Origin of the sequence: Psychrobacillus sp. NPDC093180, from assembly GCF_044754065.1 — a bacterium.
Taxonomy (GTDB): Bacteria; Bacillota; Bacilli; order Bacillales_A; family Planococcaceae; genus Psychrobacillus.
The window spans coordinates 461372-519042 of the sequence record NZ_JBIVOJ010000001.1 but is presented as its reverse complement, the minus strand read 5'-3'; the positions used below and the strand labels follow the sequence as shown (position 1 = coordinate 519042).

The 57671-nt window shown below is 36.4% G+C and carries 63 protein-coding genes (1 of these 63 cut by a window edge); 11 read left to right on the top strand and 52 right to left on the bottom strand.

From position 1 onward, the window contains the following. Positions 1-35 precede the first annotated feature (35 nt). The 5 genes from ACIP9W_RS02680 to ACIP9W_RS02660 all read right to left on the bottom strand — a co-directional run bounded on the left by ACIP9W_RS02680 (position 36) and on the right by ACIP9W_RS02660 (position 3760). On the bottom strand, positions 36-812 hold the full coding sequence (locus tag ACIP9W_RS02680) for an STAS domain-containing protein (RefSeq protein WP_400785705.1): 777 nt from the start codon (positions 810-812) through the stop codon (positions 36-38). A 67-nt stretch (positions 813-879) separates the two neighbouring features. After that, the gene (locus ACIP9W_RS02675) at positions 880-1314 is read right to left on the bottom strand and encodes an NUDIX hydrolase (protein WP_400785703.1); all 435 of its coding nucleotides are present in this window, start codon (positions 1312-1314) and stop codon (positions 880-882) included. A gap of 157 nt (positions 1315-1471) precedes the next feature. Further along, a complete protein-coding gene (locus ACIP9W_RS02670) occupies positions 1472-1909 on the bottom strand; it encodes a GNAT family N-acetyltransferase (RefSeq protein WP_400785701.1) in 438 nt (145 codons plus the stop codon). Positions 1910-1932: 23 nt separating this feature from the next. Beyond that, entirely contained in the window at positions 1933-2391 is a 459-nt protein-coding gene (locus tag ACIP9W_RS02665) for a GNAT family N-acetyltransferase (protein WP_400785699.1), read from the bottom strand. Between the two features lie 127 nt (positions 2392-2518). Further along, positions 2519-3760, bottom strand: coding sequence for an MDR family MFS transporter (locus ACIP9W_RS02660; protein WP_400785697.1), 1242 nt, complete (start codon positions 3758-3760; stop codon positions 2519-2521). Positions 3761-3859: 99 nt separating this feature from the next. Between ACIP9W_RS02660 and ACIP9W_RS02655 the strand changes: the two genes are divergently transcribed. Next, positions 3860-5509, top strand: a complete 1650-nt coding sequence (locus tag ACIP9W_RS02655; protein ID WP_400785695.1) for an ABC transporter substrate-binding protein — start codon at positions 3860-3862, stop codon at positions 5507-5509. Between the two features lie 97 nt (positions 5510-5606). On the opposite strand, the gene ACIP9W_RS02650 is transcribed toward ACIP9W_RS02655, so the two are convergent. From ACIP9W_RS02650 to ACIP9W_RS02615, 8 genes are all read right to left on the bottom strand, one after another. Then, positions 5607-6485 (bottom strand): phosphotransferase family protein, encoded by an 879-nt coding sequence (locus ACIP9W_RS02650; RefSeq protein WP_400785693.1) that lies wholly within the window; start codon positions 6483-6485, stop codon positions 5607-5609. Between the two features lie 150 nt (positions 6486-6635). Continuing rightward, positions 6636-7259 carry a hypothetical protein gene (locus ACIP9W_RS02645; RefSeq protein ID WP_400785691.1) on the bottom strand — a complete coding sequence of 208 codons (624 nt, stop codon included), beginning with the start codon at positions 7257-7259 and terminating at the stop codon, positions 6636-6638. A gap of 117 nt (positions 7260-7376) precedes the next feature. Then, complete coding sequence (locus tag ACIP9W_RS02640; protein ID WP_400785689.1) at positions 7377-7808, bottom strand: hypothetical protein; 432 nt, start codon at positions 7806-7808, stop codon at positions 7377-7379. A 52-nt stretch (positions 7809-7860) separates the two neighbouring features. Continuing rightward, positions 7861-8424: a D-glycero-alpha-D-manno-heptose-1,7-bisphosphate 7-phosphatase gene (locus tag ACIP9W_RS02635; protein ID WP_400785687.1), complete on the bottom strand. Its 564-nt coding sequence runs from the start codon at positions 8422-8424 to the stop codon at positions 7861-7863. 55 nt (positions 8425-8479) lie between these two features. After that, positions 8480-9304 (bottom strand): NAD-dependent epimerase/dehydratase family protein, encoded by an 825-nt coding sequence (locus tag ACIP9W_RS02630; RefSeq protein ID WP_400785967.1) that lies wholly within the window; start codon positions 9302-9304, stop codon positions 8480-8482. A 49-nt stretch (positions 9305-9353) separates the two neighbouring features. Continuing rightward, entirely contained in the window at positions 9354-9515 is a 162-nt protein-coding gene (locus ACIP9W_RS02625; RefSeq protein ID WP_142538547.1) for a DUF2197 domain-containing protein, read from the bottom strand. 35 nt (positions 9516-9550) lie between these two features. Next, positions 9551-9835, bottom strand: coding sequence for a hypothetical protein (locus ACIP9W_RS02620; protein WP_400785685.1), 285 nt, complete (start codon positions 9833-9835; stop codon positions 9551-9553). A 38-nt stretch (positions 9836-9873) separates the two neighbouring features. Next, positions 9874-10683, bottom strand: coding sequence for a class I SAM-dependent methyltransferase (locus ACIP9W_RS02615; protein ID WP_400785683.1), 810 nt, complete (start codon positions 10681-10683; stop codon positions 9874-9876). A 139-nt stretch (positions 10684-10822) separates the two neighbouring features. Here ACIP9W_RS02615 and ACIP9W_RS02610 point away from each other — a divergent pair, with 139 nt between their 5' ends. Then, entirely contained in the window at positions 10823-11791 is a 969-nt protein-coding gene (locus ACIP9W_RS02610) for a bile acid:sodium symporter family protein (protein ID WP_400785681.1), read from the top strand. Between the two features lie 94 nt (positions 11792-11885). Then, complete coding sequence (locus ACIP9W_RS02605) at positions 11886-12464, top strand: uracil-DNA glycosylase (RefSeq protein WP_400785965.1); 579 nt, start codon at positions 11886-11888, stop codon at positions 12462-12464. Positions 12465-12572: 108 nt separating this feature from the next. Here the strand turns inward: ACIP9W_RS02605 and ACIP9W_RS02600 are convergent, their stop codons facing one another. Together ACIP9W_RS02600 and ACIP9W_RS02595 are read right to left on the bottom strand one after the other, a co-directional pair. Next, positions 12573-13118 (bottom strand): GNAT family N-acetyltransferase, encoded by a 546-nt coding sequence (locus tag ACIP9W_RS02600; protein ID WP_400785679.1) that lies wholly within the window; start codon positions 13116-13118, stop codon positions 12573-12575. 100 nt (positions 13119-13218) lie between these two features. Then, the gene (locus ACIP9W_RS02595) at positions 13219-13704 is read right to left on the bottom strand and encodes a GNAT family N-acetyltransferase (RefSeq protein ID WP_400785677.1); all 486 of its coding nucleotides are present in this window, start codon (positions 13702-13704) and stop codon (positions 13219-13221) included. Positions 13705-13960: 256 nt separating this feature from the next. On the opposite strand from ACIP9W_RS02595, the gene ACIP9W_RS02590 reads away from it, so the two are divergent. Then, entirely contained in the window at positions 13961-15472 is a 1512-nt protein-coding gene (locus ACIP9W_RS02590) for a LysM peptidoglycan-binding domain-containing protein (protein WP_400785675.1), read from the top strand. Positions 15473-15538: 66 nt separating this feature from the next. On the opposite strand, the gene ACIP9W_RS02585 is transcribed toward ACIP9W_RS02590, so the two are convergent. Then, positions 15539-15796, bottom strand: coding sequence for a hypothetical protein (locus ACIP9W_RS02585; protein WP_400785963.1), 258 nt, complete (start codon positions 15794-15796; stop codon positions 15539-15541). Positions 15797-16444: 648 nt separating this feature from the next. Here ACIP9W_RS02585 and ACIP9W_RS02580 point away from each other — a divergent pair. After that, complete coding sequence (locus ACIP9W_RS02580) at positions 16445-16858, top strand: hypothetical protein (protein ID WP_400785673.1); 414 nt, start codon at positions 16445-16447, stop codon at positions 16856-16858. Positions 16859-16925: 67 nt separating this feature from the next. On the opposite strand, the gene ACIP9W_RS02575 is transcribed toward ACIP9W_RS02580, so the two are convergent. The 5 genes from ACIP9W_RS02575 to ACIP9W_RS02555 all read right to left on the bottom strand — a co-directional run bounded on the left by ACIP9W_RS02575 (position 16926) and on the right by ACIP9W_RS02555 (position 20267). Beyond that, on the bottom strand, positions 16926-17315 hold the full coding sequence (locus ACIP9W_RS02575; protein ID WP_400785671.1) for a hypothetical protein: 390 nt from the start codon (positions 17313-17315) through the stop codon (positions 16926-16928). A gap of 51 nt (positions 17316-17366) precedes the next feature. After that, positions 17367-18677 (bottom strand): FtsW/RodA/SpoVE family cell cycle protein, encoded by a 1311-nt coding sequence (locus ACIP9W_RS02570; RefSeq protein ID WP_400785669.1) that lies wholly within the window; start codon positions 18675-18677, stop codon positions 17367-17369. 7 nt (positions 18678-18684) lie between these two features. Next, positions 18685-19089 (bottom strand): PadR family transcriptional regulator, encoded by a 405-nt coding sequence (locus ACIP9W_RS02565; protein WP_400785668.1) that lies wholly within the window; start codon positions 19087-19089, stop codon positions 18685-18687. Beyond that, positions 19089-19622, bottom strand: coding sequence for a sigma-70 family RNA polymerase sigma factor (locus ACIP9W_RS02560; RefSeq protein WP_400785666.1), 534 nt, complete (start codon positions 19620-19622; stop codon positions 19089-19091). The genes ACIP9W_RS02565 and ACIP9W_RS02560 overlap by 1 nt, the downstream gene beginning before the upstream one ends. Before the next feature lie 174 nt (positions 19623-19796). Then, a complete protein-coding gene (locus ACIP9W_RS02555) occupies positions 19797-20267 on the bottom strand; it encodes a DinB family protein (RefSeq protein ID WP_400785664.1) in 471 nt (156 codons plus the stop codon). A 246-nt stretch (positions 20268-20513) separates the two neighbouring features. Here ACIP9W_RS02555 and ACIP9W_RS02550 point away from each other — a divergent pair, with 246 nt between their 5' ends. Then, positions 20514-20858: an ATPase gene (locus ACIP9W_RS02550; protein ID WP_400785662.1), complete on the top strand. Its 345-nt coding sequence runs from the start codon at positions 20514-20516 to the stop codon at positions 20856-20858. 208 nt (positions 20859-21066) lie between these two features. Here ACIP9W_RS02550 and ACIP9W_RS02545 read toward each other — a convergent pair whose 3' ends face one another. The 6 genes from ACIP9W_RS02545 to ACIP9W_RS02520 form a co-directional block, all read right to left on the bottom strand. Next, entirely contained in the window at positions 21067-22008 is a 942-nt protein-coding gene (locus ACIP9W_RS02545; protein ID WP_400785660.1) for an ABC transporter permease, read from the bottom strand. After that, the gene (locus ACIP9W_RS02540; RefSeq protein WP_400785961.1) at positions 21977-22894 is read right to left on the bottom strand and encodes an ABC transporter ATP-binding protein; all 918 of its coding nucleotides are present in this window, start codon (positions 22892-22894) and stop codon (positions 21977-21979) included. The genes ACIP9W_RS02545 and ACIP9W_RS02540 overlap by 32 nt, the downstream gene beginning before the upstream one ends. Then, complete coding sequence (locus ACIP9W_RS02535) at positions 22878-23600, bottom strand: ABC transporter ATP-binding protein (protein WP_400785658.1); 723 nt, start codon at positions 23598-23600, stop codon at positions 22878-22880. Before ACIP9W_RS02535 ends, ACIP9W_RS02540 begins: the two co-directional genes overlap by 17 nt. After that, positions 23597-23968 (bottom strand): GntR family transcriptional regulator, encoded by a 372-nt coding sequence (locus ACIP9W_RS02530; RefSeq protein WP_400785656.1) that lies wholly within the window; start codon positions 23966-23968, stop codon positions 23597-23599. Before ACIP9W_RS02530 ends, ACIP9W_RS02535 begins: the two co-directional genes overlap by 4 nt. 1 nt (position 23969) lies before the next feature. After that, positions 23970-24764, bottom strand: coding sequence for a hypothetical protein (locus ACIP9W_RS02525; RefSeq protein ID WP_400785654.1), 795 nt, complete (start codon positions 24762-24764; stop codon positions 23970-23972). Between the two features lie 495 nt (positions 24765-25259). After that, positions 25260-26210 (bottom strand): hypothetical protein, encoded by a 951-nt coding sequence (locus ACIP9W_RS02520; protein ID WP_400785652.1) that lies wholly within the window; start codon positions 26208-26210, stop codon positions 25260-25262. A gap of 378 nt (positions 26211-26588) precedes the next feature. Here ACIP9W_RS02520 and ACIP9W_RS02515 point away from each other — a divergent pair, with 378 nt between their 5' ends. Continuing rightward, a complete protein-coding gene (locus tag ACIP9W_RS02515; protein WP_400785650.1) occupies positions 26589-26774 on the top strand; it encodes a hypothetical protein in 186 nt (61 codons plus the stop codon). Positions 26775-26948: 174 nt separating this feature from the next. On the opposite strand, the gene ACIP9W_RS02510 is transcribed toward ACIP9W_RS02515, so the two are convergent. Continuing rightward, positions 26949-27656 (bottom strand): DNA alkylation repair protein, encoded by a 708-nt coding sequence (locus ACIP9W_RS02510; RefSeq protein ID WP_400785648.1) that lies wholly within the window; start codon positions 27654-27656, stop codon positions 26949-26951. A 72-nt stretch (positions 27657-27728) separates the two neighbouring features. Next, a complete protein-coding gene (locus ACIP9W_RS02505) occupies positions 27729-27923 on the bottom strand; it encodes a hypothetical protein (protein ID WP_400785646.1) in 195 nt (64 codons plus the stop codon). A gap of 209 nt (positions 27924-28132) precedes the next feature. On the opposite strand from ACIP9W_RS02505, the gene ACIP9W_RS02500 reads away from it, so the two are divergent. Then, positions 28133-28465, top strand: a complete 333-nt coding sequence (locus ACIP9W_RS02500) for a DMT family transporter (protein WP_400785644.1) — start codon at positions 28133-28135, stop codon at positions 28463-28465. Between the two features lie 19 nt (positions 28466-28484). After that, the gene (locus tag ACIP9W_RS02495; protein ID WP_400785642.1) at positions 28485-28823 is read left to right on the top strand and encodes a DMT family transporter; all 339 of its coding nucleotides are present in this window, start codon (positions 28485-28487) and stop codon (positions 28821-28823) included. A gap of 402 nt (positions 28824-29225) precedes the next feature. Here the strand turns inward: ACIP9W_RS02495 and ACIP9W_RS02490 are convergent, their stop codons facing one another. Beyond that, positions 29226-30224: an LLM class flavin-dependent oxidoreductase gene (locus ACIP9W_RS02490; protein ID WP_400785640.1), complete on the bottom strand. Its 999-nt coding sequence runs from the start codon at positions 30222-30224 to the stop codon at positions 29226-29228. Positions 30225-30420: 196 nt separating this feature from the next. On the opposite strand from ACIP9W_RS02490, the gene ACIP9W_RS02485 reads away from it, so the two are divergent. Then, positions 30421-30630 carry a hypothetical protein gene (locus ACIP9W_RS02485; RefSeq protein ID WP_400785638.1) on the top strand — a complete coding sequence of 70 codons (210 nt, stop codon included), beginning with the start codon at positions 30421-30423 and terminating at the stop codon, positions 30628-30630. Between the two features lie 151 nt (positions 30631-30781). Here ACIP9W_RS02485 and ACIP9W_RS02480 read toward each other — a convergent pair whose 3' ends face one another. The 13 genes from ACIP9W_RS02480 to ACIP9W_RS02420 all read right to left on the bottom strand — a co-directional run bounded on the left by ACIP9W_RS02480 (position 30782) and on the right by ACIP9W_RS02420 (position 45923). Further along, positions 30782-31195, bottom strand: a complete 414-nt coding sequence (locus ACIP9W_RS02480; RefSeq protein WP_400785636.1) for a DUF4183 domain-containing protein — start codon at positions 31193-31195, stop codon at positions 30782-30784. A gap of 297 nt (positions 31196-31492) precedes the next feature. Further along, complete coding sequence (locus tag ACIP9W_RS02475; protein ID WP_400785634.1) at positions 31493-31822, bottom strand: DUF4183 domain-containing protein; 330 nt, start codon at positions 31820-31822, stop codon at positions 31493-31495. 212 nt (positions 31823-32034) lie between these two features. Further along, positions 32035-32472 (bottom strand): hypothetical protein, encoded by a 438-nt coding sequence (locus ACIP9W_RS02470; protein WP_400785633.1) that lies wholly within the window; start codon positions 32470-32472, stop codon positions 32035-32037. Further along, positions 32472-33269, bottom strand: a complete 798-nt coding sequence (locus ACIP9W_RS02465; protein ID WP_229677359.1) for a DUF3100 domain-containing protein — start codon at positions 33267-33269, stop codon at positions 32472-32474. The genes ACIP9W_RS02470 and ACIP9W_RS02465 overlap by 1 nt, the downstream gene beginning before the upstream one ends. Positions 33270-33538: 269 nt before the next feature. Continuing rightward, positions 33539-34948, bottom strand: a complete 1410-nt coding sequence (locus ACIP9W_RS02460) for a YfcC family protein (RefSeq protein WP_400785631.1) — start codon at positions 34946-34948, stop codon at positions 33539-33541. 42 nt (positions 34949-34990) lie between these two features. After that, positions 34991-36169, bottom strand: coding sequence for a M20 family metallopeptidase (locus ACIP9W_RS02455; RefSeq protein WP_400785959.1), 1179 nt, complete (start codon positions 36167-36169; stop codon positions 34991-34993). A 159-nt stretch (positions 36170-36328) separates the two neighbouring features. Continuing rightward, a complete protein-coding gene (locus ACIP9W_RS02450) occupies positions 36329-37591 on the bottom strand; it encodes an ArsR family transcriptional regulator (protein WP_400785957.1) in 1263 nt (420 codons plus the stop codon). A 279-nt stretch (positions 37592-37870) separates the two neighbouring features. Then, positions 37871-39169, bottom strand: coding sequence for a dihydrolipoamide acetyltransferase family protein (locus tag ACIP9W_RS02445; RefSeq protein WP_400785629.1), 1299 nt, complete (start codon positions 39167-39169; stop codon positions 37871-37873). A 12-nt stretch (positions 39170-39181) separates the two neighbouring features. After that, positions 39182-40165, bottom strand: a complete 984-nt coding sequence (locus ACIP9W_RS02440; protein WP_282243274.1) for an alpha-ketoacid dehydrogenase subunit beta — start codon at positions 40163-40165, stop codon at positions 39182-39184. Beyond that, positions 40165-41175, bottom strand: a complete 1011-nt coding sequence (locus ACIP9W_RS02435) for a thiamine pyrophosphate-dependent dehydrogenase E1 component subunit alpha (RefSeq protein WP_142538510.1) — start codon at positions 41173-41175, stop codon at positions 40165-40167. Before ACIP9W_RS02435 ends, ACIP9W_RS02440 begins: the two co-directional genes overlap by 1 nt. Before the next feature lie 16 nt (positions 41176-41191). Further along, positions 41192-42622 (bottom strand): dihydrolipoyl dehydrogenase, encoded by a 1431-nt coding sequence (gene lpdA / locus ACIP9W_RS02430; RefSeq protein ID WP_400785627.1) that lies wholly within the window; start codon positions 42620-42622, stop codon positions 41192-41194. Between the two features lie 114 nt (positions 42623-42736). After that, complete coding sequence (gene bcd, locus ACIP9W_RS02425) at positions 42737-43831, bottom strand: branched-chain amino acid dehydrogenase (protein ID WP_142538508.1); 1095 nt, start codon at positions 43829-43831, stop codon at positions 42737-42739. Positions 43832-43904: 73 nt separating this feature from the next. Beyond that, on the bottom strand, positions 43905-45923 hold the full coding sequence (locus ACIP9W_RS02420; RefSeq protein WP_400785624.1) for a sigma 54-interacting transcriptional regulator: 2019 nt from the start codon (positions 45921-45923) through the stop codon (positions 43905-43907). 129 nt (positions 45924-46052) lie between these two features. Here ACIP9W_RS02420 and ACIP9W_RS02415 point away from each other — a divergent pair, with 129 nt between their 5' ends. Continuing rightward, a complete protein-coding gene (locus ACIP9W_RS02415; RefSeq protein ID WP_400785622.1) occupies positions 46053-46298 on the top strand; it encodes a DUF2627 domain-containing protein in 246 nt (81 codons plus the stop codon). A gap of 4 nt (positions 46299-46302) precedes the next feature. Here the strand turns inward: ACIP9W_RS02415 and ACIP9W_RS02410 are convergent, their stop codons facing one another. The 9 genes from ACIP9W_RS02410 to ACIP9W_RS02370 form a co-directional block, all read right to left on the bottom strand. Continuing rightward, positions 46303-47028 (bottom strand): glycerophosphodiester phosphodiesterase, encoded by a 726-nt coding sequence (locus ACIP9W_RS02410; protein ID WP_400785620.1) that lies wholly within the window; start codon positions 47026-47028, stop codon positions 46303-46305. Next, positions 47021-48592, bottom strand: a complete 1572-nt coding sequence (locus tag ACIP9W_RS02405) for a FapA family protein (protein ID WP_400785618.1) — start codon at positions 48590-48592, stop codon at positions 47021-47023. Before ACIP9W_RS02405 ends, ACIP9W_RS02410 begins: the two co-directional genes overlap by 8 nt. 1072 nt (positions 48593-49664) lie before the next feature. Beyond that, the gene (gene spo0A, locus ACIP9W_RS02400) at positions 49665-50456 is read right to left on the bottom strand and encodes a sporulation transcription factor Spo0A (protein WP_400785954.1); all 792 of its coding nucleotides are present in this window, start codon (positions 50454-50456) and stop codon (positions 49665-49667) included. 222 nt (positions 50457-50678) lie between these two features. After that, positions 50679-51635: a SpoIVB peptidase S55 domain-containing protein gene (locus ACIP9W_RS02395; RefSeq protein WP_400785616.1), complete on the bottom strand. Its 957-nt coding sequence runs from the start codon at positions 51633-51635 to the stop codon at positions 50679-50681. A gap of 116 nt (positions 51636-51751) precedes the next feature. Continuing rightward, positions 51752-53455 (bottom strand): DNA repair protein RecN, encoded by a 1704-nt coding sequence (recN, locus tag ACIP9W_RS02390; RefSeq protein WP_400785614.1) that lies wholly within the window; start codon positions 53453-53455, stop codon positions 51752-51754. 97 nt (positions 53456-53552) lie between these two features. Beyond that, positions 53553-54002 (bottom strand): transcriptional regulator AhrC/ArgR, encoded by a 450-nt coding sequence (ahrC, locus tag ACIP9W_RS02385; RefSeq protein ID WP_142538503.1) that lies wholly within the window; start codon positions 54000-54002, stop codon positions 53553-53555. Between the two features lie 309 nt (positions 54003-54311). Further along, positions 54312-55130 carry a TlyA family RNA methyltransferase gene (locus tag ACIP9W_RS02380; RefSeq protein ID WP_400785612.1) on the bottom strand — a complete coding sequence of 273 codons (819 nt, stop codon included), beginning with the start codon at positions 55128-55130 and terminating at the stop codon, positions 54312-54314. Beyond that, entirely contained in the window at positions 55127-57022 is a 1896-nt protein-coding gene (dxs, locus tag ACIP9W_RS02375) for a 1-deoxy-D-xylulose-5-phosphate synthase (RefSeq protein WP_400785610.1), read from the bottom strand. Before dxs ends, ACIP9W_RS02380 begins: the two co-directional genes overlap by 4 nt. Positions 57023-57111: 89 nt before the next feature. After that, positions 57112-57671 carry the 3' portion of a polyprenyl synthetase family protein gene (locus ACIP9W_RS02370; RefSeq protein WP_400785608.1) on the bottom strand. 325 nt of this gene lie beyond the right edge of the window, so 560 of the gene's 885 nt are visible here — the last part of the coding sequence; its start codon lies off the right edge, out of view — the gene reads right to left on this strand; the stop codon is at positions 57112-57114.

Here is a 57671-nt window from a genome sequence, read left to right as displayed (position 1 = left end):
ATAGGATAAAAAGTGAACATAGAATTAACTTATTTTTAGTTTAAGGAACGGTTTTCTTGCAGCTTCATAATATGCTTTAAACCTTGATGTGCATCTACAAAAATAGCTATATTTCCTAACGTTCCAATTCTAACTGCCAATTCAGGCTTAATACCAACTATAATGCATTGTACGCCTAATAATCTTAAACAATCATGTAATTTTTGAAGGATTTGCCTCACGCTATCATCAAAATTTCCTATACCACTGAGACTAACCATAACAAATTCTATACCTTTTGAGATACATTCCTCTAATACAATAGGTATTAGTGTCTCTCCTCGAACTACATCAAACTCCCCTACAAGCGTAAGAGCTATCGTGTTATCCCAAATATGTAGTATTGGAGTAGATAATTCACTGACTTTATCCTCCAATCTCCTTGCTTCATCCGCTTCACTTGTAACATCCATGAGCATTACCATGTAACCCTCAATCTCCTGATCCTGATTCCGTATACTCTTAATTGGTGTTATGACAATATCAGCAATAAAGTTATTTTTTATATTGATCCTCGCTCTATGGCCATTTTTTATTTCAGACATCACTTGTCGCTGGTGACTAGGCTCTTTATGAAAGAAATCCATGTTCATGCCAATAAAATCATCTGAATTGGAAAGATCATACCATGGAGCTATTGAATTAAGTGATTTCCTCGCATAAGTATTTAACCAAATAATTTTGTAGTTTATATCTGCAATAATAATATTTTCACCAATACTATTTAGAGCATCTGTGCCAGTAATATTTATTGGTAATAATCTATTGTTCACAATTCTGCCACCTTTTTTTGATATAACTTTATTATATACCTATTTGATCTCACTTGAATACCAGACATCAAAAGTTATCCCTTTTTCTAAGAATATATGGCACTGTATTTTTGTCTTTTACCAATCCTTCAATTTCACTGGAAATATGTATATACTTTTCGGCTTGTTTAACATCCATCCATATTACTTCTTCAATTTCTTCTGGCAATGATATGTTTATCCCTCCACCAATTATTTTACCGGTAAAAGTAAAGAAAATAGCATGGTGTCCTCTTTCTTCAAAAAAAGCTTCACCTACAGAGAAAACGCCATCCACTTGCACATCTAATCCTGTTTCTTCCTTCACTTCACGTACAGCAGCTTCCTTAAGCGTTTCTCCCTTTTCAACTGCCCCTCCTGGGAGTGTATAGTAAGAGTCTCCTGTGCCTATATTTTTTACCATCAATACATTCTGCTCAATGTCATCAAACAAAAGGACATAGGTCACGTCTACTCTTTTCATGTTGCTCCATTCCTTTCTAAACGTATATTTTGTCGCTTAATAGAATTATTTTCAATGATTATCGATAATTAAACATATAATCAAATCAATAAAAAGAGTTACTGATCAATTATTTGATCGGTAACCCATTAATGCTTCCATTTTCATCATATAAAAGTTATTTGGTTTGCAAAGACTTCCTAAAAGAAAAACACCATTTATCATAACCTAGTTTTTCTTCATAAAAACGATGAGCATTACTTCGCTGTATGCCTGATTCTAGTGCCACATATTCAGCGCCATTTCTTTCCGCAAAACTATGTAAGAAACTTAATAATTTCTCTCCGTATCCAAATGAACGGTGTGAATAATCAGTTACCAAATCATAGATGAAAATATGTCGTTTGTTGTAAAAATTAGTTCTCCAGCTAAAACCAGCTAAAGAAACAATTTCACAATCTTTATATAGAGCGTATAAGGTATATCCATCTTTTTTCATTTCTTCAAGTAACACCAGATATGTCTCTTCTGTTAACTCGGTTCGCAACTGATTCATAACTGGAAATGCCTCTAAATATTGTACCCGGCTCTTTAACTCTTGTATCGTTTCGGTCATATCGTTCCTTTTCCTCTCCAAGTTTACTGTTTTGTGTCTGCTATTTCTTCCAAATAAGCTTTAGCAGGGGCAGGATGTGTGTATCTGCCCATCGCTGTTTTATGCTTTCGAAGCCCAAGTTTTTCATAAAATCCTTCTCTACCATGCGTTGCTGTTAAATGAAGAAAGAAAATATCACTACACTTTGTCAATAAATCTGTCATGACCATTTTACCTATGCCTATACCTTGAAATTCTGGATGAACAATAATATCATAAATACTTCCATAAAAGACTCCGTCCGTAACTACCCTTCCACATCCGACTAACCTACCATCTAAATAAGCAAGTGAAACTAAATAACTAACCTTAAAAGCTTGTTGAAGTTTATGCTTAGGAAAGCCCTCCCATTCAACCGCTAAAAAAAGTTGCTCTAACTCGTCCCAATCCAAATTGTCTAATGTATTAACAATGGAAATTTTAGATACTATGTTTAAATCCATATTACCACTTCTCCCTTTAATCGCTTATTCCCAATTCGGAACACTACTATATTCGATGTATCAAACAATAAACCCTTTTTTTACTTCGTAGCTACACGTGAACAGAGTAGAGTACTTATTAAATCAATTATGTTAATTCTTTTTTTATAAAAGTATTTAGTTTCATAAATAGACCAGTGTACACAAAGAAAATTCCAGTCATTAAAATAATGCCAATATAAACGGACATCATTGTAGGGATTAAAAAAGCACCGATGATGATGCTTGATCGAGCGATTAAATCCGCTCCGCTAAACGAAATATTTGAAAAAGCAGAATAGGATCCTCTTTTATCTGCAGGAATCATATTTGCTTGCTCTGCATTTCTAACCGGGGAGTAAACTAATTCGCCAATTGTTGCAATTAGATTGAACATAATCAGCATATACCAAGTGTTTGCTGAAGTCACCGTAATGTATCCGATACTGTAAATAATCAGACCAATCAATAATACCCTTTGCTTGCTGAACCGATCAGTAAACCTATTGATCAAAAATGTGAAGCAAACCACGAGCAGCATATTTTCTATATTAAGTATACTTAACATACGTACACCGACTAGCTCAAACGCTCCAACTTGAACCGCTTGAAACGTTTCAGCTAATCGGACACCAATATAGCTATTTAATGTAAATTCAGCGGAAAAGATAAACATAGAACCCACTACCACTTTAACAAAAGGGATATCTTGAAAAGCCACTTTATAATTTTGAAATAAATCAATAAATACATTTTCATAACGCTTTTCTAAGGTGTGTGTATGTTCATCAATCAACCAAATCTTATAAGCGATTGGAAGGATTATTGAAGTAAGAGTTAGCAATGCAAATAGCTCCATTTGGTGATTTATGTAAAGTAAGCCACCAAGTGCCGCTCCTTTAGCCATAGATAAATTTACTAGCCAATAATCGAGTGCATACACTTCTTTTCTATTTTCAGGCGTAGTGGAATCAATAATTATAGCATGCATCGCCGGTCGACCAAGACTGCTGGTAATGATGTAGACAACATACGCAATAGCAAATAGCCAAATAATATTATCATTTGGAATTAAGCTTAAAGTCATGAAGAAAAACATGAAACCACTTAAAAATGACGTAAGCACTAGCACACGTTTTCGTGGAAAACGATCCGAAATATAGCCACCTATCAAACTCACAAAAAAACTGATGATAACTGTAAAAATTAAAAAGACACCAGCCCACACCTTATCTAACTCTTGAGCAAAAAATAAGGCCATAAAAGGCATTACCGCTGATGAAACCGCACGATTAAAAAATGATGTAATTAATCGCACTTTAATGTTTTGTGGATACTTTTTCCAAGACATGTTGTCAACCTCCTCTGTCTTATGTATATTAAACTAGACTCAACTAACTATAAATGGACACTTCCAATACTTATGTCCACTTTTAACAGGAGGCCTATAATGGATAAACATTTACTGACTTTATGGCAGTCCGTCTCTTCAGGTAGTATTAAACAGATAGAAATATCCGATTTACTTCAATTAAGCCCGAAACAAACTGCTCGTTGTTTACAAAAGTGGACCAAAGAGGGATGGCTAAAATACATTTCTGGTCATGGAAGAGGGAATGTTTCTACACTTAAATGGCTAAAAAACGTGGAAGCGATTTTTGAAGAACAGGTAATGAAAGTGATTGACGAAGATTCTGTAGAACTTAGCAGTAAATATTTAGTATTAGATTGGTCACCAGACAGTAAACTTCGTCTGATGAATAAATTTAGAACAAAATTTGGATACGATCAATCAACTAATGATAAGCTTGTCATTCCTAGAAGATACCCTTTTTTGACCATACATCCATTAGAGGCTGCCGATGTTAATAGCGCCAGCCTGGTTGCAAATTTATATAATCGATTGGTAGCCGTTGATGAAAAGGGCTTCGTTTCACCTGAATTAGCTCATAGTTGGGATGTCAGTTCTACTAAAGTTCGACTTTATATAAAAAAAGAGATTAAATTCCATGATGGTTCTATATTAACCGCTGAAGATGTAGTAACTTGCTTAGATAAATTACGTAACTATCCGCAATACCAACTACTCTGGAAACCTATACAACAAATAAAAGTAGCAGCACCACTCGTAATCGATATTCATTTTCCTACTGGATGTAGTTATTGTCTGCAGATGCTTGGTACGATGAATGCAAGCATTTATAAAGAAACTAAAAGTGGATTGGTTGGCACAGGTTGTTTTTACATGGAGGAAAACGATGAAAAGAAAACAACTTTAGTAGTGTTTAAGGATTTTTTTGGAGAAAGACCTTTACTCGACATGATTGAATTTGTACAAGTTCCAGAGGAGTTTGATGTAGTGTATCGATCCTCAGCACTAGAAGAGAATCACTCAACATTTCAAGTAGAAAGCGATTCTGGTTTTGGAATAGTTATGATGAATACATTTAGAAATTCTGCGATACAACGGAAGGAAATTCGTGATTATCTACATTATATTATTGCGAAAAAACGACATGAAATTGCCCTAACAAGTTCTCGTAAACTGCCAAATCATAAAGGCTGTCTCATTGGGAAAAGTCAAAGCTACCCTATCCCTAAGACAAGAAAGCCAGATTTTGGGGAACCTCTTGTTTTAAAATTAGTAAATTACACAGAAAATACGACATTGTGGTTGAAAAATCTATTGGAAGAGGAAGGCGTTCCAGTTGTAACGAAGTGGGTGTCTTTTAAGGATACAGTGATAAATAATAGTGCAAACGAAGAAGCTGATCTTTTTATACATGGTGAAGTATTTGAGATGAACCAAAACTTTTCATTTTTCTTTTTCCTACTGAATGGGTATTCAAAATTAGCTAGCATTCTCAAAAAAGAAAAGAAATTAGCAAGTTATTTAGAGGAATATATACATACCCCATTTGAAGAATGGACTGATTTAAATCTAAAGGTAGAAAAAGAATTAATCGATCAATCCATTATTGTTCCCCTCTATTATGCAAAACGGCAAATACCTTTTTCCGCAGATTTGATGAATATTAACATTAAGCATTTTGGCTATGTAGACTTTTCTAAATTATGGGTACGTCCAGAATTAGACTAAGAAAAAAGGATGTGCAAGATTGCATATCCTTTTGTATTCACTAAGCTAGCAGATAACCATCCACAAAAGAATGTAAGAACAACTGCAAACAATGAAATTAACTTTCATTAGTTAGGATAGATCTTAAAATAACATAATTTTCGTCAAAAAATTGTTGATGTTTTTGGATACCACGCCTTTTACACCAACCAATCGAATTGAATGCATCCGTAAAGCGATAAAACGGTAGTACAATTTCTAAATCTATCAGCTGGCGAATTGTTTGATATCCTTTTTGATAAGCTTCTAAAGTGCCTGGGTTTTTCATAAAAATATCGCGGTTAATTTTTGTAAAATCCATTTCCGTCGAACCAAAGCGAGCACTCTCAAAATCTATTATTCCTGAAACTTGATTTTCATGGATTATTATATTTGCTGGACGAAAATCCATATGTATAAAGCTAGGTCCATCTGGATGAGGAAGCAATTTACTCTGCTCTTCAAATAGTTCTAGTGATTGTTCATATAAAGCCTCAGGAATCACATCTTTTACATCTTCGGCAAAACTGTAAAATTGGTTCTCAAGAAATGTGGACCATTGATCGTATACATTTGAAATTCCCTTATAGGAATAGTTTTTTGGTGGAGCTACTTGATGTAATTTTGCATGGTTAACGCCAATATCAAAAGCTAGTTTTTCATCTACTTTTTCGGAAAGAGGTTCTCCTTTAATTGCAGATAATAGAAGCGCGCCTGGTATATCATCGTTCCCTTCCCAATATGCTAATAGTCTAGGTACTGACAGCGCCTCACTTAGTATCTCTAACGCTTCATATTCACGTACTAATTTTACTTTAGAATAGGGTATTTTCAGATATACTATTTGTTGATTAATTTGCTTTATTTTATATACTGTTGAGCTAAAAGAATCTGGAACATCTTCAATTGAAAGCACGTTAAGTTTTAATTTATCTATTATTTGATTTAGTTGTTGCAATCAATTTCCCCCCTATCTTCTTTGTATGTTTTAACTGACATCTTGCCGCTTAATTCTTAAAACTGATTCCCATCCTATTTTCAGCTTGTTCTTGTGTCATAATTCTAAATTGATATACCATTTTAATCCCTCTTAATTTTCATATACTTTTTAAATATTAAAGTCGTCTGTAATCCAGCCTTTCACACAAATCTGTCGATACTTTTCAAGTTCTATTTCGCATTCTTTGAGGAATGGCAATAAATTTACAGGTGACTTCTTTTGTATTTCCTTTAGAATTGCCGCCATTTTTTGATATGAGTTTCCTTTCATTTGATCTCCTATTACTTTTTGAACTAAACTGTCAATGGTTTGTTTGGATAGGTCTTGTCGATTTAAATATTTTAAATTCATTATCCATAGTTTAAGGGCATGATGAATAGGATCATTTTGGATTGATAGTATTGTTTCTATGTGCGGAGTGGCTGTACAAGCAATGTCTACATTCCAAAATATAGACATATTTTTTAAGTAAATACTAATTACATACTCATCCGGCAAAAGACTTGTTGCCCAATCGACAAACCAAATCTCAAAATTGCTTTCTAGCATTTTAGGTATTTGTAAAGCGAACGCCGCGTTATCAGTACTGGATACATCAATAGTAAGGTCAATATCTGAAAACTCATCTGTTTTTTCATGAAAAATACTACCACGAATCGTTGCAACCTTTACTTTTGGGCAAGTGTTGAAGAATTCTATGATTTTTTCTGCCATTATCTTTCTTTCATCCATGCACTTGCCTCCTTGAAAATAACACTTTGTGATTTACAGATTATTAATACATATTTTTTCACAGCTTAAATAGCGCTACGACAAAAATTACAATCTATAAAACTACGATTATCAACTTTATTCTACCTCCAAATGAAACAGATCACTTTTATATTCATGTGGAAAAGAAAAACCAGCTTGAATTATATTCTCTTTATCAGCAACAAAATAGTTGTATTTTACTTCTGGTTCTTTTTCGAATATTACTTCTATATTATAAGGATTCAAATGCTTATAGCCATCCTCACGATGAGGCACTGTCCTAAATTTCCATGTTTCTTTTGGATACTGTTCTTTCAAATACTTATCTAAATAGCCAACTTTGTTTTCAATTTGAAAATCAATCCAATAAGGTCTAGCAACATATAAAACACCATAAGACAGTAGATAAACAAGAGCCAACCCTAGAGTCACTTTTCTCCATTTTCCTTTCAAAAGGAAAGAAAGAAATAAAATAAGAACTAAGACCCCGCCGACTAACATTAATTCTATTAATTCAGTTGGATGCAATGAATTTCTAAGCCTCCTATAATTCGTTTTTAACTCCATCAAAAGAGATGCCTTATTCTTGAGTTACGTTTAAATCATTTACAATCCAATTTACTGCCTCTATAAGATTATCCGCGATATAATCCGGTTCAACTTCACGCCACTGCTCCCTATAGCTAGTCAGTGAACTTTCTCCCCATCCTGTTTTCACTAATACTTTTTTAGTTCCTGCTCTGTTTGCAGCAACCATATCCGAGCTACCTGTATCTCCCACAACATAACATTCGTTTAAGTTTAAATTATGCATCTTTTGTGCTTGTAATAATAATCCGATTTTTGGTTTTTGACATTCACATTTATCATCAGGTTTATGTGGGCAATAGTAAATGCCATCTAGAAATGCGGAATCATTTGCTAATTCTTCTTCCATCAACTTAAATCCCTTTAACAATTCATCTTCCGTAAAAAAGCCTCTCCCTACCCTTGTTTGGTTTGTAAAGAGAAATACTTTTATCTCTATTTCATTAAGAGATTTGATTGCTTGTGGAGCAAAATCATACATCGAAAAATCAAGTGGATGTACTCCTCCCCCAGTTCCGCCAATCGTACCGTCCCGATCAAGAAATACGGCTTTCATCCCAATTTACCTCCAATTTATCAAGATGCTTAGACTTAAATTCCTCATCAACCAATTAGACTTCTCGAAAAGCTGTTTCAAGTAAAGTTCTTGCTTTTTCTGTGTTTAGAGAAGTATCAAGTGCTAAATGTGGCATTTGCCCGTCTTCTATTAAATACGGTTGGACAAGACTATTTTCATATCCAAGTTGTGACAATCTCTTCTTAAAAAAAGAGTAATAACTCTCTTTTTGCATTGGTCCTATATGTAATATTCCAGTGAATTGTTTACTTGAAATTTCCAGTATCGCTTTTGCTAGATCTTCCACATGTACAAATGTTTTATATACGTTAACGTAAGCCTTAGGTTGTTCACCAATTTCTATTTGTTTAATAAGCTTTTTTGTTCGTTGTTCTATCTTTTGATTGAAATCCTCTCCATACAAAGGTCCCGTGCGAACTATTACATGATTTAAATGTTTATGCTGAATAATATTCTCAGCCTTTGATTTAGCAGTTACATATGTAAACAAAGGAGCATCCGGGGCAAGCGAACCCGTTTGGTCTGATTCCGTATAATTTCCTCTACCATCTACAAAAATGGCATCTGTTGAAAGAAAAATAAGTTTTGTCTCTTTTTCAATCATCTCTAATAAATTCCTAAGTCCTATATCAGTTAGCTCATCTTCTTTTTCTCCATTCATTAGAGACCAAACAACAACATCTGGCTCAATTTGTTTGATTGCTTTTTCAATAGATTGTATATCTATTACATCTACTTGAATAATATGAGCATCCTCATTAGAATAACGGGAAGTACCTTTTACGAATGTATTAGGCATCTTAGTAGCCAATCCTAATAAAGTCGAACCTAAAAAACCTGTTGCCCCCAATATAAGCATTTTCACTATTATCATTCCTTTTATAAATATAGCTTTTAACACCGTATGTTCAAAATCTCATTTTTCTGGCATCGCTCTCGATTCTTTCCTTACATGTAGGACATGAAAATTTCCCTTTCATATTGCGCTTAAACTTTTGATACTGCGGATCATTGTCGTAAAGCTTGAACTCTTTTTTGCAAAACAAACATGTTACTGTATAAAAAAGCATCTAACAACCTCCAGTTCAATTTCTTGTTTCTCCTACTACTCCATATCCCAAAGCGTAAACGCAAAAAGAAACATTATAGATGTAAAGCTGAATTCACCAAGATAAACTTTTCTATCTTCTTTTCGAAGGTAACTTTCGATTCCCTCTATAAGTGATCTAACACCTGCTAGTAATATGACAATTCGAAAATAAAAGATATCTAATTCGTTAGCAAAGGCTAATATTAAACAAATAACCATCACAATATTTAGTAATATTCTAATAGTAAAAATCGGCTTTGTACTTTTTTTTCTTTCCACTTTTTCAAAAAAAATCCCCATAAATAAAACCTCATCTTTATTTTTTTAAAAATAACCTTTTATCTTTTTCTTCCAATGTAAAGTAAGTGAGAGGAAATCCCAAGTATATATGGATCTGCTCCTTTTTCAATGATTAAATCTATTAATTTTTGTAGCTCTTGTTCTCCTTTGTCTCTCCAATAATTCCAACTCTCATTGTTCAATATGGTTCCGATATTAGAACCAATCAATTGTATGCTTTCAAATCCTTGCGATTCCATGAAAGGGTTAATGTCTTCTATATTGAAATAGTAGGCACCTGTAAAACGCCCTTCATCTGCATGATTAAAGCAACCAGTTTGGGAGAATTGAACAATCGTATCTATATTATTATTTGGTTTCCAGTTTTCCGGAGCTAAAAGGGAGGTAAGGATATGCCTAACTCTTGGCATATAAGCAACAAAGACAAGTCCATCCTTTTTGGTCACTCTATATAATTCTTCAACTGCTTTTAAACGATCTTGTTCATCCTGCAAATGATACATTGGGCCAAGCATTAAGGATGCATCGAACTGTTCATTCTTCAACATGTTAAGCTTTCTAGCGTCAGCTGCATATAAACCATCAAATTGCTTTTCTAACCCTAATTCTATAGCTTTACTTTTTGCAAAATCGACTAATTTAGGTGTTAGATCAGTTAAGGTCACTTTATAACCTTCTGCAGCAAGCTTCATTGAATATTTTCCAGGACCCGCTCCGTTATCTAGCACTCGTCCTGTTGGAGGTAAATATTTCTTTATATAATGCCAGTTTACTTGAAATTCAATCGGTTCTCTATCTAGCCTTCCCCACTCGTCGAATTGATTGTAGTAGTTGATTATGTTACTCATTAATTTCCACCCCATTTTTTGAACTAATATGTAATATTCTCCATATCCAATTCAAATTCCTTTTTAATATATTTATCTCTCTTTTCTATTTTTCAGGTGTATAATGTACACACACTATAATTAGAAGGAAGGAAGTCTTTTGCTACAAAAATTTAATTTCTTTATTCAAAAATGGATGGCTGTGTTAACTCCTTTAAGTTTAGTACTAGGTGTATTACTGGAAGATGTGGGTGGGCATCTACTATTTTTAGTTCCCTGGTTATTTGCTTTTATGACTTTTTCCAGCAGTCTAAGTATGAAGTTTAATGATATCAAGGTATTTACTACATATCCGAAAACTATTTTGTTTAGTATTGCATTTTTACATATTTTGATGCCTATTTGGGCCTATTTCTTATCCACCCTTATTTTTGATGATCATTTGTTGACGGTTGGATACGTTATTTCTGTTGCTGTGCCAACTGGTGTTACAAGTGTCATTTGGGTCAACATGTGCAAAGGCCATTTACCACTTAGTTTATCTATCATATTGATTGATACATTATTATCTCCTATTGTTATGCCTTTTTTATTGGAGGTAATTGCAGGTAAAAGTATAGCAATTGATACAAAGTCCATTATCATCGACTTACTTTGGATGATCGTACTTCCTTCAATTGTTGGAATTATACTTAATGAGGTTTCTAAAGGCTCCATTCGAAAAAACTTCGGGAAATACTTAGCACCTTTTTCAAAACTGAGTCTTTTTGGTGTAGTGATGATTAATAGTAGTGCAGTGGCACCTTACCTAAAGGATATAAGCTGGGAATTAATCGGTGTGATATTCGTAGTACTCCTTCTCGCTATCTCCGGTTATACCTTTGCTTTGCTGCTTGGCCGATTTATCTGGAAAGATACAAGCATCCTGACAACCTTTGTTTTCATTGGTGGTATGCGAAATATTGCCGTTGGTGTTATTGTTGCTACGACGTATTTCCCGCCAAAAGTGGCGATGCCCGTAGTTTTTGGCATGCTTTTTCAACAAGTGCTAGCTGCGATTTTTAGTAAGGTGATTCAAAAAATGCAGGTAAAGAATGATGTGTTGCCAGAAATAAGTGAACGCAAATAAATTTGATCCTAGTGTTTTAAATACTTGTTTAATCTTCACTGTATTATGGAAAGCTTTCATTATTGAAAATAAAAGTCAAAGAGAGCTGAAAATAATGACAAAATTCTGTCCAAAAATGCTGAAGGAGGAACCGACCCCCGATCATCTTATAAATTGCCAGGAATGCGGTCTTTATAAACAAGGGTCCCGGATGGTTTGGGGTGAAGGGAATTCGGAAGCGCGGATTATGATAATTCTAGATAATCCAGGAGCTCGTGAGAATCGTGATGGTGAATCATTTGTTTGCGGGACGCGACAAACACTACAAGAAGTGGCCAATGAAGCCGGATTGAATATAAATGATTTGTATGTTACTTTTATCCTTAAAAGAAAACCCGTGCGTGCATATGACAAAGAGTTGGTACGTCAAATTTGTATGGGACATTTAGAACAGCAACTAAAAGAAAAAAAGCCTAAACTTATCCTTTGTTTAGGCAACGTGGCGGTCCAATCCTTTTTTCAAAACCCAGAAGCCGAAGTGAAGTCATTGCGAGGCAGCTGGCACAATGTACGAGGATTTGAGACAACAGTCGCCTATCATCCACTTGCAGTTAGGCGTCGTCCTAATTTACGTGCTTTATTTTTGGAGGACTTGACGCTTGTAGCAGAACGCTTTCATAGTTTAAATCTCTAAATTATAAAGTATCTTTTAATAATGACTTGTTCCCTATTTCCATGAATAACAAAAACGATGTGCACTAGCTAGATGCACATCGTTTTCTTTTAAAACCGAGAACCATCTCTACCCATTAAATCTTCCCATAACGATGGTATTATAGTATTTGCCGTCTGAAAGAATTTTATCTTTTTCTAGTACACCTTCTATTTTAAAACCAAATTTCTTATAAAGATTTACTGCCTTTACATTTGTTTCAATAACCTGTAGTGTAATTTTAGTAATTTTGTTTGAATCCGCCCAACCAATAGATTCTTTTAACAGGTTTGTTCCAATACCGTAGCCCCAATAAGCTTTTAATACGCAAACTCCAAACTCCACTTTATGAGCAAAGCGTTTTAAGAGATTTCCTTCACATCTTGAAAATCCGACAATCTTGTCATTCATAACGGCAACTAAAAAAAGATTATTCCTTTCTTCCGTATCCGCGTTAATTAGTTCCTCAAAACCAAGTGTGTCTATATAGGCTTCTCCTTTTTCTCTATCGAGATTCTCGGTCTCTCCATCAATTTGTACCCTAATTTCAGATAGTTCCTTTGCATCTTTCTTTATTGCTGGTCGTATTATGTAACCTATCCCCTTAATTTGAAATTCTCTTTGATCTATTGCCATTTTTTCCTCATCCTTTATGTAAAATTCGATTGAGTTGTCTCGCTTAATAATGCATATCGCTATTCCAGCTTAAAGATATAATCTAATAAATCAATGCTGTTCATCCCGATAGCATAGTGATTGATTTTCCCTCACCACCTACTTCAACAAAACCTAATCTACGATAAAGATTTATAGCATTAGTGTTATCAATATCTACACTTAATGATAATCTTCTAAAATTATTGTTTTTTGCTTCTTCCATAATGGCACGCATTAATTTATTTCCAAGACCTTTTCCCCTTGCTTCTTTTTTTAGTGCAATTCCTAACTCTGGAGTATAATCGTCCACATAACCATACCCACGTTTTTCACTGCTAAATAATCTGTACCACACTGCTCCAATAGGTGTTCCTAGCTGATCATCAGTAGCAACTAATACCGTATCCCCTTTTCTTCCCAAATCTTGGTGGTATTTTATAAATTCATTGGTATATAGGAGTACTTCTATGCTTGGTTTTCTCTCTTCTTCAATATATATAGATTCATAAAGTATTTCTAGGAAAAAATTCTTTTCATTTTCTTTTAGGTATCTTACTTCGTACAATTTCCTCTTCCTCCTCAATAGGACAATTAGAATTTTAATTTTTACACTCCTATAGAAAGGAGGAATGCATAAATCATGGAAACTTCCAATACCTATTCAATTTTTTCTCCCAATAACCTTTATTAATTCCAAAGTGAGAGATTAGTTTATTGTAATTGGTCTCCTTACCACAAAGTACCTGTATCTATTAGTCTTCATCCGTAGTAATCTAGGAGAGTTATAATAATACTTTCAAACCAGAGGAGCATGGGTTTAAGTGAAAAAAATACTACCTATTATTCTATTTATTTTACTTTTATATGCAGGACCTGTACAAGGTTTAGCTGCAGCGAATTCACTTTCAATCGGAACTGTTCTAACGGATAACGTAAATGCATTAAGTTTGCCTAAACAAGGTTCTTCGGTTATCACTACTTTAGATAAGGGAGAAGAATTATCCCTACTATCGACCATCTCAGGAGACTCTTCTTCTACTATTATTCATACAGTAGTTCCCGGGAATACATTATGGAAAATTTCAAACCAATACGGCATTTCACTGAATGACCTAGTAACAGCAAATAATCTCTACACTACAGAAATTCGTATCGGACAACAATTAATCATTCCACAAAAGTACAATCTATATACTGTTATGAAAGATGATACTTTATGGAAGATTTCCAATAAATATGGAGTCTCTATAAATGAAATAACCAAATTGAACAATATGAGCTCTTCCAACTTGGATATCGGACAGAAATTAAAACTCCCTGACTACTACGTACAAGTTCAGTTACTCGGCGGTAAAAAAGGATGGGTTAAAAAGTCATTCTTACAACTAAAGACGCAGGAACGTATCGTCATGGGATGGAAGTATAATGGTAGTTCCCAAAATTATACGGAACAATTAAAACATCCAAATTTAAATGTAGTATCACCTCGTTGGTATACGTTAAATAATACGGGCAATTTTGTTACCATTGCATCCGATGCAAAATATCTACAAGCCGCACATAGTAAGGGCAAGAAAGTATGGCCATTAATTGGAAATAAATTCGATCCAATTTTGACTGACAGAGTACTAAGTAATGCTGGAAATCGTCAAAAACTAGTGTCAGCGCTCAAGAATTCTTTAGTTCAAACAAAAAGTGACGGAATCAATGTAGACTTTGAAAATATTGATCCGAAAAACAAAAAAGATTTTGTTTTGTTCATAACGGAACTGAAAAAAGCACTTCAGCCTCATGGAATTAAAGTCTCTGTAGATGTCACACGCGAAAACAGCGATCCTTTTTGGTCCGGTAGCTTGGACCGTAAAGAGCTAGGAAAGATAGCTGACTATATAATAATGATGGGCTATGAGGAGCATTGGGGAGGCAGTCCGAAAGCAGGTTCTGTAGCTTCTATGCCTTGGACAAAACAAGGGGTGGAGCTTTTAATGGAGGAAGTACCATCCCAGAAAGTCGTATTGGCGGTTCCCTTCTTTACAAGAGAATGGATCACCAATTTAGCTACAAAAAAAGTGAAAAGTATAGACCGCACAATGGTTGAGGTGGAGCATATTATTTCTTCCAAAGGTCTCGAAAAAGTTTGGGATCCAACTACGCAACAAAACTATATAGAATACACTACTAATGGTGAGATGCATCAAATTTGGGTAGAAGATAAACAATCTATGCAACTACGAATAGACCTAGCAAAACAATATAATCTGGGTGGTGTAGCCGCTTGGTACGTTGGTTCCGAAACACCTGATATTTGGGATGTATATCATTTTAATAAATAATTTTAGAGAAGAACATTGCAAACAAGCTGAGTACATATATACATGGACTCAGCATGTTTTTTATCTTTATTGGGTTCTATTTGTTATTTCTCTTTCCGAAGTCACCCATACTTTATACTGATTTAAACCACTACCTGCTGAATTTACTTTAAATTCTTCTAGAGAAGCTAATCTAAAAGCAAGCGAACAGGCTATCTTATAGTCAGAAGTAATATATCCATCGTAAATTCTTCCATATATCTCATTTGCCACTGAATCTGCCCACATATCTGCTTCATACATTGTATCAAAAATTATCTCTTCACTTTTCCATCTCACATTCATCATTATACTCCATTCTGGATTATGATTATTAACAAAAATAGCGTAAGTTTTTAGCTAAAAGGGAGAACCATTTATGATGTACCTAGGTTGTACTGATCTCTTCGTGACATTTTATTGTAGTCAATGAATTAATTTACGTGCTAAATGGTTTAAGAGAGGATAATTTCTTACGAGCAAAATCAAGAATTATACCTACAAATATACAACTTAATAAATGAGTAATATAGGCTAGCCAATTATAATGAATGGTAAAACTACCCGTTTCTTGCAGTTGTAGATTTTGATTTACAATGCGATGTTCTAGTCCATTGTGAAACAACATATTTAACAATGGATTGATGTTTAATAATAGATTGCCATACTCAATAGCTATAATATTTAAAAGAATTGCCACTATTGCGAAAGTACAGAAAATAAATGTGAATATACACTTTTTTGTTCTTCTTAACATAGCGTACATCTCCAATTTTTAAAGGATTCTTGGCTAAGCTTATGAAGCAAAGTTTGCATGCATACTGCTTTAACTTACCTCAGGTGGATAATCTTTTTAATTTAGCCAGAAATGATTGTGAAAACCTGGAAAGTCCAAATGGTTATTATTTCAACTATGTAAACATATAATTGAATAAACACTATAGGAGGGGCAATGTGAGGAGATGGAATCGCCTTATAGGCAGCTTTGGTTTCTTTCTATTGATGCTCGTTGCTTTATTTATGTACCCTCAGCCATCTGGATCGAAAAAAGAACCAAGAGAATCCCTTTTTCAAATTACCGGTGAGGAAGAGCAAGCTTTATACGATGTTCAAGAGTACCTTTATACAGATGGAGGATTCTTTGAACAAGTGAGGATTGAAATGGAAAGAGCAGGATACGAGTATTCCATAGCGGCTATGTTATATTCTTCCAATGATATTAGAGTTGATATCATTCTAAATAATATAAAAGAAATTTCAGAGCATCAGCAATCAGAAATATTACAGATTTTCAACGACATGATGATAAAAAATCATATTGACCAACAGGCTTTTACCATACAAGTGATTACTCCCAATCGTCTATAGTTAAACATCGAATTAGTTCATTTTTACTTTTACATATTGATGACACAAAGGGAGACATCTGCTCCCTTTATCCTTCGCCGAGTGCTAAGTATTTTTTAGTTTTTCCTTCGTAATCCACCAATAAAATATCTTCTCGCTCTTTTGTGGAGAAGATTTTCGCTCCTATTGGCAATTTGTTTGCTATTCCGTCGTTAAAATTATGGTTATTATCGTAAACTTCTTCTATTTCTCCTACCAATTCATCCTTAGTAAGTTCGATTTCATTCACCCAGTCGATATTAGTTTTATAAATTAACCCCTCCCATTGAAAAATATCTGCATGTGAATCTAAACGTAAAACTTCTTCTGCATCTGGATTTTTAGAAACTGTGACTTCAGTTTCCGAGTCCGAGTCTGTGCATCCAATTAAATAGATAGAACAGGACACAACCATTAAAATTATGATCACTTTTCTCATCACACACCTCCAGCCATTTAGTCGTATGAGGAGCGATTTGGTTTCAAAAGTTCAGTTAACACGAGCAGGTTTTGCTTTAAAACCACTAGGTACTAAATCCTTTCGGCGATATACACTTAGCACGACACCTATTAGAAAGGCATTAAATAAGGTTGGCATCAATCCATAACTAATAAAGGGCAGTGACATTGAGATCATTGGAAGAAACCCAAGCATCATAGCTATATTCGTAACAAGCTGAACACTATAAAGGGCAACTGCTCCAATGAGTAGAAACTTCCCATATGAATGGTGTACTTTCCGCGCAATTACAATGATTCTTACGATAAATAAAGATAGAATAAAAACGAGTGTGATCGCAAATATCCAACCAAAGTAAGAAGTGAGGTTTACAAAAACAAAATCAGCATGTGGAGTAGGTATAAATTCCGTTGACATAGCGTTTCCAAACCAACCGGCTTTAGATAATATCTCTCTTATATACAGTATCATGTAGCCAAAAGTATCTGCATACTGTTCGGGGTTTAAAAAAGCCTGCAATCTACTTTTCTGATAAGTCGCAGAAGCCTTCCAAAAAATAAAACCAATTATTAAAAAGAAACTGATTAAAAATATCAGTGACGATAAAATGGTTTTTCGACTAAATTGACTCCAACAAAACATGACCAAAACCATTACACCATATATATAGATTGTGGAAATACTTGGCATCTTGAATAAAAAATAACAAGGAATAATAACCAAAATGCCCATTTGCCATATTTTCACCCTCTTATCATTGAAAATAGATGCCCAAGCAAGAAATAAAAACGGGATAGCCATCAGACTTTCAATTCTCAATGAACCAATTATTATAATAGGAAGCCCATTTATCATATCTGATGGAAAAAAAGCTAATAATAACAGAATGATCATTGCGATTCCGTAAAATAGCCAACCTTGCTTTTCTAACTTTCGAAAATCAACCATCATCATACCAAATGCTACAAATCCACCCAGTAGAACAAATATCATTTTATGCTTTGCATAATAGCCCATACTCATCGCCTCATCACTAAAATAATTACCAAGAGAGAGCATCGGTAAAAAGCTTAAACCTAAAGTGATAACCAGCAATATAATGGTTAACCAGTCTACTTTTGGTCGATGTAGTTTGTTAAGCCTTTGCCCAAGCGTTATAGGGTTTCCCATTTGCTTAACTGCTTTTTCTTCTGAATCCTCTTCATTTAGACCCTTATTAATCCATTCGCTTTTCATTGCTGTAATATGATAATTCAGTTCAGCCGATACAAATTCCTTAGCCTCCTTTGAACGGATTTGGTTTTGCACTTCCATTAAATAGGATTGCTTGTTATTTTTCATTTGTATCTCACCCCTCTAATAATTCTTTAAATGCAAAAGGTACTGATATTGATTGTTTTTCTGATTTTCGTAACAGTTTTGTTCCTTTATTATTTAATCGGTAATGTTTTATATTTGAATCGTTCCAGCTTGCTTTCAAGTAGCCTTCCTGCTCCAGCTGATGCAAGAATGTATAGACAATGCCTTCATTTTCTTCAAATTTTCGAATGCCTCTCCCCCTCAAAAGTTTTACTAGTTCATATCCTGTTTTTTCTTGAACAAGCAGTTGCATCACTGCTATAAAAATCGTATCCTCATTTTCTTCTTTCATTATTTTTTCTTGAATTGCCTTACGATGCTGTTCATCAAAAGTTAGTTCCGAAAATGTCGTTTGATCCATCGATTTTTTCAGATTTTTTAAACGTTCTTCCATTATTGTTCCCCCAATCGCTCTTCCAGAAGTTGCTTGGCACGTCTGAGTCTCGTTTTAACTGTATTCGCACTTACTTCCGTTAGTATGGCAATTTCCTTCACAAGTCGTTCCTCATAGTAAAAGAGATAAATTACTTCCCGGTATTTAATAGGCAATGTCATTAGTACAGCGATTAATTGATCATCCGTTTCTTTTTGTATAATTACTTCTTCCACGATTTCTTTTTTCGTTGGACTATTCTCCGTATGCTCTGCAATGAATACATGTTTGTTGTACCAGCTCTTTAAGAAATCCTTGCAATGATTGATAGCAATTCGCCACAACCAAGTTTTCAGTTTAGATTTCCCTTTAAATGTATGTATAGATTGATAAAATTTCACAAATATATCTTGGGTTAAATCCTCTGCGACTTCTTTGTTATTCACATATGAATAGACAAGCCTTAATATATCTTGACCATATTTGTTCATCATTTCATACATTAGTTCTTCCCGATTTTCTAGTTCAAATGCTTTTTCGAATACTTCTTCCACAGTACCCCTCCTCTCATATCATTAGACGATGTGCCTATCTGGAAGGTTTGTTTGATTACAATAAATTTATAATACAAGCATTGCCATCATAAAATCCCCTTTAAGTAACTGTGTATCATTGCATACACTGACTACTTAAAAGGGATTATATTTTACAAACTTTACTAGCAATAGTTAATTAGAAATAGTTTTGTATATTCTTTTAATCGTTTCCATATGCATTGCTTCATGGTAAAAACTAAACAATAGAGTTTCACCAAGGGTATAGAAAGAGATACCCATCCGATTTGTAAATGGAGTTGGAAGTTTAGACGAAAAGCGTTTTGGAACAAATTCTTTTATTCTTTCTGTTTGTTCGGCTAACACAGAAGAAATCTCCATAAGTGTTGGAGGAGTTTCTTTCCAATCAGCTGGTTTTGTTCCTGGACCAAAAAATTTCTCATACTCTACTGGGAGACTCGTTTTTTCGCCTAAAACACTATATATCAGTCTTTCTTGCACAAATGCAATATGTCCAAAATTCCAACGAATATTATTATTAAAGCCTTCAGGAACAATATCTGTTATCTCTTCTGGTATTGTATTTATAGATTTAATCGTTATACTTCGTACCGTTTCCATATGATGCAAAATAGTTTGTTCCATTGAAAATCCCCCTATAATGTCCGCTTCTAACTCTACTTCCACATATATATGCAGAAATCCTTCTGCTTTCTAAATTTTTGCGTACTATCTTAGAGATAATAGCTCCTATTCTGTCCTACATAAGGACAACAATAAGATTACTTTAAGAAAATTAATTAATCCGTTTAGAGAGTTAATAGACTGCTGAATACAATGATTACATAATCTGCAGATTATAAATCTTTCATGCAAGGAGGTGAATTCTAAGTGCCATTAACTACTGGACCGATTGAAAACGTGGGAAATCTACCTGCCAATGCAACTGACGTTCGAGTTAAAATACTAAATCGTACTGGAGGGACGCTTACCGGAGTAGCTCGAGTATATAGACTAAACGGGACAAGACAATTAATAGCATCAGCTAACTTTCGAGCAAATGCTAATGCCTCTAGTTTTGTAACCCTTCATTTAGAAGGTGGAGCGTTTCAATATGAAGTTGAAATAACTCCTAGACAGACCGGTGGACTTTATTCTGTCTACGGAATAACAGCTTCAGGTGGAGTTATCGCTGCTCAACGATTTTTAAACTCAGAATTAGTGCAGATTCTTTAGTGGAAAATAGCAAACTTAATGATTAAGTTCAGCTTAAAAGGGCATCTCCTCAACCTAAGTGCCAGCCCTTGTAAGAATATCATATTCATTTTAGTAATTGGTTATAACTACTAGTAAAAGATTATTATTAACAAGAGGATTCAATTCCTCCTGTTTAAAGACAAAAAGCACTGCGACTCGCAGTGCTTTTCCAGTTATATATGGTATGTTAAGCTGTAACGTCACGTTTTGTAAATGTCCAATAGCTGATCGCTAGGAAGAAAACAAAGTATCCAACTAATACAGCAACTGAAAATGGTGTCGACATTCCTTCAATAAAGGAACCCCCCGTCTCCATTTGAGTGAACGTATGAGAGAATAATATATATTTCACGATTTCGTAATTTTTTAAGAAAAAGGCAAACTGTGTACCGGTAAACATAAGGAAAATAGCGATTCCTATTGCTAATGAACTAGAACGGAAAACGGTACCGATTGCAAAAGCAAAGCTTGCAATGATGATAACATCACCTAACGCTAATACATTTAACCAAACCGATTTCAGCCAATAGGATACTTCTGTCACTTGCCCATCCACAACTTCTAATAGTCCACCACCTGAAGCCTCATAAAAAATAATACCCATCAAGAGAGAAACAACATAAGATACCACTGTTAAGAATAAAGCAAAAGCAACGACCGTTAAAAATTTCGAGGTAAGAATTTTCCATCTTCTTACGGGACGTGCCAGCAACATTTTAATAGTTCCTTGAGAGAACTCAGAAGCAACGATACCTGCAGCTACAATTACGGACAACAATGTAATAATAGATGACATACCGTATGAATCCATTATAAATCCTTCCAGACTATTACTAGCTAAAGGAGCGATCCCTTCATCTAGACGATATTGAAGTAACATTTGCTGTTCTTCCAAGCTCTTTTTCGTTTCTTCATCTATAGCCGGTGCTGCCAGCTGTTGCTCAACAATCGTAAGCTCTTCTGAAACGGTTTGCTCCCAAGCAGGAGTCTCCGTATTACGATCTATCCATTTTGTAATCGCCACAAGACCAATAATCATTGCAATTAATAATGCTACCATTACCCATGTTGCCTTTTTATGCCATAGCTTCATCCATTCATTTCGTATTAGATTCAACAATTTGCCCACCTCCCGTCATTTCTAAGAACTGCTCTTCCAAAGTTTTACGATGATGTGAAACCGCATATATTAATATATTTTGTTGCACTAATTGTTCAACAACTGTTGGAACATCAGCCTGTTCTACACTAATTAATAAACCGTTTTGGTAATCTTCTACACTTATTCCTTTTTCAATTAGTATGTGACGAACCTTATCTACCGGCTGTGCCTCGATATAATATTGTGACTCTTCTATAGCGTCTACTTCTCGAATCGTTACAAGTTTACCGTTTTGAATGACTGCAATCCGATCACACATTAACTCAATTTCGGACAATAGATGACTCGACACTAATACGGAAACACCATCTTCTTCTGCAATTTTCCGTAAATAGGTACGAAATTCTCGAATGCCCGCAGGATCTAGACCGTTCGTCGGTTCATCTAAAATAAGGAACTTTGGTTTATTTAACAACGCCTGAGCTAAACCTAAGCGTTGACGCATACCAAGCGAATAGGTGGATACCTTTTCATGAATGCGTTTTTCCATTCCTACTTGTCGAATGACCTCGTCAATCCTTTCCTTCGTCACATTTTTATGCATGCGAGCGAAATGGACCAAGTTTTTATATCCCGACATAAACTTATACATTTCAGGATTTTCCACGATTGCTCCCATTTTACTAATGCCTGCTTCAAAATTCGACTTCAGGGAAAGACCGTCAATCATCACATCCCCAGTAGTTGGCTTCATTAGACCCGCCATCATACGGATCGTCGTAGTTTTACCAGCTCCATTTGGTCCTAAAAATCCTGTAATTTGTCCAGGATATAAGGTTAGATTCAATTGATCAATAATTTTTTTCTTTCCGATTGTTTTCGATAGATTTTTCAATTCAACGATAGGTTTCATTTCCACTCAAATCACCTTCCTTTATTAGTTTGGTCATCCATGTTATTGCATCCATACGGAACTGATCACGGATAGTTTCCACTTCCTCATAAGCTAAAATTTTTCCATGATTCAATAGTATAATAGCGTCAAGTAACGGCTCCGCTTCCTTAATTTCATGCGTGGACATAAGAACCGTTTGTGTTTCCGGATCAGTAAATTGTATCATTCCTTTGATGATATCCTCCCGAACAAGTGGATCGAATCCCGAAAACGGTTCATCCAACAAATAGTAAGAAGCTTCCCTTCCTAATGTCGCCGCCATTTTGGCACGACCCCTGTTCCCTTTTGATAAAGTTTTTAGCTTCGCTTCCAAAGGTATATTTAAATATTGCGCTACTATACAGGCTTTCGAATAATTGAAGTCTTCAAACTGTGTTTCATAAAAACGGAATAATTTCTCGACTGAAAAGAATGGATAGAAGACATCCGCATCTGGCATATACGCTACCTTACTTGCGATGCTTCTCGTTGCCTTAATTCCATTCACCTGAATGGTTCCGCTTGAGGGAGTTGTGAGACCAGCAATTATCTTTAAAAGCGTGGATTTTCCGCTTCCGTTTTCGCCTACTAACCCAATAATCTTTCCTGGTGGAATGATGAGATTTATTCCTTTTAATGCTTTATGTTTCCCATAATTTTTTTCCATATTTTCGATAGCGATCACTGGTCTTCCCCTCGCTCTCTTGTTTGAATAAATTCGATCATTTCTTTTTTGGAAAAACCTAATGCCTCAATACTGTTTAGAAAAGATTCTACTAGGCCTTCTTTTACTTCATCGCGTAATTGTTGTAGACGTGTTTCATTATCGGTTACAAAAGTTCCTTGGCCCCGTTTCGTTTCTGAAATTCCCATCATCTCCAGCTCCTTATATACACGTTGCATTGTGTTTGCATTCACTCCGACTTCCACTGCATACTCACGAACCGAAGGCAATTTCTCACCTGGTTTCACATTTCCTCGAATAATTTCCCCCGTAATTCGGTCAATTAGTTGTTGATAGATTGGTTTGTCCGGCAAAAAATCGATACTCATCTTAAATCCTCACTTTCTTGTCGAACCATAGAGCCGACACCCAAAAAAGAATGATCGCAAACGCAGTGATGAAAATAATTTCACTAACGTAAATTGTCGGTCCTACCAAAAACGTCAAATCTTCATAGTTCTCGTAACTTCTAAACCTCTGAATAAATTCCGGAATAGGTATATTAATACCTCCAAAACGAGGAAACTTTTCGAACAATTCGATGGTGCTGTTCATACTCCAAATAATAGAACTAACAATAAACAAGAAAAAGGTAATAATAATAGAAAAACCTTTTACGTATGGGCGTATCAAATGGTAAATGACCCAAAAGAAAAGCACGATAATTAAGTTCAATAGGATGGAGAAAAAGATACCAATAAAAACATACACTTTCATTTCTAATAATTGACCAAATGTCATAAACTCGGGATCACTATTTACCGCTTGCAAAATAACTAATAATAACTCAATCCACAGTAATGATAATGAAGTGAGCACAGTGGCAAATGCGAGTTTTGTGCCAATTAGTTTATAGATAGAGCTTTCCGTATGTAACCAAATATCTGGTCTTTTCATATCTAGTTGCAAACTTACGATGAAAAGAAGGATAGCGATTAGATGGCTAAACACAAGCCAAATCCCAGCTAATATAACTGCTGTCTTAAAAATAGGGACATCATCTATCCATGTTCTCAACAATAATGGAATTCCTACAATCCCTAATGTATTCAAAATGAACAGAACGACGAGCCAAAACCTCATCAGCATCCATTCTTTTTTTATTAGTCCTTTCAATTGGTTCATATGCTCTTCTCCTTAAGTATTAGTGTATTAGTTACATAGTACACTAGACAGAAATGTTTTGTAAAGCATTTTAAATAAATATTAGTGATAGTTGAACAATTTGTTTTACAGTAAAAAAACGCCCAACTTATTGGACGCTTGTTAGAACATAAAGTGAAACTTCAATCAGTGGGGGTTTTTCGACGCACAGGACGTGCTAGTGGGGACGTTGCGACATGGACGTCGCGCTTTTAGTCCCCGTCATCCCCCTCTGATTGTTAGTTTTGTTCCACATGATGTGGGTCACACAGACGTTGCAAACGCTCTTTTATTTTGAGACGAGCTTTGCGCAGGAGCAACACGATGTTGCGTACTTAGTCTGGGATCATTTCATCGGGCGCATGCCAGCAGTTGATCTTCCACTTATCTTTATCGCTTTTCTTAAATCTTGAAGTGGGAGTCTTACTGCCCGTTAATGCGGGATAAAAATGAACTCAAGTAGATATTTTTTTGATTTCACATTTCTATTAAGTTTTTTAGCTGGTGTTTGACTTCCTCTAATTCAACCTTTACTTCATCTGACTTAGCACTCAATTTTTCTAACACTTTCTCAACTTGATCCAATGCCTCTCTCAGACGATCTTTGGATGTATTAATCTGTGAGTGAATCATCCAATCAGTAAAAATATTATCGAAGAAATAATCGGTGAATGTCATGAAATTACTCCGGTCTACATGAATGACCTCTGTGACGATGTTTTTCACATCCATCAGTTCGGTTTCAAAGCGACGAAGGGCCATTTGTGCTTGGTGGATATAGTCCTGTGAACTATTAAGTCGACTATGCTTCATAGCTGTTACAAAAACTCCACCTCCGAGAAAGGTGTCCCATGTGGAAAGTGATGATGCTGAATGGAGTTCCAAATTGGCTTGTTCAAGTGCGATTTGAGCATCTTTTCCCGCTATAAGCGCTTCTGTTATTTCTTTTTGTATCGACTCCAAGTTTGCACTGCGCTCATATAGGTTTTCTAGCTCTTTTCGTTCAACTACTGTGTGAGAGTAAAGCCACTGCTCCTTTTCATGCATTAGTGACGCCCACTGCTCATCTATGAAATTATAACCCTCACTTTGAAGTTCTACATTCACTGTTTCAATATCTCTCTGGAGATCATGTAATGTTTTTTCTGCCTCATTATATTTCAATTCAATTTCTGCTGCTTCTGCGATTTCCTTTTTGCGTTTTTCGTCCATCGTTCCCTTCCATTGGCTAACTAAATTGGACAAGGAGAACTTTTCTAAGTTCCGTACATCTTTCTGCTCTTTATTCAGCTCTTTTTCCAAATCATTACGAACGGCTTCTAATTCCAACCATTGCGTTTGGAGTGAGGCCAGCTTTCTTTGTAGTCGATTACGTTCATTTTTCTTAACGATCAATTGAGCCTGCTTTTCTTGTAAGTGTTGCCACATCGTGCACCCCTCCTTTTCTTATATACGAACTCAATAGGTTGGAAGTTTCAATTGTATAAGCTACATAGAATTTCAGAACAACCCAGGATTAAGTGGACACCAAAGAACACTATATATACTTTTTGGTATCTTATCCTTGAATGGATTTTGATGTGTCAACTCTATATTAGTATAAGAATTTATCTTTCATGCAACTCTCCTTTGTTTTACTGTGCTTTTCTGCACTATAAGCAATGACTATGTTACAAGAAGACTTGGAAATATAAGTGGCACAACAATTATAAGAAAATTGTTCTAACCAAACTGCTACATTTTCAACTATGAACATCAACTTTCTATACTTTCGTTCATATAATATAGAAAAGGAGGCGTAACAGAATGGATCGGTTTATACTTTTAATGTTGGCAAGTATTCTAGCTGGCTTTGCATTATTAAAGGCACCATTAGCAGGTACTTTCTTAGCTGGATTACAGCCAGTAACAAACCTAGTCGGTATTTTAGCCATTGTAATTTTCTCACTTGTCCTCATTTTCAAAGGAGTAATGGCACTCGTAAATAAATGACGGTAAAATTCATATTTTATATGGAGTTTCGTTAAAAAGAAACCGCTAGAGGATATATTGATTCTCTAGCGGTTTTATAATGTATAGCTTCATGGAAGATGAATATTTATTTAATATCCTTCTTGGAATCATGTCTTGGATAATGGTAGATTGTTTCGTATTGTATTGTTATGTTTAACATCTTACATACTTACGTTTGAAGCCAAGCCTTCCTCTATCGACTTCTTTTTGAATATTTTCATAAGCATGAAGTAAACTGTTTTTTTTATTTTCCCGTTTCATTTCTACTATTCCGACTTCCCTTGCTGTCTCAACTGCTTTTTCATGTAGAGGCAAATAAGAAATGCCTACAGTGTACAGAAAATTACTCATAGCTGATTTTGTTCGTTCAGGCGAATCATGAATTGTATCTTTCACCATATCCAGCATATTAGAAATCTTACTTTCAGAAAACTCAACGTCTTTTCTATTTCCTAAAAGCCAACAGTAGCAGCTCCAACCTGCTGACATTCTTAGCTCTTCCCCACTCGCAATCCATTTATCCGATACTTCTTGTGCAATATCTGACTCCGATAACGTGACGGCCACCACGTAATCGGACAGCATATAAAAATATGCTGCATCGATCCATCGATTATAATCTGATTCAGACATGCCTTTTGGATCTGCAATAATACCTGCAAAATACATTGCATCGTAGTTCCCCGTAGCATACAGTTCTTCAGCCAGAGGTTGGTTTATTTTAATTTTCTTTGCGATTGGTTTCATAGCACCAGTTGCTACTCCAAATAAGGGCTCATGTGCACCGTTTGATATATATATTTTCTTCGTTCGTTCCTTGCCTAGGGCTTCAAGCTCCTGCATAACTGTTTCGGAATTCATTGTTTAGCACTTCCTTTTTTTGTTGTTTTTCTTTTATTATTAATGCGGCCTTATATAAAGAAATTTTACACGTTACTTTGCAGTACTGTCACCATATAAAATCAGCATAATTGCATTCAATAGGATGGTAACGACAAGAAGTACTTCTACAACCGATGCAGTAGCATACGTTGTCTCCATAAGAACAGACCAATCCTCCATATTTACCGGCATTCTCCAAGCAATTAATCCAAGTAATAGACTTCCAAGATTAAGTAATCCAGTCATAACTCTTCTCATGTAACACGATACTCAAACACTATCTCTTGCTAGTTTGAATATAACAAAGCTAGTAGTGCAATTATCCGACTATTTAGTTGCTACTTACATTGTAAACATTTCGAGTCTTTTTATAAAATCCTTCTTAAAAATTGAAAATAGGTTAGTTTGACGTTTGCTTGCTTTTAACGTTTTAATAGTGGTAGGAGGCGTTGTATTTGAATGCATACATATTACTCGCAATTGCGATTATTAGTGAAGTTTTTGGTAGCTCGATGTTGAAGATGACAGAGGGATTTAAGAAAGTGCTACCCTCTGTTGGGGTGGTATTAGGTTATGCTATTGCATTTTATGCATTATCTCTATCGTTAAAAACACTTCCGATTGGAACGGCTTATGCAATTTGGGCTGGAGTAGGAACTGCATTAACCGCTCTAATAGGGATAGTTCTCTATAAGGAAGGCTTTAATAGGAAAAAACTTTTCGGACTTTTATTGATTATTAGCGGAGTAATCTTGTTAAATTTAGCAACTGGTGATGCGTTTGCGTAGAAAAGGAGAGTGGTTATATATGAAGGGCTATGGCTTACTAAGTATTTCGATTATATCGGAGGTTTTTGGGACAGCTATGTTAAAATTATCGGAAGGGTTCACGAATTTGGGTCCTTCAATCGGGGTTATTGCCGGATACGGTTTATCATTTTATTGTTTGGCTTTGTGTTTAAAAACGATTCCTCTAAGTTTGGCATATGCTATTTGGTCTGGTGTCGGTACTGCGATTACAGCACTGATTGGCGTGCTTATCTGGGATGATCCTTTTAACGTACTCACTCTTTCGGGTTTGGCCCTTATTATTGGTGGAGTTATTTTACTTAATTCATCAGATACGAAGAAAGAACCATCTCCATGAGAGTGGTTCTTTTTTATAGCTTAAGAAAATATAAGCTCTATGGCATGTCGATCAGTATAGGAGAACTGCGCGGTAGTCATCGGCGTCTCATTCCAAGTAAACTTGTTTAATGAAAATTGGTTGCTCTCAGACTACAACTGGTGGCTTTCGACAGCTGTATGGTTGCCCTTAGCCATTTTATAGAAATATTAATTCGGTAACTACATAATGTAAGGGATTTAGTGCAGCGGCTCGTCGCTCACCCGCGGAAAGCGAAGCGCCGTCATGCTAAATCCAAACGGTCACTTTCTTCCACTCGCTACCTCAAAGTATCCCTATAATGTGTGTTATTCCATTCTCTTGATTATTAGGGCTAAATTGTAGAGGTGACAGATGCTTTAGTACTTTTGTTCTTTTCATTCCCTATTTTAAAAATAATTCTCTGGCAAGAAGTCGATACACGTCCAACCGTTTTTCTTGGGAGTGTGGAATACTACAAATCATCGCTTCGTCAAAACCATACCTGGCTTGTTCTTCTTGTAATATAGTAGCAACCTCATTTGGCGTTCCAACTAAGTGGATTTTGCGGTTTTGTTGAATAGCCATTCGATCCATTTCGGTTAATGGATAATTTTGAGCCTGTTCTGGTGTTAATGTTTGGCGAATTTGCCCTCTCATTAGTGATAATCTAGAAATATCCTGCGGTAACGCTTCAAATTCTGCTTCTTCTTTCGTTTCAGCAACGGTTACCATGTATGTTACATTGATCTCTGGTTTTTCCATTAATGCAGAAGGTGTGAAATTGCTTCGATAAGCATTAAAAATTTCTTTTGTCATGCCTCCTTGGAAAAACTGTGCAAATGAATAGCCGACTCCTAATCGACCTGCTTGAATGGCGCTATTTCCAGTAGAGCCGAGTAGCCAGGCTTCTGGTAAAACGACATTCGATGGAGTAGCGATTGTTCGATTATATAAGCTATCCTCTGGTAATTCATCGTTCAATAATTGTAATGTAGTCGATAGTTTATCATACATATTATTCAACATTGGCTGACGTCCTTCTGATAGAGCATACATAGCGTAATTATCTCCACCTGGAGCACGTCCCACTCCAAAATCTATTCGACCCGGTGAAAATGCACTTAATGTTTTAAACACTTCCGCAAGCTTGAGTGGAGAGTAATGCATCATCATTACTCCGCCTGTCCCGATACGAATATTGGTCGTTTTCGCAGCTAAATGTGCTGCAATAACTTCCGGGGCTGAGCTAGCAATCGTTCCAGTACCATGATGTTCTGCCATCCACATACGATGATATCCCAACTGGTCAGCTAATATTGCAAGCTCTTCCGCTTTTTTTAAAGCATCTACCGCAGTATTACCTACGGTGATAGGTGCTTGATCTAGAACACTTAATTTCATTCGATGATCTTCCCTTCTACATATGTAAAATAGCTAGAATTTGTCCTCTTTATCAAATTGTATTCTTTAACTGTTGGTTGGTAAACAAAAGTGACTTTCTGACTCTAGTAATAGAAATGAGTTTATATAGTGAAAAAAGAGGTACATAAACAATAGGCACAATTAACTTAAAAAAATGGAAGTGGAGGAAATAACCATGAAAAAAAGAATGATTGCTTTACCTTTTGCGTTGTCAACAGCCCTTTTATTAGGTGCATGTGGAGATAATGATGATGACTTAGATGATGTGGAAGTAAACGACCCAATGCTAGAAGATGATGGTGAAAATGACATTGGCGTTCCTGATGATGAAAATGAGGAAGAGGTGGATGAGGGTACCGATTCCACAGAAAGTTCTACTCCTTAATAATTACGTTGCTAGAGAGTACACTTTCTCCTTTGTAAAGGGGGAAGTGTGCTTATTCGTTTAACACCAAAAGAAACCAATCATCTTATTCATTCGTTAGTTTACTATACTCTTTCTAAAAATCTGTCTTAGGTATTGTTAGGTTAGCATATTAGCTTACTGATGTTGAAAACGTCAATAACTCAACTACTATAGGTGTTTTGGCACTAATTGTAGAATTGACTGGGGCAATAGTTAAAGACTTGGTATTTACTGTATACAACCCTCCCTCTTGTATTACTCCATTGATATATAGATTGGCGTAGCCATTCGGACTAAAGTTCATAAAATCAATAACTTGGTTTCCATTGTCGTCGGTAAATAGATTGGAAGAAATAGTAGCCCCACTTGCCAAGTTCATATTAGCTTCTGGAATATAAAAATACCTTCTGATGGCCGGTACAACACTTACCACAGGTGGAGCTATTATCGTAATATCATTAATAGACTTACAGACAAACCTTCTTCTATTCGTATGACAATCGTATACTCTCCTTATTTTTTTGGACTTTTTATGATTTCCCATAATATGGACCCCTCCTTTCCTTTACTATATGTACTTAGTTAATTTTTTGTTTTTCTTATAACCCTTTTTGACATACACGTTATTAAAGTTAGTAGAAATATCTCAAACATTAATCTGCATATTTCAGAATCGTAAATATCAGTAGTGGCCCCATTGAATTATTTAAGTTCTCGAATAGTAAATGAACAGGGTTATCCATTTATCCTTCATATGCTTTGGATTATTAGGAAACACCCCATTCATTATTTAAAAATCTTGGATAACTTATTCAGTGATTTGTATGAACTTTAGTTTCCATTAAATTACTGTAACTAAATCTACAGCTTCCAAAACTAGAGGTGTTCCAGCAGTGATAAGTCCATCTACATCATTAAAAGTCAATTCTGTAGCGGAAATTGTGTATGCGTTGCCCTCTTGTAGTACACCGTTTACATAAAGATTATAGTATCCATTTGTAATTACTGGAAAGGCAGTTGCAGCCGTTCCACTGTCATCTAAAAATGCAGTTGCAGGAATTGTTGTTCCATCAGTGACAACTAATGGTGCAGCCAATACATTAAAGAATCTAGTTGAGGTACCAGAAACATTTACTTGAATATTCATAAGGGAAAGTGCCAATTCATTCACCTCCTTCCATATACTTTATAGTAAATGCGAAGTTTCAAAAGTTATTAGGGCTGACCACATAACAAATCTATAAAAACTTTATAAAAGAAATATTTCTTTTTCGTTCTAATACAAAGCAAAAAGCTGACAGATAAATTACTTCTGCCAGCTTTTTGAGATTATCTATAAAATTACTAATAATTAGAAATAAAATCTTAAGAATCCATCACTCTTTAAAATCTACCCTGCAATTTAAACACAATCTCCGCAAATAATGTTGCGAATAAGAAAGTTCCTGTGTAAACAACAAGAGAAATGACAACAATTCGCCAACCTAGCTTTTTAAAACTTTCTAAGTCTTTCCCAAGAGATAGACCTGCATATGCTAGAATTGGGGTAGCTAAGGCCATAAAATTAATCTCTGCCGTTTTTGCAACAATCCATTCATTCCCAGGAAAAATTGGAGTAGTCGCAATCAATGCTATCAACGAAATCCATACGACCGCAGGCATTTTAGGTATGAGCTTGTTTAAACCTAAACCGATTACTGTAAACAATACGATAAGAAGCATTCCAGGAAGTGCTTTTACAGGAGACACACCATATCCCACCCAGTTTCCGAGAATCGCTATGATTCCTATTAATACTAATACTTTTGTTTTTTCTAGCATTATTTTGCGCCCTCCTTACGTGTACGTCCTATTTTAGGCTCGAGCCATTCATAAAGACGCGCCGTTACAGGAAGTGAGAAGAATACACATAAATACGTTCCTAAAATTGTAGAGATCAAGTTAGCCGCAGCCGCAAACAAAGCGATATCTTCCGCATCATTTGGAAATGTAACAGCCAGTGCCCCAGAAGCAGCCGCCATCATACTACCTGATCCAACCCCAGCTCCCATCGCCAATGAAATGGGATGGAAAATTCCTAAGCTTCCCAAAAACCCTGCTAAAATAGCCAAATAGATGGCCCCAAATACTGTTCCACAGATGTAGACACCTAATGCTCCTCTTCCTTCTGGTGAATCTGCCCCGTACTTTTCTGAAATAATGGCTAAATTCGGCTCTCGGTCGATCGAGAAGGTAGCTCCGATCGCCTCTCGTTTCATACCAATGAGTAACGCTATTGGCAATCCAATAATAATCGTTCCTAAAACATGTCCAACTTCTTGAACAGCTAATGATACTCCTGCATCGAAAATTTTAGGTAATGATGGACCTAACATCGATCCAAGCTTTGCTACAAAAAGTAAAAAAGATATTCCTAGTATTCCAGCTGCACGCTTCATCTGTACTTCATTCATTAATTTCAGTTTTGGAAAACTGACCACTCCACCCATCAATAAAACATATAACATTGGAAACAAAGCAATCGTACCTACTCCTAAATTGAACTGTTTCACACCTATAGCTTCACCTATCAGAACGAAAAACAGAACGATAATATGAAGCTTCCAATCTTTTAACAATATTATCTCCTCCTTGAAAGTACCCTACCTCTTTTTTATGTAATTAGAAAACCTTTTATCGTTCCTAAATTCTTGCCAATCTACCTCCCCATGCTGTCTAAATCTTTCAAATATCAATAAAGAAATGGAGACAGATTTCGTTAAAATAAAAAAATCCTTCTTGAAGAATACCTGCTGAACAAGTATTCATAGAAGAGGATTTTTTACCTTAACAAATCATAACATCTATGCTAGTTCATTCAAACAACTTTTTAACTATTGACTAATTACTAAAATGGTCCCCAATTGATCGAAACTGCAATAATTAGCGTAATGACAGCGATAACCATCCAAATTAGAAAAAGAGGGAACATCCATTTGAACCACTTGGTATATGGAATTCCAGCTATCGCAAGACTTGCCATTAATGTTCCTGACGTTGGAATAATACTATTGGTGAACCCGTCTCCGAACAAATAGGTTTGAACAGCAACCTGTCTCGTAACTCCAAGCATATCCGCCAAAGGAGTCATGATCGGCATAATAAGTACAGCCTGGCCGCTACCAGATGGTACGACAATACTAATAATTGTATTTGCAACGAACATCGCCATTGTAGCCATTATTGGCGAGAGGCCGGTAAATAAATTCGATAAAGCATACACAATTGTATCTAATACTTGTCCCTGCTCCAATACGACTAATATGGCACGTGCTGCTCCTACAATAAGTGCACCATACAATAATTTTTCTGCACCCTTCATAAAATGAATGATAAATTGATTGTAATGGATTTTTCCAATTACCCCGACCAAAATTGCAACACCTAGGAAGTACGCAGACATATGATCAAGCGTCCATTTGAACTGTATCGTACCATATACCATAAATGCAAAAGCAAGACCTACAAAAAGGAGAATCCCTTTATGTTTGTTCGTAAATTCACTATGTAGCTCACTTTCATCTAAATCTGATTCCTCTAAAAATGAATTAGAAAGTATGCTATTTTTAGGATCCTTTAACACTTTTTTAGCATAGCGCCATGTATACCAAATCGTAATCGAAACAATTACGACAAAAACAATAACACGGAACAGCAGCCCAGAAAATAGCGGCAACTCTGCGATTTTATGCGCTATACCTACTGAATATGGATTGATGAACCCAACGTTAAATCCTGCGAAAGTAGCACCAAAAGTAATCGCCACTGCAATAATGGGATCTAGACGCAATGCCTTGGAAATAATAAGCCCAATGGAAACAAAAGCGATGACCGAGTTAGCGACAGCCCCTACTGCTCCTCCCAAGGCAAAAAGAATTGTAATAACAGCTATTAAAATAAATTCATTTCCCCTCGTCTTATCTATCGCTTTCATTACAGCTGCCTTAATAGAACCCGTCGATTCAATGACTTCCATTAGCCCACCGATAAATAACACAAGAAATATTATACTGCCGGATTCTACCATTCCTTTTTGCATGGATAGAAGAATGTCCATCACTCCAACACCGCTACTCTCCACACTCTGATAAGTACCAGGAACGACCATCGTAAGCCCATCTTTTTCAACTCTTTCAAACTGTCCTGCTGGAACTAGATACGTAGCTATTGCAGCGATTAATAAAATGCCAAATAATAAAACGTACGTATCTGGCATTTTTAAAGAAAATCGTTTCTTGTTTTTTGTTGCAGCTTTCATAGGCTCCTCCTTCTGTAAAAAGCAAAGTCTTTCTTTTAAACATCATGAACCCAACAGCTTTAAGGTTGCATGCACAAACAAGTTTATTCCTTTTGAAAAAGCATCTTCGTCTAAATCGAAACGGGGATGGTGATGCGGGTAATCAGTTCCCTTTTCTTTATTTCCTGAACCTGTGAAAAAATAAGTACCTGGTGCCTTCTGTAAGAAAGCGGAGAAATCTTCTGCCCCCATATTAGGTTTCACCAAAACTAACGCTTCTTGTCCATAAAGCTCGCATACTGTTTCTTCGATTACACGGGTTATCTCATTATCGTTTATGACTGGTGCTGGACCTTCCATATACTCAAAATGATAAGTAGCACCATGAGCTTCCGTTATCCCTTTTACCACTCGTTCCATCAATTCAACAACCACTGCTCTAAGTTCCGTACTAAAGAGGCGAACAGTCCCCGCAATTTCAACCGATCCTGTAATAATATTCATTGCAGTCCCACCTGCAAATTTAGTGATGGATAAGACTAGTGTATCTAACGGGTCCACATTTCGAGAGACAATATGCTGTAAATTAGATACGACTTGTGCTCCTACAGCAATAGCATCGACCGTTTGATGCGGAAGACCTGCATGTCCACCTTGCCCCGTAATGGAAATAGTAAAGGTATCTGGAGATGCCATTACAGGACCAGCTGCCACTCCAATTTTTCCTGTTTCTAGTGGCGACCACAAATGAGCTCCAATGATCATATCTACTCCGTCCATAACTCCAGCCTGTACCATTTCTTCTGCACCACCAGGAGCTAACTCCTCCGCATGCTGAAATATAAAACGTACCTCGCCTTTCAATTGATCTTGCAATGTAGAAAGAATTTTCGCTGTTCCAAGTAAGATTGCCGTATGCCCATCATGACCACAAGCATGCATAACACCTGGATTTTGCGAGGAAAATGATAAGGAATTTTCTTCTTGAATAGGCAACGCATCAATATCCGCTCGAATTGCTATCACTTTCCCTGGCTGATTTCCGATCAGACGTGCCATCACACTGGTCTTCGTGGGACGTGAAACTTCTAAATTATCGAAAGACTGAAGAGTTTCATAAATAAATTGAGCCGTATTTTCTTCTTCAAAGGATAGTTCAGGATAGGTATGAAGATACCTTCTCCAAGCAATCACTTCATCCGTAATCTCCTCTATTAAAGGAGGAATTGCTGTATTTTTCATCATATTTTCTCCTCACAGTCTATGAAATAGCTTGCTTTAAAAACATAGATTTTATTTAGGTTCATTTTCGGCTATGACCAAAATTATATATTAATTGAGATATTTGAATCAAGTGTTAATTTTCTAAAATCTATAAATAAAATAAAAAAACAAGACCATTTAATGATCTTGTTTTAAAATAATTTGATAAATTTTTCTTGGTCTCCCCCTAGGGTGAGGGTTTTCTTCTCCGATCACTTGTGCAAATCCTTTAGACTCTAGCTCAGTCAAAATCCTTCTCGCACTTCTCGGCATAATACTCATATATTGTGCCAAATCATGAGCATTGATTTCTATCTTCCCAATTTTTCTTAAAATCGATTCCAATTTACTTAAAGTTGCTACACTTAGCGATGTTTGCTCGCTTAGTGCTTGAAGATGTTTCGTTGCATATCCATATGTAATCTGCTCAGGCTGGCCAAGTGGTCCAATAATTGTTTTATCGTCTAATACTACCATCGATGCGCCTTTATGAAATTCTTTTGCGTGCAATAATGCTGTCCCAGCATTGATCTCTGCCTCATAGACAGTTTGTCCAATTCCAATACCACTTGTTACTGCATCATGGCCTTTCAACTGAAGAATTGCGAAATCAGGGACAACAGTGAAATCTCTCGTCATTTCTCTTAAAAGTCCATGAGTGGTAAATATGACAAAACGGCCTGGTCCGGCAGATTTGAGCGAACCATTTATCTTTTTCGTATATTCCAATAGTTTTTCTGTCATTTTGATTTCGATTTTATAAATTTCATCCGTGCTAAAGGTATCTTTCGTTAAACTAGAAAAAGAATCGAATTCAATCATTTGCACCGCAATTTGTGTATCCTTAAAATGCATCGTCTCATGGGTTTGAAGAATGAGCGCTAAAGTTGAAACGACGGCAGATTGAGTAGGAAGTACTCGAAATGCAGGAACACCAAGCTTACTAAGTTCATATTGAGCATTTTTCAGACAAGTAACTGCAGCTAAGGTTTTGCCACTTTTCCAAAGTTCATAATGATACCTTACTACTTCATCCGTAAGTATCTCTTCTTCATAATGCTTTAAATACAAGGGCTTAGAAGCTATCTCTGATTCTAGGAAAACTCTTTCTAGTTCAGTAGGATGGAGAGTATCGAAGCTTAACTGTTCGAAAGGAATTTTCTGTTTATAGGCGATATGCAACAATGTTTTATACAAACTGGAGCCGGAAGAAGGAACATAAAACATTGGTTGTGTTATTCTTGACCATTTCTTTGCAAATCCATATGGAATTTGCCCAGAAAAAAGCCACATATCTACATCGCTCATATGCATGGTCAATTTCTCTATAATCTCTTCATCACGCCAATAAGAGATAGAAATACAACTGAATTCAGGATATTGACTAACAACTGACTCCATTATTTCAATAGAATCTTCCGCACCAAACAAGCCCAATCGAATTTTCTTCAATGTTACTCATCTGCCTTTCTATTAAAAGTTTTCAGTTTATTAATTATATAATTTTATCATAATGTTTTGCATTTCTCCTGCTAATCTTTTTCAATAATTAGACAAAGATAAACTCCCTAAAATTATACAGATTTATGTCCAAAATTACCATTTACTAATTTACCAATTGGTTGCCTTAGCCATAAAAAAACTCAAAACCGTTCAAAAAACGATTTTGAGTCACTTTTATTAGTATACAGATGTGTTCTCTTTTGTGATATTCTCCAAAATTTCTTTCACTCTTGCTAGGAAACGACCAGCAACTAAGCCGTCTAGTACACGGTGGTCAAGTGATAAACATAGGTTTACCATGTCTCGTGCTGCAATCATTCCACCATCCATTATAACTGGACGTTTTACAATCGATTCTACTTGAAGAATTGCCGCTTGTGGGTAGTTGATAATGCCCATAGACTGAACAGAACCAAATGATCCTGTGTTGTTTACAGTGAATGTACCACCTTGCATCTCATCTGATTTTAACTTACCAGAGCGAACTTTTGCAGCGAGTTCATTAACTTCACGAGCGATGCCTTTAATTGTTTTCTCATCAGCATTTTTAATGACTGGAACGAAAAGTGCATCTTCTGTCGCAACAGCAATGGAAATGTTGATATCTTTTTTCTGTATGATTTTATCACCAGCCCACATGGAATTCATCATTGGGAATTCTTTAAGAGCTTGTGATACAGCTTTTACGAAGAAAGCGAAGTACGTAACATTAAAGCCTTCTTTTTGTTTGAAATCATTTTTAATAGAGTCACGGTACTGAACCATATTCGTTACATCTACTTCGATCATTGTCCAAGCATGTGGAGCTTCATGCTTACTGCGTAGCATATTCGCTGCTATTGCTTTACGAACACCTGTAACTGGAATTTCAATATCTCCAGCTGATACAGGAACATTTACAGGAGCCGCTTTTGCTGGAGCTGTCACTTGAGCTTGTGGTGTTGCTTGTGTTTGCTCAACTTCTGGTTCAGCTTGTGCAGCTACTGGAATTTCTCCACTCTCAATGATTTTCAGTAGATCTTTACGTGTAATTCTTCCTTCATTGCCTGTTCCACTAACTAACGAAAGGTCAATTCCATGTTCTTGTGATAATTTTAGTACTGCTGGTGAATAGCGAGCTTTTGCTCCTTTGTCACGGTTAACTGGTGTAGCATGCTTTTGTACTTCTGCTGGTTTGACTGTTTCAGCAGTTGGTTGTTCTGGAGCGGCTTCCACTACTTCTTCGGTAGCTCCACCTTCTGTTTCTATCGTACAAACGATTTCTCCAACCGCTAGTGTATCTCCTTCGTTTGCGATAAGCTCTTTAATAACTCCTGTAAAAGAAGAAGGTACTTCAGCTGTTACTTTGTCTGTATTTACTTCCGCTAAAGCGTCGTATTTATTGACATGATCGCCTGGTTTTACCAACCATTTTTCGATTGTACCTTCCGTTACACTTTCACCAAGTTGAGGCATTTTTATTTGTTCTAAAGCCATGTATGTTCCTCCTTAATATTCCGCTAGGTCGCGCATCGCTTTTTCGACTTTATCTGGATTGATCATAAAGAATTTTTCCATTGTTGGCGCATACGGCATAGCAGGAACATCTGGTCCAGCAAGACGCATAATCGGTGCATCTAGATCAAATAAGCAGTTTTCTGCAATAATTGCCGCTACTTCACTAATGACACTGCCCTCTTTGTTATCTTCTGTTACCAAAAGAACTTTTCCTGTTTTAGAAGCCGCTTCTATAATCCCCTCTTTATCTAATGGATAAATTGTCCGTAAGTCAAGAATATGTGCAGAAATTCCGTCTTTTTCTAAACGTTCTGCAGCTTGTAGGGCAAAGTGAACAGCAAGACCATACGTAATAACCGTAATGTCTTCGCCTTCACGTTTTACATCAGCTTTTCCGATTTCAATCGTATAATCCTCTTCCGGAACTTCCCCTTTAATAAGACGATACGCTCTTTTATGCTCAAAGAACATAACTGGATCTTCATCGCGAATAGCTGCTTTTAATAATCCTTTTGCGTCGTACGGAGTAGAAGGAATAACAATTTTCAATCCTGGTTGATTCGCAAAAACCGCTTCCACTGATTGTGAGTGATAAAGAGCACCATGAATCCCTCCGCCAAACGGGGCACGAATAACAATTGGACAAGTCCAGTCATTATTCGAACGATAACGAATACGCGCAGCTTCTGAAATAATTTGATTGACTGCAGGCATGATAAAATCCGCAAACTGCATCTCCGCAATTGGACGAAGCCCGTACATTGCAGCACCAATACCAACACCTGCAATGGCAGATTCAGCAAGAGGTGTGTCTAAAACGCGATATTCACCGAATTCATCATAAAGGCCATTCGTCGCTTTAAAAACGCCGCCTTTTCTACCTACGTCTTCTCCAAGAACGAATACGCGCTCATCGCGAGTCATTTCTTCTTTCATTGCAAGTGTAATTGCATCGATATAAGACATGATTGCCATTATGCGTTCCCCCCATCTTTTTCTGCATATACATGTTTCAATGCATCTTCTGGAGCAGCATATGGTGCGTTTTCTGCATAATCTGTTGCCTCATTTACTTCCTTCATGATGCGGTCGTTAATTTCTTTTTCTAATTCCGCAGTTAATATATCATTATCTCTTAAATATTTTGCGAACGTGATTAGCGGATCTAATGCTTTCCCTTCTGCAATGTCCTCCGCAGTACGGTACTGACGATCATCATCATCTGAAGAATGTGCCGTTAAACGATAGGTTACCGCTTCGATTAAGCTTGGTCCTTCTCCGTTACGAGCACGATCTGCCGCTTCTTTTACTACTTTATAAACCTCAATCGGATCTTTTCCATCTACCCTCACACCTGGCATTCCGTAACTAGATGCACGGTCTGCAACCGTTTTACTCGCAACTTGTCTTTCAAAAGGCACAGAAATAGCATAGTTATTGTTTTCAACCATAGTGATACATGGCAATTGGTGAACTCCTGCAAAGTTTAATCCTTCATGGAAATCTCCTTGGTTAGAAGAACCTTCTCCTAACGTTACAAACGTAATAAAATCCTTCTTTTCAATTTTTGCAGCTAAAGCAACTCCCACTGCATGTGGTAATTGAGTAGTAACCGGTGAAGAGCCTGTTAGAATTCTATTTTTCTTTTGACCAAAATGACCTGGCATTTGACGACCGCCAGAGTTTGGATCTTCCGCTTTTGCAAAAGCGGATAGCATTAAATCTTTTGCCGTCATACCAAAGTGTAAAACAACACCCATATCACGGTAATACGGTGCAATATAATCTTTTGTATTATCCAAAGCAAATGCTGCTCCTACTTGTGCTGCTTCTTGCCCTTGACAAGAAATAACAAAAGGTATTTTACCTGCCCGATTTAATAACCACATACGTTCATCGATACGACGTGCCATAAGCATCGTTTCAAACATTTTTAACACATCTTCATTTGTTAACCCTAATTCTGCGTGACGATTTGTTGTCATATAGAACTCCTCCTTATTACATATGAATAGCTTTACCATCTACGGCAAGTGCCGCTTCTCCCATAACTTCACTCAGTGTTGGGTGTGGATGAATCGTATGTGCGATTTCCCAAGGAGTTGCATCCAGAACCATAGCTAGACCTGCCTCTGAAATCATATCTGTTACATGAGGTCCAATCATATGAACACCTAATATATCATCTGTTTTCTTATCTGCAACGATTTTGACAAAACCATCTGATTCGCCATAAACAAGCGCTTTTCCAATCGCTTTAAAAGAGAATTTACCAACTTTCACATCAAATCCTTGCTCTTTTGCTTGTTGCTCTGTAATTCCAACACTAGAGGCTTCTGGATTTGAATAAATACAACGTGAAACTAGTTTGTAGTCAATTGGTGAAATGTCGTTACCCGCGATATGCTCTATAGCTGTAATACCTTCGTGACTTGCCACATGTGCTAGTTGGAGACCTCCAATAACATCGCCAATAGCATAAATATGTGATTCTTTTGTTTGGAATGTTTCAGATACTTGGATAAATCCTTTTTCTACAACGATATCGGTATTTTCAATACCAATACCTTCAACATTTGCTTGGCGACCAACTGAAACAAGCATTTTCTCAGCTGTAAATGTTTTATTTTCTCCATTTACTTCTGCTGAAATGGTGACTTGATCGTTTGCCGTTTCCAATGTGTCTGGAAGTACTTTTGCACTTGTTGCAAAAGTGACTCCTTTTTTAGTAAGTAATTTTTGCATTTCTTTAGAAATATCTTTGTCTTCTGTTGGTATAATACGGTCCGCATACTCTATAACGGTCACTTTGACTCCGAAATCATTTAACATAGAAGCCCACTCAATGCCAATTACACCACCACCTACTATTAAAATTGATTGTGGCAATTTAGTCATCGCAAGTGCTTCATCTGAACTCATAACAAATGTTCCATCAATTGTTAGCCCCGGTAAAGTACGTGGTCTGGAACCTGTGGCAATCACTACGTTTTTAGGGATAAGCATTTCGTTTTCATCACCATTATTCATTTCGACTGAAATTGTTCCACCTGGCGATGGAGAAAAAATTGAAGGACCAAGCATTCTTCCTGTACCTTCTAACACATCAATTTTACCTTTTTTCATGAGTCCCTGAACGCCTTGATGTAATCCGCTAACAATCGATTCTTTACGAGCCTGCACACGGCTGAAGTCCAGTGTCACTTCTCCTGTGTTTACACCGAAGTCTGCTGCATGATTTTTTGTTGTTGCATATACTTCTGCGCTACGAAGCAATGCTTTACTTGGAATACATCCTTTATGTAAACATGTACCTCCAAGATTTCCTTTTTCTACAATTGCAGTTTTCAATCCTAATTGAGCTGCCCGAATAGCAGCCACATAACCGCCTGTACCGCCACCAATGATGACTACATCATATTCTATTGCCACGACTTTGCCTCCTTAATACTGAACAAAACCAATTTAGAACGAAGAAGGCCGCTTTTTTCAAAGTCGGCCCATCATTTGGTTATCATTTATTTTCTATGATCCGTCTATTTAATATTATCGATTGGTAATAATATGTTTGCCATTTTGTAAAAATTGGCTACGAGATTTCCCAACACGCTCAATGCGTTCTTCAGCAAGTCGGTCTGCTGCTACATATGTTGGAATCTCATCTCTTTTAGAAATAGCGAAAATCTTTTCAATTGTATCATATATCCCAGAAACACGTTTCATTGCACGATCATGATTGTAGCCATATAATTCGTCTGCTACGTTAATCACGCCACCTGAATTGATCACATAATCTGGTGCGTAAACAATGCCCATTTCATGGATGATATCCCCATGTTTTGTATCTTTTAATTGGTTATTTGCAGAACCTGCAATTACTTTTGCTTTAAGTTGCGGAATTGTGTTGTCATTAATAATTGCACCTAGTGCACATGGTGCGAAAATATCTGCATCTTGAGAGTAAATTTCATCTACTCCAACTTGAACAGCATCAAACGCATTTACAGCACGGTCAACTGAAGCCTGGTTAATATCAGCAACAATTAGCTTTGCACCTTCTTTGTGTAAATAATCGCATAATGTGTATGCAACATTTCCTACACCTTGAACAGCAACTGTTTTGCCTTCAAGTGAATCAGAACCAAAAGCCTCTTTTGCAGCAGCTTTCATCCCTACATATACTCCATAAGCAGTTACTGGTGATGGGTTACCCGATGAACCGAATGCTTCTGAAATACCAGTTACATAATTTGTTTCTTCATGAATAATATCCATATCTGCTACTGTAGTACCAACATCTTCTGCTGTAATATAACGACCGTTTAGCCCTTGGATGAAACGACCAAATGCGCGGAACATTTCTTCGTTTTTATCTTTCAATGGATCACCAATAATAACTGTTTTCCCGCCACCAAGATTTAGACCAGCAGCAGCATTTTTGTAAGTCATTCCTTTTGCTAAGCGTAGAGCATCTTCAATCGCCTCTTCTTCAGACGCATAATTCCACATACGAGTTCCACCAAGTGCAGGTCCAAGCGTAGTGTCATGAATTGCAATAATTGCTTTCAATCCTGATGTTTTGTCTTGGCAAAAAACTAATTGCTCATAATCGTAAGTCTCCATATATTTGAAAATTTCCATGTGTAATTCCTCCTAGATAGTAATTTCTGTTATATATATAAATACCCCTTGTTACGTGAAAATAACTCCCATTTTAAACTAACTGATATTTTTCTAACTTATAATATAGTGTGCGAAGAGAAATTTGAAGTTTTTTAGCTGTTTGCGATTTATTTCCCCCGGATGCTTTAAGCGCCCGCGCTAATACTTTCTTTTCCATCTCATCCATTTGTTCTGCTAGCGTGCCAATCGGCTCATCATCGTCATTATTCTCTAACGCAAGCATCGACTTTGGTAGATGCTGTTCTTCGACAAAACGATCGTTCGGCTGCAAGAAAATCATTGAACGACTAATAATGTTTTCAAGTTCTCGCACATTTCCGGGCCAATTATAATCAAGTAAGCTTTCCATCGCTTCCTTTGTGAACCCTTCCACATTCCGACCAAATTCTTGGTTTAGCTTCACTAGTAAATGTTCTGCTATTATCGGAATATCTTCTTTACGCTCACTTAATGCAGGAATATGGATAGGCATTCGATTTAATTGGAAATAAAAATCTTCTCTAAATGTGCCTTCACGCATTGCTTTTTCTAGATTTAAACTACTAGATGCAATAACTCGTACATCTACAGGAATAGAAGAAGTCCCTCCAACCCGAATGATAATATCCTCTCGTAAAACGCGAAGCAATTTTGCTTGCGTCTTTTTCGTAAGTTCCCCAACTTCGTCCAAGAAAATAGTACCATTTACAGCATTTTCGATTAGTCCTGCTTGACTCAATCCGTTTTCTTCAAATCCAAATAATTCTTTTTCTAATAAATGTTCTTCCAAAGCACTGCAATTAACCCGGATAAACGGATGAGACGCTCTGGGACTTTCACTATGAATAGCATGAGCAAATAAATCCTTTCCTGAACCAACCTCTCCCCTTAAGAGGACGGTAACAGGTACGCTTGCTGCTAGTCTTGCTTGATCAATCGCAAAATTTATCTGTTTCGAGGTTCCCGAAATATCCTTTAAAGAATACGATAATCCCAATGTGCGAATAAGCGTTTTTGCACGATCCAGCTCTTTCATCAAACCACGCATCTCAGTCATGTCATGGATTACACCGACACTTCCCTTTAGCTCGCTATTTACAATGATCGGTGCAACATTTACAATCACTTCTTTTTTCTGTTTTCCAACTCGAAGATTCACCCCACGAATCGGCTTTTTCGTTTGCAACACTTTTAAATGAATACTTTCCCCTTCAGAAATATCCGCTGTCGCAGGCCTGCCGATTACTTCTTCTTCGCTAAAACCAGTAATTCGAGTATAGGCAGGGTTAATAAGAATCCCTTTTCCTTCTTCATCCACTACGGATATTGCGTCATCACTCGAATGTATAATGGCCTCTAGCATTTTTTGAATTTCTGTTAAATTGGTAATCTCTTCTGCAAGACGAAGCACCTCTGAAATATCCTTAAATACTGCAAATGCACCGATCCTTTTTCCCTCTTCATTAATCATCGGATACCTTGACGTAACAATTTTGGTACCGCTTTCAAGAGTGAGTTCTTTGTTTAATTCGACACTACCAGTCTCGAATATTCTCGGTAATTCACTTAAACCAATTACTTCATGCACATGCTTCCCAATTGCCTTTTCTCTTGGCATTTTAGTCATTTTTTCTGCACTTTTATTGAAAAAATTGACGATTCCCCGGTCGTCTATCCCAATCATGCCTTCTTCGATGGAGTTAAAAATTAATTCTTGCATCATTTTTTTACGATCGATGATTTGAATATAATCATCTTTCTCTTCCAATAACGTAACGATTAAGTTAGCAATTTCACCTGGTATAATAACCGCGGTAGCAGGTCTATTTACAAGAAGTTCTTGAAAAACCTCTTTTTTTCCTGTCACATCAATGATGATTTGAATATTTCCGCTTAAAAGTGGTTTCCAATCTGAATAAGTTGGAATCTTATGCTCTTTTGCGTAAATTATTCCAGGAGCTTCTTCGTTGATATCAACAATTGCTGTTACTTGTAAGTAATCCGCCTGTTCCATCAACTTCAGAAGTGCATATCCACCGTTACCTGCACCTACAATGAGTATGTTTTGCAAAAATATGCACACCCCCGTTTTCTTTTTCGCAACTTATTGCACTTCTCATTTATCATAACGTAAGTTTCTTTCGTTGACAATCATATTCTTGCATGTAAAATTAAAAATGAAGGAACAGGAGTGAAGAAAATGGGTCGTTTAGCGGCTTTAATCGTGTTATTAATTCCTGGTATTTTAGCAGCGTTCGGGATTAAATTAATGAGAGATACGTTTTTCGGATTACAGATTCTCCCTATTGGAGGCTTGGCCATACAATTTATAAGCGGAATTATTTTCACTGTTTTAGGGTTAGGCTTCTTTGCTGGATTTTTATTGAACAGGGATCGAAAGAACGGAAAAGTAGCTCCACGATTTCAAAAGAAGAAGGAATCTTGACTTTCTAAGTCAGATTCCTTTTTTGTCGCTGTATAACTTTTTCTGGAAAATCTGTAATCCATCCTATGACGGATTCATGTGGATGGACGATATACTTTTCATTTCCTTTTACATTATAAAAGCGAAGTGGGAATCCTTCGTTCCATATTCTATACATTAACTCCGAATCATAAAATCTTTTGTTTAAATGGATCGCATCCCATTTTCTGATAGATAAAATATAATCCCAATCGGAGTTTTTTTTCCCGATAAAAGCTGTTTTGACGTTCAAACCAAGCGCATGAATTGCTTGCAATATACTAAATTCGAAAGAAGAAAAATGTACATCTTCTATCCCTTTTGTTTTTTCTACAACTTCTACAATCTTCTCAATTTTCCCCAAAAACGATTCCTTCAGTTCAATATTTAACTTTATACCGGTAGGAGCCACTAGTTGGATAAACTGATCGAATGTCATTACTCGACTGTACCAAAATTTACGATACAACGGACTTCCTAATTTAAGCTGTAAAATTTCTTCAGCTGTCATATCCGTAATACGTCGACTATTTCCAGCTAATCTAAAAAAGTCAATATCATGCGTAACGAATGCAACACCATCTGCAGAAAGCTGTAAATCAATTTCGATTCCATCTACTCCTAACATTAACACTCGCTTGAAAGCTTTTAAAGAATTCTCTACTGCACGATTTGGAGCTCCACGGTGTGCATATACGGGTATTTTAGACATTTAACTCCCCATTTTCTATTTTAAATTTCCCTTTCGTAGGATTTGATAACACAGAAGATTTGTAGCCTATTTGAATCATTGTCCCAGCATTTGCTTCTTTTGTAATATGAATATAATAATCATTAGACTGTCGTAACGTTCTTAAAATACGCTTAATCTCTGTATCGATTTCTTTTATTTCCACTTGCAATTGATTGTACTTTTGCTTTGTTTGTTCGAAAACAGCTATCTGTTGCACAGTAAAGGCATTTTTTAATTGGTCGATTTGAATTTCCAACTTCGACATTTCCTCTTGTAGTTTTATCATTTTCTGCGCTTTCTCTTTTGCGTTTTCTTTTAATATTTTCCGATCAATCCCTTGGACAATCAGTTCCGTTTTTCTTTCCAAACTATTACCAGAATATGCAGCGGTTATCGAATTGACCGCTATCGTCTTTCCACCAATAATTTTCCCTTTACGCTCATCGAGGAGGATTTGGTTGGCTGAAATAATAGAGCCGAGCGCATAAAATCCAATATTAATAGTATCTTTTGCTTCTAAAGTACATTCGTTCGCATGTTTAACAAAAATATTTTTGTATGCTTCGACTTTTGTAACACCGCGTCCGAAAATGCCTCCTCTTATAAAGACATCTCCTTCTGTAGATTTTATCAATTCCGCCGCATTTACTCCTACTTTTCCATCAATCGATATGTCTCCTGATGCGATAACTGAATATCCTGCCATCACCGTACCTTTCACCTGTATCGAACCATCAAATGTTAGATTTCCCGTTTCTAATCCAACATCTCCATCAATGACTAAATGTTTTTGAACGGATAGTACGCCATTTATCTCTCCTATAATACCCTTTGTTTTAGAACGAAGCACTGTTTTTCCGTCTTCCTCTACTTCGTATGCACTTTTTGTATCATATTTTAATTTTATATCATCTCCTGGTTCGGCCGGTACGTTTTCCCCAACTATATTTATGCCATCTACCCCTTTTTGGGGTGGGATTTTTTCTCCCAACCAGGAACCTTCTTTTATTTCGACAATAAAATTCATGTCAAAAAAGTCTGCGTTACCATCCTCTTTAATGACAGGCCTTTTTTCTGCTTGATCCAAATATGTCACTTTCGCATTTTCCCCTTTTTGAGGAGGTAAACCTGTTGCAACTATGTATGTTTTTCCTGACTTAACATTTAGTAAATCGATTGGTTTATGACCATAGATGATCTGTTGTTCCTGCAATACTTTTTGAATGTTTGTATGAATTTCTGCTAAATTTTCTTGGATGTATGCCTGCGATTCATAAATTGTAAGAAGTGCTTCCATTTTATCTGCACTTATTTCTAACTCCATGCTTTCAATCCAACTACCTATCTCAATAGGATCATCCGTTTTATGTTCCATTGCATTTTTTAACGCTAAAAAATTTGATACTTTCAGACGGGTGTGCTTGCGTGTCAATTCATCAAATTTCTTCAAGTTATATCCACCATTAGTTATCGCTATGAACACACGTCCATTATTTTCAGTTAATGTAATTTCTTCATTTTGTTCGATAATTTTCAAGTTCACACTTCCTCTCCTGCATTATTATACGTCTAATAATGATTAACGTACGAAAAAAATAGGACAGTAGCTGAATTTCCACAATAATACCTAACTCAGTCACAAAATAATGAAAACTCACAAAATAAAACAGTACTTAAGTTATATCTGTCTTAGTTTTAATTAAGACTAAATATATAATCATTCTATCTTCCATATGAATTCGAAGATATTACCCCTATATAAAGTTGAAATTAAATCACTCACTTAAAATTCAACAGCCTATGTTTTATACTGCACTTATGCCCTGCAGCTTTATGAGCAAGGACAGAAATCTTCAAAAGATCTAACAGACCTGTCGTGTGTGCAATTTAGCTTATGGTAACGATAAAATAGAAAGTATCACATTATAGAGAAAATTGAATGAAGTATCCGCTTGGATTTAGGACGGCGGCGCTTCGTCTCAAGTGACAGCAGGTTATCGTCTGCCTCGCTTTCTCACAGAAGTCTCGCGCCGCCGCACTAAATCCCTCCAATTAAGTAGTTGCAGAATAAGTATCTCCAATAAATGGCTAAGGGCAACCAAACAGCTCTCAAGAGCAATCAGTTCTAGTCTGAGAGCAACCACACGACTGTTGAGAGCAACTAGCTCTTGTCTGAAAGCAACCAAATTACTCCTGAGAGCAACCAATTTTCATAAAACAAGTTTACTTGGAGTGAGACTCTAATAATAATGACATATTGACTGGGATTACTTTACAAAAAGCATCAACTTGTTGGCTTTGTCATTTTCAAGAGGAAGTTTGTCGCGTTCACGGTATCTTATGTCTCATTGAACCATTTACTGGAATATTATGTGAATCTATCCGCGCATAATAGATGTTATCGGATTAGCTAGACCTATTGTTTTTCAGTCCAGGGCGGAAAGTCTCCACCCTGAAATGAAAATTTTAACCCCACTTTATTTATTTCTCTCCCGTAGTTTTCCTATACTGATCAATAGGCTATAGAGCTTATAACATTCTAAGCCATAAAAAAACCAGCGAATCAATAATTCGTTGGTTAAGGTTATATATAATTAGTCCATTATTACCAACGATTAACTAGCCATGTTCTCCATGCGAATTTTATCTGCAATCATCGCGATGAACTCAGAATTGGTAGGTTTTGACTTTAAATGGTGAACTGTGTATCCAAACATTTTCGAAATAGTTTCGTAGTTTCCACGATTCCATGCGACTTCGATCGCATGTCGAATTGCACGCTCTACACGAGATGGTGTCGTTTGAAATTTTTTAGCGATTTCTGGATATAATACTTTCGTAATGGAGCCGAGTAACTCAACATCCGAGTAAACCATTTGGATCGCCTCGCGTAAATACGAGTACCCTTTAATATGTGCAGGCACTCCAATTTCTTTAATAACGTTTGTAATTGTATGATCAATCATCCGTTTACTTTGTGCTGCTTCTTTTTCTGGATTAGACTTCACAGGAATGTCTTGGACAAATTCTTTTTTGCCGGCAACTTGCTTTATTTGTGTAACGAGACGATCAAATTCAAACGGCTTTAACATAAAATAGGCTGCCCCTAGATCTACCGCCTGCTTCATGACATCTTCTTGTCCAAAAGCCGTTAGCATAATAATTTGGATATCGTTTAATTGGTTATTTTTTTGTAAGCTATCCAGTACTGCGATTCCATCCAAATGAGGCATAATAATGTCCAGTAAAAGGACGTCTGGTTTTTTAGATTCTAATAATTCCAAGCAAAGCTTCCCGTTACTCGCAGTACCAATAACTTCTATTTCTGGATGTTGTTCAAAATAAGCACCCATTGTCCGTAGTAAGTCTTTGTTGTCGTCTACAATTGCAATTTTAATTTTTTCCATCATACTCATCCACCTTTATGTTTTTTGACTTTAGTACTATTCGCTATTTTTAGACTACTTCCTTTATTTTTGTTAAAAATAAGCCTTTCCTATTACAGTTTCTACCTTTTTCGATAATTAAATAATTGTTTCGACAATTTCGTCCATTTCTCTCTAGCTACATTGTAACTTCTCTTCATGAAAAAGGGTAGACCCAATTTCGGTCTACCCTCATAATCATTTTCATGGATTTTTTTTCATCATTTCAGTAATTGCTAGTGCCGCACCATTCTTAGGCTTGTCCACATACATATGTGTTACGACACCGATTAGTTTATCTTTTTGGATGATCGGACTTCCACTCATACCTTGTAAAATTCCGCCTGTCTTTTCTATGAGCGATTTATCGGTAACAGTGAATTGAAAAAGATGTCCATCGACCGAAGAAATATTTATCGAAAAGTCTTGTACTTTTTCACCATCGATGGATGTTCGCATAATTGCTTCACCTGACATTATTGTTTCTGCGTCTGCGATTTCTACTTGCTGCAATGGAATATTTTCTAGAGCATTATCCTCTAACTTACCAAATATGCCATATACATTGTTTTCATCGACACCGCCTATTGGCGAAGTATTTGCCTCATGGGATGTGATTTTATATCCTGGTTGACCTGGAATACTTTTCTTTATTTGTTCAATGGAAGATAAATAAATGGATCCTTCTGAAAACTTGGGAGTTACTCCTGTCGCATGGTCGACAATTTGATGTCCTAGTGCTCCAAATTCTTTTGTAGCGGGGTCAAAATACGTCAATGTGCCAATTCCTTCTGTAGCATCACGTAAAAAGGGGAGAAGTTTTAGAGTTTGTTCGGATGTAATTTCTTTTGTATGCATTTTTTTATTGTGCTCATACTGAATAGTAATTTGTTCTTTGTCTTTTACGTGCGTTTTTACATCCTCAACGTTTGATATCTTTTGATCATTAATTTGGTGAATGGAATCACCCGCGCGCAACCATTCTTCATCTGTAAGCATAACATCGTGACTAAGGAAAACAGCACCGTATTGAAGATCAATTTGTATTGATTGACCAAGTGGGACGACCGAGGTTTGCTCCGCAAAAGTAGGATTGCTTGCAAAGAATAATGTAATGAAAAGTATTGGCATTAGCGACCATTTACGATAGGTTTTTTTCATATTTCACCTCCTATACAAATACTATGTCCCGCAGAAAGAACTCTATGTGAGGTAAATAATTGATAAAAAATAAAGTACTGAAGTCACAAAAAAATGAAGACCCAATTAAAGGGTCTTCATACATTTCTTAATATTTTTTTCCGATCCTTCGCTAATTTTAATAGCTCTTTTGAATGTCGTAACGTTGTACTTGTAATTTCAGCACCAGACATCATGCGACTTAGTTCTTCAGCACGCTTATCACCTATTACTTCTTCTAATACGGTAAAAGTGCGATTGCCATTAACTTCTTTTTTAATCATTAAATGTTGGTCAGCCATCGCTGCGACCTGTGGCAAATGGGAAATACATAATACTTGGGAATTTGTAGCGATTCCTGCAATTTTTTCAGCGATTGCCTGTGCAACTCTCCCACTTACTCCAGTATCCACTTCATCAAATATGATCGACGTTATACCTTGATGTTTTGAGAAAATACTTTTCAAAGCAAGCATCATTCGGGATAGCTCGCCGCCTGATGCAATTTTAGTTAATGCTTTTAATGGTTCTCCTACATTTGTGGAAATATAAAAAGACAATTCATCTAATCCATTTTCATTATAAGCCATTTTCTCTGGTTCATGAAACATAACCGAAAAGGTAGCCTTTTCCATATAAAGCTCCTGTAATTGTTCCATTATTGCTTTGCTTAACTGTTTCGCTGCTACTTTTCGCTTCTCTGTTAAATCAGTTGCTTCTAGTTCTAAGTCTTTTTCGATTTGATTAATTTTTTCGGCCATTTTTTGTATTTGTTCATCTCTATTTACAAGTTGTCCTAAACTAAACTCGATTTTATCTTTGTATTGTAAAATTTCTTCTACGGAAGATCCATATTTTCTTTTTAAAGTTTGGATTAAGGCTAACCGATCTTCTACATGTTGTAATTGATTGCTATCGTATTCCATTTCATCTAATTCATTTTTTAATTGGTATGCAGCTTCTTGTAACATATAAAATGCGGTTGATACATTTTCACTTAAGTCATGCATGTTTTTATCGACATCCGCTATATCCTGTAATTCAGCCATTGCTGTACCGATATAATCTAACCCTCTCGACTCGGCTAAAATGGCTTCGTAAGCATTCCCCATTTTATCGAAGACTTTATGGAAATTTTGTAGCTTCTTTTTTTCTTCCTGAAGCAGTTCTTCCTCTCCGACAACTAGACCAGCTTCTTCGATTTCGTCCACTTGAAAAGTATATAGATCTATTTTATGGGCAATTTGCTGTTCATTTTCCGTTAAAGTGGCAAGTTCTTTTTTCCATTTTTTATATTTCGTAAATAATTCTTTATACGATTCTTTTACTAGTTTTAAATTTTCTCCGGCAAATTGATCCAACAAATGGATATGCGCTTTGTCATCCATCAACTCCTGGCTTTCATGTTGCCCATGAATATCGATCAAGGAAGCGCCAATCTCTCTTAGAATGCCTATTGTGACAAGTTTCCCATTTACTCGACAAACACTTTTACCAGAATCATTAATATCTCTTCTTAAAATAATCGACTCTTCGTCTATTTCAATTCCGACATCCAACATTTTTTTGAATACACCATGTTTTGGGTTAGAAATGATAAACAATCCTTCTAATTCTGCTTTTTTTGCTCCATGGCGTATAAATTCTTGAGAGCCTCTTCCACCACATAATAAATGAACGGCATCAATAATTATAGATTTACCTGCCCCTGTCTCTCCGGTTAAGACGGTTAGTCCTTCTTCAAAACTAACCGTTAGTTCATCAATAATCGCAAAGTTTTTTATGGATATTTCCTTTAACAACTGTCCACACCTCTTTTTATCGATTAGGCGTTACCGCAAGGACACAACGTCCTTAGAGAAGCTCTACTAATAAACATTCAGTATTTGCTTGGCTATGTTATAGCATCTCCAGTAGTCTGCTTTTAACGATTTCACTATCCGCTTCTTCTCTGCATAAGATTAAGCAAGTATCGTCCCCACAAATTGTTCCAAGTATTTCTGTCCAATCTAAATAATCAATTAACGAACCAATTGCATGTGCATTTCCCGGTAACGTCTTCATGACTAGAAAATGGCTTGCCCCATCAATACTAACAAAAGCATCTGTTAATGCACGACGCAATTTTTGTGTCGGATTAAATCGTTGATCTGCAGGTAAGCTGTATTTATAACTACCGTTCGGAAGTGGCACTTTTACTAAATGTAATTCTTTTATATCTCTAGAAACAGTAGCTTGTGTTACGTTGTATCCTGTATTTTTTAAAAAATCGACTAAATCGTCTTGTGTCTCAATTTCGTTATTGGCAATAATATCACGAATTCGTATATGCCTTTGTCCTTTATTCAAATAAGTCACCTCATTGTATATTTATTCGGATTAACAGGGAATAATATTCTCACCACGACTTTTGTGAAAGAAAATATACTAAATAGTCGGGGAAAAATCACCTATGCATCCCCGATTGTTTGGATCAATAGAATGTTGGTCACTCAGGCATTTCCTCACAACACGATGTTAAGGCCTGAGTCAATCTAAGCATCTGGGAGAGAAAAATCTCCGTTGATGGAAGCTTCCATTTATATTAGTTACTTTATACATTAGCACTTCACCTTAAAAGTCACAAGAAAAAACGCGACTCTCGTGTAGAGCCGCGAATTATTTCAACGAATTATGTGCAACATGGACGAGCTTTGTAAAATCTATATCGTGAGGAATAACTTGTCCCTCATCTACGCTTATTAAATGAAAAAGAAACTCGATATTTCCTTCCCCACCGGTTATCGGTGAAAATGAAGCATTTTTCAATTGGAAATTTTGTGTTTCTGCGAAGCTCGCAATTTCATTCAATACATCTACATGTACTGCCGGATCTCTAACAATACCTTTTTTTCCAACTCGTTCCTTCCCCGCTTCAAACTGCGGCTTAACAAGGGCTATTACGTCCCCGTTTGGAACCAGAATTGTTTTTAAAGTTGGAAAGATTAATTTCAAAGAAATGAAAGATACGTCAATAGAAGCAAACGAAGGTAAACCTTCTTTAAAATCAGCTGGAGTCGAATATCTAAAATTCGTTTTCTCCATGACCGTTACACGAGAATCTTGACGAATTTTCCATGCTAATTGGTTGCTTCCTACATCTAGTGCATATGCATGCTTAACACCATTTTGTAGCCCACAGTCTGTGAATCCACCAGTAGAGGAACCGATATCTAACATGATCTTGTCTTGAACGGTAAGATCGAATTGCTCTAACGCCTTCTCAAGCTTTAGACCGCCTCTGCTTACATATTTCAATACTTGACCCTTAACGGTTAGTATAGAATCGATTCCTATTTTTTCTCCTGGTTTATCTACGCGTTCTTCTTTGATGTATACAAGTCCCGCCATAATCGCGCGTTTTGCTTTTTCTCTCGTATCGAACAAACCTTGTTCCACTAATAGTATGTCTACACGCTCTTTCGGTACTTTTGTCATGACGAAATATACCTTGAACTTTCAGTTACAGAAGTTTTCACTAGTTTTACAATATCTTCTGTCGTAATATGAATTTCCTCTAATAATTGATCGACATCTCCATGTTCAATAAATACGTCCGGAATACCAATGCGTTTAACATTTGCTTGCAAATGTTGCTCGTTGTAAAACTCTAGAACGGCACTTCCAAAACCACCTTGAAGCGCACTTTCCTCCACAGTAATAATAGGAATATTACGTTCCTGCAAGTTCACTAGCATCTGTTCATCCAGTGGCTTAATAAAACGAGCATTCACGACTTCGACAGATATATTTGCTTCTGCCAGTTGTTCTGCAGCTTTCATCGCCATTGGGATTGTCGTACCAAACGTTAAGATAACAGCTTGTGTACCCTCTTTTAATACTTCCCATGAACCAATTGGAATCGTTTTTAAATTTTCGTCCATTGGTACACCTAGGCCATTTCCTCTTGGATAACGTATAGCGATTGGACCATCCTCATATTCAAATGCTGTTTTTACCATATGTTGACCTTCATTTTCATCTTTTGGCATCATAATAACCATATTAGGCATATGACGTAAAAACGAAATATCGTATATTCCTTGATGCGTTTCACCATCTGCTCCAACTAACCCCGAGCGATCGATACCGATTACAACGTTCAAGTTTTGGCGACAAATATCATGAAGCACTTGATCATACGCTCTTTGTAGAAATGTTGAATAAATAACTAAAAAAGGTTTCATCCCATCTGCAGCCATTCCAGCTGCCATTGTGGTTGCATGCTGTTCCGCAATTCCCACATCAAACATGCGATTCGGGAACTCAGAAGCAAATCCTTCTAATTTAGAACCGACAGGCATAGCAGGTGTAATTGCTACGATTCGCTTATCAGTACGTGCAAGTTTCCTCGCAGTTTCCGCAATTAGTCCGCTCCAAGAAGGTGCATTAGTTGCAGATTTTACAAAAGCACCTGTTTCTGTTTTATAAGGACCAGTTCCGTGCCAAGTACCAATCTTATCTTGCTCAGCAGGTTTATATCCTTTTCCTTTTTTGGTGATAACATGAAGGAGAACAGGACCTTTCATTTTCTTTGCATTTTTTAAATTTTCTTCTAACGCTTCGAAACTATGCCCATCAATTGGACCTAAATACGTGAAGCCTAATTCTTCAAAAAATACACCGGATACAAGCAAGTATTTCAAACTGTCTTTTACTCGCTCAGCTGTTCCTGCAAGTTTCCCGCCAACTGCTGGAATCTTTTTCAGCAAATATTCTAACTCATCTTTAGCTTTATTGTACTTACCATGGGTACGTAGTTTTCCTAACACATTATGCAATGCGCCTACATTCGGAGCGATTGACATTTCGTTATCATTTAAGATGACGATCATATCCGTTTTTTCGTGACCAATATGATTGAGTGCTTCTAATGCCATTCCGCCTGTTAACGCTCCGTCTCCAATAATTGGTACGACAAAATTCTTTTTGTTTTGTAAATCACGCGCTTTTGCCATTCCCATTGCGGCAGATAGTGATGTGGAGCTATGTCCTGCCTCCCATACATCATGCTCACTTTCAATTCTTTTAGGAAAGCCACAAAGCCCTTTAAATTGACGTAGCGTATCAAACTGATTTGCTCGCCCTGTTAATATTTTGTGCACATATGCTTGATGTCCAACATCCCACAGAAATTTATCTTCTGGACTATTAAACGCCTTATGAAGTGCAATTGTCAATTCTACAACACCTAAATTGGGTCCAATATGACCACCCGTTACAGATAATTTCTCTATTAGAAACGATCGAATATCTTCACTTAATTCCTTTAATTGTTCATTATCTAAACTTTTTAAAAAGGATGGGCTAGAAATTGAAGTTAAATCCATTGCCATCACACACCTTCTTTTAAGATTTCCTTCTTTACAACTAGTTAATATAATATCAATAAATCCCATTAAAACAAAGTTATACGCTGTCAGTTCGATCTTTTCGTAATATAATTGGCAAATTCTACAAGAATACCATTATGCATATTTACTTGTTCTAATGCAATGATTGCTGACTCATATTGTTTTTGCAACTGCTCTTTCGCACCGATGAGCGTTAAAATTGAAGGATATGTATTTTTTTCACTTAATACATCTTTCCCCGCAGTTTTTCCAAGTTGCTCTGAGGTTCCTTCGATATCTAAAATATCATCTTGAATTTGAAAAGCCAAGCCAATATGGAAAGCATAGGTTTGTAATGCTTTCATAATTTCTTCAGAAGCATTGGCAATAATACCACCAGCTAATATGCTGAAGGATAAAAGGGCCCCTGTTTTATTTATATGAACTTTTTCTAGTTCCTCAAGCGTTAACGATTTTCCTTCACCTAATATATCTAGCACTTGCCCACCAACCATGCCTTCCGCTCCCGCTGCATAGCTTAGTCGTTCGATCAAGTCTATTTTCTGGCTTGCAGTTAATTCAGGAAGTCGAGCCAGTATTCCAAACGCAAGTGTCAGAAGTCCATCTCCAGCTAAAATAGCGAGTG

Bases quoted from the DNA above. Each gene is read 5' to 3' on its own strand.
- ACIP9W_RS02600 (WP_400785679.1), bottom strand. From the start codon at position 13,118: ATGGCAATAGATCAAAGAGAATTTCAAATTAAGGGGATAGGTTACATA.
- ACIP9W_RS02615 (WP_400785683.1), bottom strand. From the start codon at position 10,683: ATGAGTAACATAATCAACTACTACAATCAATTCGACGAGTGGGGAAGG.
- ACIP9W_RS02670 (WP_400785701.1), bottom strand. From the start codon at position 1,909: ATGACCGAAACGATACAAGAGTTAAAGAGCCGGGTACAATATTTAGAG.
- ACIP9W_RS02540 (WP_400785961.1), bottom strand. From the start codon at position 22,894: ATGAAACCTATCGTTGAATTGAAAAATCTATCGAAAACAATCGGAAAG.
- ACIP9W_RS02395 (WP_400785616.1), bottom strand. From the start codon at position 51,635: ATGAAAAAAACCTATCGTAAATGGTCGCTAATGCCAATACTTTTCATT.
- ACIP9W_RS02440 (WP_282243274.1), bottom strand. From the start codon at position 40,165: ATGGCAATCATGTCTTATATCGATGCAATTACACTTGCAATGAAAGAA.
- ACIP9W_RS02445 (WP_400785629.1), bottom strand. From the start codon at position 39,169: ATGGCTTTAGAACAAATAAAAATGCCTCAACTTGGTGAAAGTGTAACG.
- ACIP9W_RS02660 (WP_400785697.1), bottom strand. From the start codon at position 3,760: ATGTCTTGGAAAAAGTATCCACAAAACATTAAAGTGCGATTAATTACA.
- ACIP9W_RS02495 (WP_400785642.1), top strand. From the start codon at position 28,485: ATGAAGGGCTATGGCTTACTAAGTATTTCGATTATATCGGAGGTTTTT.
- ACIP9W_RS02605 (WP_400785965.1), top strand. From the start codon at position 11,886: ATGACAAAATTCTGTCCAAAAATGCTGAAGGAGGAACCGACCCCCGAT.
- ACIP9W_RS02380 (WP_400785612.1), bottom strand. From the start codon at position 55,130: ATGACAAAAGTACCGAAAGAGCGTGTAGACATACTATTAGTGGAACAA.
- ACIP9W_RS02645 (WP_400785691.1), bottom strand. From the start codon at position 7,259: ATGGATGAAAGAAAGATAATGGCAGAAAAAATCATAGAATTCTTCAAC.
- ACIP9W_RS02455 (WP_400785959.1), bottom strand. From the start codon at position 36,169: ATGAAAAATACAGCAATTCCTCCTTTAATAGAGGAGATTACGGATGAA.
- ACIP9W_RS02575 (WP_400785671.1), bottom strand. From the start codon at position 17,315: ATGAGAAAAGTGATCATAATTTTAATGGTTGTGTCCTGTTCTATCTAT.
- ACIP9W_RS02485 (WP_400785638.1), top strand. From the start codon at position 30,421: ATGAAAAAAAGAATGATTGCTTTACCTTTTGCGTTGTCAACAGCCCTT.
- dxs (WP_400785610.1), bottom strand. From the start codon at position 57,022: ATGGATTTAACTTCAATTTCTAGCCCATCCTTTTTAAAAAGTTTAGAT.
- ACIP9W_RS02460 (WP_400785631.1), bottom strand. From the start codon at position 34,948: ATGAAAGCTGCAACAAAAAACAAGAAACGATTTTCTTTAAAAATGCCA.
- ACIP9W_RS02510 (WP_400785648.1), bottom strand. From the start codon at position 27,656: ATGAATTCCGAAACAGTTATGCAGGAGCTTGAAGCCCTAGGCAAGGAA.
- ACIP9W_RS02665 (WP_400785699.1), bottom strand. From the start codon at position 2,391: ATGGATTTAAACATAGTATCTAAAATTTCCATTGTTAATACATTAGAC.
- ACIP9W_RS02470 (WP_400785633.1), bottom strand. From the start codon at position 32,472: ATGCTAGAAAAAACAAAAGTATTAGTATTAATAGGAATCATAGCGATT.
- ACIP9W_RS02450 (WP_400785957.1), bottom strand. From the start codon at position 37,591: ATGGAGTCAGTTGTTAGTCAATATCCTGAATTCAGTTGTATTTCTATC.
- ACIP9W_RS02655 (WP_400785695.1), top strand. From the start codon at position 3,860: ATGGATAAACATTTACTGACTTTATGGCAGTCCGTCTCTTCAGGTAGT.
- ACIP9W_RS02620 (WP_400785685.1), bottom strand. From the start codon at position 9,835: ATGGGGATTTTTTTTGAAAAAGTGGAAAGAAAAAAAAGTACAAAGCCG.
- spo0A (WP_400785954.1), bottom strand. From the start codon at position 50,456: ATGGAAAAAATTAAAATTGCAATTGTAGACGACAACAAAGACTTACTA.
- ACIP9W_RS02585 (WP_400785963.1), bottom strand. From the start codon at position 15,796: ATGAATGTGAGATGGAAAAGTGAAGAGATAATTTTTGATACAATGTAT.
- bcd (WP_142538508.1), bottom strand. From the start codon at position 43,831: ATGGAAATTTTCAAATATATGGAGACTTACGATTATGAGCAATTAGTT.
- ACIP9W_RS02530 (WP_400785656.1), bottom strand. From the start codon at position 23,968: ATGAGTATCGATTTTTTGCCGGACAAACCAATCTATCAACAACTAATT.
- ACIP9W_RS02410 (WP_400785620.1), bottom strand. From the start codon at position 47,028: ATGTCTAAAATACCCGTATATGCACACCGTGGAGCTCCAAATCGTGCA.
- ACIP9W_RS02525 (WP_400785654.1), bottom strand. From the start codon at position 24,764: ATGAACCAATTGAAAGGACTAATAAAAAAAGAATGGATGCTGATGAGG.
- ACIP9W_RS02675 (WP_400785703.1), bottom strand. From the start codon at position 1,314: ATGAAAAGAGTAGACGTGACCTATGTCCTTTTGTTTGATGACATTGAG.
- ACIP9W_RS02435 (WP_142538510.1), bottom strand. From the start codon at position 41,175: ATGACAACAAATCGTCACGCAGAATTAGGGTTAACAAATGAAGATGTG.
- ACIP9W_RS02635 (WP_400785687.1), bottom strand. From the start codon at position 8,424: ATGAAAGCCGTATTTCTTGATCGGGACGGTACGATTGGCGGAACTGGG.
- ACIP9W_RS02625 (WP_142538547.1), bottom strand. From the start codon at position 9,515: ATGCTTTTTTATACAGTAACATGTTTGTTTTGCAAAAAAGAGTTCAAG.
- ACIP9W_RS02555 (WP_400785664.1), bottom strand. From the start codon at position 20,267: ATGGAACAAACTATTTTGCATCATATGGAAACGGTACGAAGTATAACG.
- ACIP9W_RS02570 (WP_400785669.1), bottom strand. From the start codon at position 18,677: ATGAAAAATAACAAGCAATCCTATTTAATGGAAGTGCAAAACCAAATC.
- ACIP9W_RS02480 (WP_400785636.1), bottom strand. From the start codon at position 31,195: ATGGGAAATCATAAAAAGTCCAAAAAAATAAGGAGAGTATACGATTGT.
- ACIP9W_RS02565 (WP_400785668.1), bottom strand. From the start codon at position 19,089: ATGGAAGAACGTTTAAAAAATCTGAAAAAATCGATGGATCAAACGACA.
- ACIP9W_RS02520 (WP_400785652.1), bottom strand. From the start codon at position 26,210: ATGTGGCAACACTTACAAGAAAAGCAGGCTCAATTGATCGTTAAGAAA.
- ACIP9W_RS02515 (WP_400785650.1), top strand. From the start codon at position 26,589: ATGGATCGGTTTATACTTTTAATGTTGGCAAGTATTCTAGCTGGCTTT.
- ACIP9W_RS02630 (WP_400785967.1), bottom strand. From the start codon at position 9,304: ATGCTTATATTGGGGGCAACAGGTTTTTTAGGTTCGACTTTATTAGGA.
- ACIP9W_RS02415 (WP_400785622.1), top strand. From the start codon at position 46,053: ATGGGTCGTTTAGCGGCTTTAATCGTGTTATTAATTCCTGGTATTTTA.
- ACIP9W_RS02490 (WP_400785640.1), bottom strand. From the start codon at position 30,224: ATGAAATTAAGTGTTCTAGATCAAGCACCTATCACCGTAGGTAATACT.
- ACIP9W_RS02505 (WP_400785646.1), bottom strand. From the start codon at position 27,923: ATGACTGGATTACTTAATCTTGGAAGTCTATTACTTGGATTAATTGCT.